General features: G+C 68.2%; 42 protein-coding genes and 2 pseudogenes. 25 read left to right on the top strand and 19 right to left on the bottom strand.

Features of this window, described 5'->3' with window-relative positions; genetic code table 11:
- Positions 1 to 116: pseudogene (locus ACFVJ3_RS38345) on the bottom strand (citrate synthase); the annotation flags it as partial.
- 270 nt (positions 117 to 386) lie between these two features.
- Between ACFVJ3_RS38345 and pdxH the strand changes: the two are divergent.
- The 5 genes from pdxH to ACFVJ3_RS38370 all read left to right on the top strand — a co-directional run bounded on the left by pdxH (position 387) and on the right by ACFVJ3_RS38370 (position 5,537).
- Complete coding sequence (pdxH, locus tag ACFVJ3_RS38350) at positions 387 to 1,058, top strand: pyridoxamine 5'-phosphate oxidase (RefSeq protein ID WP_378457072.1); 672 nt, start codon at positions 387 to 389, stop codon at positions 1,056 to 1,058.
- Between the two features lie 42 nt (positions 1,059 to 1,100).
- Complete coding sequence (locus tag ACFVJ3_RS38355) at positions 1,101 to 2,387, top strand: MFS transporter (protein ID WP_378457027.1); 1,287 nt, start codon at positions 1,101 to 1,103, stop codon at positions 2,385 to 2,387.
- A gap of 52 nt (positions 2,388 to 2,439) precedes the next feature.
- Positions 2,440 to 3,402, top strand: a complete 963-nt coding sequence (locus ACFVJ3_RS38360) for an aldose 1-epimerase family protein (protein WP_378457028.1) — start codon at positions 2,440 to 2,442, stop codon at positions 3,400 to 3,402.
- Between the two features lie 429 nt (positions 3,403 to 3,831).
- On the top strand, positions 3,832 to 5,127 hold the full coding sequence (locus ACFVJ3_RS38365) for a citrate synthase (RefSeq protein WP_378457029.1): 1,296 nt from the start codon (positions 3,832 to 3,834) through the stop codon (positions 5,125 to 5,127).
- 47 nt (positions 5,128 to 5,174) lie between these two features.
- Positions 5,175 to 5,537 (top strand): FKBP-type peptidyl-prolyl cis-trans isomerase, encoded by a 363-nt coding sequence (locus ACFVJ3_RS38370; protein ID WP_005244090.1) that lies wholly within the window; start codon positions 5,175 to 5,177, stop codon positions 5,535 to 5,537.
- A gap of 30 nt (positions 5,538 to 5,567) precedes the next feature.
- Here ACFVJ3_RS38370 and ACFVJ3_RS38375 read toward each other — a convergent pair whose 3' ends face one another.
- Positions 5,568 to 6,932: a sensor histidine kinase gene (locus ACFVJ3_RS38375; RefSeq protein ID WP_378457030.1), complete on the bottom strand. Its 1,365-nt coding sequence runs from the start codon at positions 6,930 to 6,932 to the stop codon at positions 5,568 to 5,570.
- Positions 6,929 to 7,645 carry a response regulator transcription factor gene (locus ACFVJ3_RS38380; RefSeq protein WP_378457031.1) on the bottom strand — a complete coding sequence of 239 codons (717 nt, stop codon included), beginning with the start codon at positions 7,643 to 7,645 and terminating at the stop codon, positions 6,929 to 6,931. Before ACFVJ3_RS38380 ends, ACFVJ3_RS38375 begins: the two co-directional genes overlap by 4 nt.
- A gap of 82 nt (positions 7,646 to 7,727) precedes the next feature.
- On the opposite strand from ACFVJ3_RS38380, the gene ACFVJ3_RS38385 reads away from it, so the two are divergent.
- Positions 7,728 to 8,645 (top strand): mechanosensitive ion channel family protein, encoded by a 918-nt coding sequence (locus ACFVJ3_RS38385; protein WP_378457032.1) that lies wholly within the window; start codon positions 7,728 to 7,730, stop codon positions 8,643 to 8,645.
- A gap of 29 nt (positions 8,646 to 8,674) precedes the next feature.
- The gene (locus ACFVJ3_RS38390; RefSeq protein WP_378457033.1) at positions 8,675 to 10,015 is read left to right on the top strand and encodes a cryptochrome/photolyase family protein; all 1,341 of its coding nucleotides are present in this window, start codon (positions 8,675 to 8,677) and stop codon (positions 10,013 to 10,015) included.
- Between the two features lie 21 nt (positions 10,016 to 10,036).
- On the opposite strand, the gene ACFVJ3_RS38395 is transcribed toward ACFVJ3_RS38390, so the two are convergent.
- Positions 10,037 to 11,260 carry an MFS transporter gene (locus ACFVJ3_RS38395; protein WP_378457034.1) on the bottom strand — a complete coding sequence of 408 codons (1,224 nt, stop codon included), beginning with the start codon at positions 11,258 to 11,260 and terminating at the stop codon, positions 10,037 to 10,039.
- Positions 11,261 to 11,358: 98 nt separating this feature from the next.
- Between ACFVJ3_RS38395 and ACFVJ3_RS38400 the strand changes: the two genes are divergently transcribed.
- On the top strand, positions 11,359 to 11,946 hold the full coding sequence (locus ACFVJ3_RS38400) for a TetR/AcrR family transcriptional regulator (RefSeq protein ID WP_378457035.1): 588 nt from the start codon (positions 11,359 to 11,361) through the stop codon (positions 11,944 to 11,946).
- Positions 11,947 to 11,950: 4 nt separating this feature from the next.
- Here ACFVJ3_RS38400 and ACFVJ3_RS38405 read toward each other — a convergent pair whose 3' ends face one another.
- Together ACFVJ3_RS38405 and ACFVJ3_RS38410 are read right to left on the bottom strand one after the other, a co-directional pair.
- Positions 11,951 to 13,885: a propionyl-CoA synthetase gene (locus tag ACFVJ3_RS38405; RefSeq protein WP_378457036.1), complete on the bottom strand. Its 1,935-nt coding sequence runs from the start codon at positions 13,883 to 13,885 to the stop codon at positions 11,951 to 11,953.
- An 81-nt stretch (positions 13,886 to 13,966) separates the two neighbouring features.
- Positions 13,967 to 15,004 carry an alpha/beta hydrolase gene (locus ACFVJ3_RS38410; RefSeq protein ID WP_378457037.1) on the bottom strand — a complete coding sequence of 346 codons (1,038 nt, stop codon included), beginning with the start codon at positions 15,002 to 15,004 and terminating at the stop codon, positions 13,967 to 13,969.
- Positions 15,005 to 15,149: 145 nt separating this feature from the next.
- Here ACFVJ3_RS38410 and ACFVJ3_RS38415 point away from each other — a divergent pair, with 145 nt between their 5' ends.
- The 3 genes from ACFVJ3_RS38415 to asnB all read left to right on the top strand — a co-directional run bounded on the left by ACFVJ3_RS38415 (position 15,150) and on the right by asnB (position 19,391).
- Positions 15,150 to 15,824, top strand: a complete 675-nt coding sequence (locus ACFVJ3_RS38415) for a GPP34 family phosphoprotein (protein ID WP_378457038.1) — start codon at positions 15,150 to 15,152, stop codon at positions 15,822 to 15,824.
- A gap of 59 nt (positions 15,825 to 15,883) precedes the next feature.
- Positions 15,884 to 17,374 carry a DUF222 domain-containing protein gene (locus ACFVJ3_RS38420; RefSeq protein WP_378457039.1) on the top strand — a complete coding sequence of 497 codons (1,491 nt, stop codon included), beginning with the start codon at positions 15,884 to 15,886 and terminating at the stop codon, positions 17,372 to 17,374.
- Positions 17,375 to 17,549: 175 nt separating this feature from the next.
- Complete coding sequence (asnB, locus tag ACFVJ3_RS38425; protein WP_378457040.1) at positions 17,550 to 19,391, top strand: asparagine synthase (glutamine-hydrolyzing); 1,842 nt, start codon at positions 17,550 to 17,552, stop codon at positions 19,389 to 19,391.
- A gap of 8 nt (positions 19,392 to 19,399) precedes the next feature.
- Here asnB and ACFVJ3_RS38430 read toward each other — a convergent pair whose 3' ends face one another.
- Positions 19,400 to 20,893 carry a carboxyl transferase domain-containing protein gene (locus ACFVJ3_RS38430; protein ID WP_378457041.1) on the bottom strand — a complete coding sequence of 498 codons (1,494 nt, stop codon included), beginning with the start codon at positions 20,891 to 20,893 and terminating at the stop codon, positions 19,400 to 19,402.
- A gap of 179 nt (positions 20,894 to 21,072) precedes the next feature.
- Here ACFVJ3_RS38430 and ACFVJ3_RS38435 point away from each other — a divergent pair, with 179 nt between their 5' ends.
- The 4 genes from ACFVJ3_RS38435 to ACFVJ3_RS38450 are packed head-to-tail and all read left to right on the top strand — an operon-like array spanning position 21,073 to position 26,104.
- Entirely contained in the window at positions 21,073 to 21,897 is an 825-nt protein-coding gene (locus tag ACFVJ3_RS38435; RefSeq protein ID WP_378457042.1) for an FAD binding domain-containing protein, read from the top strand.
- Positions 21,897 to 24,614 carry a molybdopterin-dependent oxidoreductase gene (locus tag ACFVJ3_RS38440; protein ID WP_378457043.1) on the top strand — a complete coding sequence of 906 codons (2,718 nt, stop codon included), beginning with the start codon at positions 21,897 to 21,899 and terminating at the stop codon, positions 24,612 to 24,614. Before ACFVJ3_RS38435 ends, ACFVJ3_RS38440 begins: the two co-directional genes overlap by 1 nt.
- Before the next feature lie 17 nt (positions 24,615 to 24,631).
- Positions 24,632 to 25,615, top strand: a complete 984-nt coding sequence (locus ACFVJ3_RS38445) for an antibiotic biosynthesis monooxygenase (RefSeq protein WP_378457044.1) — start codon at positions 24,632 to 24,634, stop codon at positions 25,613 to 25,615.
- Between the two features lie 21 nt (positions 25,616 to 25,636).
- Positions 25,637 to 26,104 carry an SRPBCC family protein gene (locus ACFVJ3_RS38450; RefSeq protein ID WP_378457045.1) on the top strand — a complete coding sequence of 156 codons (468 nt, stop codon included), beginning with the start codon at positions 25,637 to 25,639 and terminating at the stop codon, positions 26,102 to 26,104.
- A 10-nt stretch (positions 26,105 to 26,114) separates the two neighbouring features.
- Here the strand turns inward: ACFVJ3_RS38450 and ACFVJ3_RS38455 are convergent, their stop codons facing one another.
- From ACFVJ3_RS38455 to ACFVJ3_RS38475, 5 genes are all read right to left on the bottom strand, one after another.
- Positions 26,115 to 29,294, bottom strand: a complete 3,180-nt coding sequence (locus ACFVJ3_RS38455) for a multicopper oxidase family protein (RefSeq protein ID WP_378457046.1) — start codon at positions 29,292 to 29,294, stop codon at positions 26,115 to 26,117.
- A gap of 90 nt (positions 29,295 to 29,384) precedes the next feature.
- Complete coding sequence (locus ACFVJ3_RS38460) at positions 29,385 to 30,578, bottom strand: ABC transporter permease (RefSeq protein WP_378457047.1); 1,194 nt, start codon at positions 30,576 to 30,578, stop codon at positions 29,385 to 29,387.
- Positions 30,575 to 31,471: an ABC transporter ATP-binding protein gene (locus ACFVJ3_RS38465; RefSeq protein WP_378457048.1), complete on the bottom strand. Its 897-nt coding sequence runs from the start codon at positions 31,469 to 31,471 to the stop codon at positions 30,575 to 30,577. Before ACFVJ3_RS38465 ends, ACFVJ3_RS38460 begins: the two co-directional genes overlap by 4 nt.
- Positions 31,472 to 31,502: 31 nt before the next feature.
- Entirely contained in the window at positions 31,503 to 32,042 is a 540-nt protein-coding gene (locus tag ACFVJ3_RS38470) for a hypothetical protein (protein WP_378457049.1), read from the bottom strand.
- On the bottom strand, positions 32,035 to 32,340 hold the full coding sequence (locus ACFVJ3_RS38475) for a helix-turn-helix transcriptional regulator (RefSeq protein ID WP_378457050.1): 306 nt from the start codon (positions 32,338 to 32,340) through the stop codon (positions 32,035 to 32,037). The genes ACFVJ3_RS38470 and ACFVJ3_RS38475 overlap by 8 nt, the downstream gene beginning before the upstream one ends.
- Positions 32,341 to 32,485: 145 nt before the next feature.
- Here ACFVJ3_RS38475 and fdxA point away from each other — a divergent pair, with 145 nt between their 5' ends.
- A complete protein-coding gene (fdxA, locus tag ACFVJ3_RS38480) occupies positions 32,486 to 32,812 on the top strand; it encodes a ferredoxin (protein ID WP_005244047.1) in 327 nt (108 codons plus the stop codon).
- Here the strand turns inward: fdxA and ACFVJ3_RS38485 are convergent, their stop codons facing one another.
- Together ACFVJ3_RS38485 and ACFVJ3_RS38490 are read right to left on the bottom strand one after the other, a co-directional pair.
- On the bottom strand, positions 32,813 to 34,453 hold the full coding sequence (locus ACFVJ3_RS38485) for an ABC-F family ATP-binding cassette domain-containing protein (protein ID WP_378457051.1): 1,641 nt from the start codon (positions 34,451 to 34,453) through the stop codon (positions 32,813 to 32,815).
- 15 nt (positions 34,454 to 34,468) lie between these two features.
- Positions 34,469 to 35,062: a class I SAM-dependent methyltransferase gene (locus ACFVJ3_RS38490; RefSeq protein WP_378457052.1), complete on the bottom strand. Its 594-nt coding sequence runs from the start codon at positions 35,060 to 35,062 to the stop codon at positions 34,469 to 34,471.
- A 138-nt stretch (positions 35,063 to 35,200) separates the two neighbouring features.
- On the opposite strand from ACFVJ3_RS38490, the gene ACFVJ3_RS38495 reads away from it, so the two are divergent.
- Positions 35,201 to 36,049 carry an aldo/keto reductase gene (locus ACFVJ3_RS38495; protein WP_378457053.1) on the top strand — a complete coding sequence of 283 codons (849 nt, stop codon included), beginning with the start codon at positions 35,201 to 35,203 and terminating at the stop codon, positions 36,047 to 36,049.
- Positions 36,050 to 36,107: 58 nt separating this feature from the next.
- On the opposite strand, the gene ACFVJ3_RS38500 is transcribed toward ACFVJ3_RS38495, so the two are convergent.
- The gene (locus tag ACFVJ3_RS38500) at positions 36,108 to 36,548 is read right to left on the bottom strand and encodes a cupin domain-containing protein (RefSeq protein WP_378457054.1); all 441 of its coding nucleotides are present in this window, start codon (positions 36,546 to 36,548) and stop codon (positions 36,108 to 36,110) included.
- Between the two features lie 152 nt (positions 36,549 to 36,700).
- Here ACFVJ3_RS38500 and ACFVJ3_RS38505 point away from each other — a divergent pair, with 152 nt between their 5' ends.
- The gene (locus ACFVJ3_RS38505; protein WP_009478066.1) at positions 36,701 to 36,829 is read left to right on the top strand and encodes a hypothetical protein; all 129 of its coding nucleotides are present in this window, start codon (positions 36,701 to 36,703) and stop codon (positions 36,827 to 36,829) included.
- A gap of 4 nt (positions 36,830 to 36,833) precedes the next feature.
- Complete coding sequence (locus ACFVJ3_RS38510) at positions 36,834 to 37,205, top strand: tail fiber domain-containing protein (protein WP_378457055.1); 372 nt, start codon at positions 36,834 to 36,836, stop codon at positions 37,203 to 37,205.
- Here the strand turns inward: ACFVJ3_RS38510 and ACFVJ3_RS38515 are convergent.
- Positions 37,165 to 39,270, bottom strand: a complete 2,106-nt coding sequence (locus ACFVJ3_RS38515) for an MMPL family transporter (protein ID WP_378457056.1) — start codon at positions 39,268 to 39,270, stop codon at positions 37,165 to 37,167. The genes ACFVJ3_RS38510 and ACFVJ3_RS38515 overlap by 41 nt on opposite strands.
- A gap of 56 nt (positions 39,271 to 39,326) precedes the next feature.
- Positions 39,327 to 42,611 carry a BTAD domain-containing putative transcriptional regulator gene (locus ACFVJ3_RS38520; RefSeq protein ID WP_378457057.1) on the bottom strand — a complete coding sequence of 1,095 codons (3,285 nt, stop codon included), beginning with the start codon at positions 42,609 to 42,611 and terminating at the stop codon, positions 39,327 to 39,329.
- Between the two features lie 67 nt (positions 42,612 to 42,678).
- On the opposite strand from ACFVJ3_RS38520, the gene ACFVJ3_RS38525 reads away from it, so the two are divergent.
- Positions 42,679 to 43,353, top strand: a complete 675-nt coding sequence (locus ACFVJ3_RS38525) for a hemerythrin domain-containing protein (RefSeq protein WP_378457058.1) — start codon at positions 42,679 to 42,681, stop codon at positions 43,351 to 43,353.
- On the opposite strand, the gene ACFVJ3_RS38530 is transcribed toward ACFVJ3_RS38525, so the two are convergent.
- Complete coding sequence (locus ACFVJ3_RS38530) at positions 43,326 to 44,819, bottom strand: phospholipase D-like domain-containing protein (RefSeq protein WP_378457059.1); 1,494 nt, start codon at positions 44,817 to 44,819, stop codon at positions 43,326 to 43,328. The two genes, ACFVJ3_RS38525 and ACFVJ3_RS38530, sit on opposite strands and share 28 nt — an antisense overlap.
- 115 nt (positions 44,820 to 44,934) lie before the next feature.
- Here ACFVJ3_RS38530 and ACFVJ3_RS38535 point away from each other — a divergent pair, with 115 nt between their 5' ends.
- On the top strand, positions 44,935 to 46,035 hold the full coding sequence (locus ACFVJ3_RS38535) for a lipase family protein (protein ID WP_378457060.1): 1,101 nt from the start codon (positions 44,935 to 44,937) through the stop codon (positions 46,033 to 46,035).
- Here the strand turns inward: ACFVJ3_RS38535 and ACFVJ3_RS38540 are convergent.
- Positions 46,028 to 47,138: pseudogene (locus ACFVJ3_RS38540) on the bottom strand (NAD(P)-binding domain-containing protein). The gene ACFVJ3_RS38535 and the pseudogene ACFVJ3_RS38540 overlap by 8 nt on opposite strands.
- 144 nt (positions 47,139 to 47,282) lie before the next feature.
- Here ACFVJ3_RS38540 and ACFVJ3_RS38545 point away from each other — a divergent pair.
- The 4 genes from ACFVJ3_RS38545 (at position 47,283) to ACFVJ3_RS38560 (ending at position 51,993) form a co-directional block, all read left to right on the top strand.
- Complete coding sequence (locus ACFVJ3_RS38545; protein WP_037234663.1) at positions 47,283 to 48,014, top strand: enoyl-CoA hydratase; 732 nt, start codon at positions 47,283 to 47,285, stop codon at positions 48,012 to 48,014.
- 44 nt (positions 48,015 to 48,058) lie between these two features.
- Positions 48,059 to 49,174: an MBL fold metallo-hydrolase gene (locus ACFVJ3_RS38550; protein WP_378457061.1), complete on the top strand. Its 1,116-nt coding sequence runs from the start codon at positions 48,059 to 48,061 to the stop codon at positions 49,172 to 49,174.
- Positions 49,175 to 49,224: 50 nt separating this feature from the next.
- Positions 49,225 to 51,675, top strand: a complete 2,451-nt coding sequence (locus ACFVJ3_RS38555) for a cation-translocating P-type ATPase (protein WP_378457062.1) — start codon at positions 49,225 to 49,227, stop codon at positions 51,673 to 51,675.
- Between the two features lie 126 nt (positions 51,676 to 51,801).
- Positions 51,802 to 51,993 (top strand): antitoxin, encoded by a 192-nt coding sequence (locus ACFVJ3_RS38560; RefSeq protein WP_005244012.1) that lies wholly within the window; start codon positions 51,802 to 51,804, stop codon positions 51,991 to 51,993.
- Positions 51,994 to 52,146 lie beyond the last annotated feature (153 nt).

Below are 52,146 nucleotides of genomic sequence, written 5' to 3' on the forward strand. Positions count from 1 at the left end.
CCGCGGTAGCGCAGGGCGCCGCCGTCCTTGTCGGGTTCGGCGATGTCGCTGGTGAACGCGACCACGCCTTCCAGTCCGCTGACGAAATCGTCCGGTATTGCAGCGCTAGCTGACATAGCTCGTGGACTCTCCTCGTTCGAGTGCCCCCGGTCAGAGCGGCACTGTCTCGGCGTTCGACAATTGCGCTGAGCGTGCGTGCGGGATGGGCAGGCACCTTCGTCCGCGCAATCGACTTCCCTTCCCCGGGCATCGCACGATCGCGGCTGCAATCCGAGGGGACGGGTTCGGTCCCCAAAACTTTAGCCGGTGTCACCGGAGAGTTGATCAGTGCATACCCGGGAGTAGCGTTCTCGGCTGTGTCTCCAGATGCAGAACAGCCGAAACCGGTGAACAAGGACCTCGCGGCGATGCGGGTCGGTTACGGACACCAGGTCGCTGACGGACGGTACGACGACTCCGATCTGGATGTCGACCAGGTGAGCGACGGCTGGCTTCCCCTGATGCGCCGGTGGCTCGAGGACGCCGTGGAGGCCGGGGTTCCCGAACCCAACGCGATGACACTCGGAACCGTCGACGAGCACGGACATCCGTGCACCCGCACCGTCCTCTGCAAGGGATTGAGTGCCGACGGTGTGCTGTTCTTCACCAACTACGACTCGGACAAGGGCCGCCAGCTGGAGGCGGTGCCGTACGCGTCGGTGACGTTCACCTGGGTGCCCGTCGCCCGGCAGATCACCGTCCGCGGTCCGGTCGAGCGTGTGAGTGCCGAGGTCACGGACGAGTACTGGCACAGCAGGCCACGCGGATCCCGGCTGGGAGCGTGGGCCTCCGAGCAGTCGCGGCCGATCGGTTCGCGGGCCGAACTGGATGCCGCGCTGCTGCACGCGGCGGAGCGTTTCCCCGTCGACGTCGACATCCCGGTCCGGCCGGACTGGGGCGGAATCCTGATCCGCCCCGCGGTCGTGGAGTTCTGGCAGGGCCGCGCCAACCGGATGCACAACCGCATCCGGACGTCGCTGGTCGACGGCTCGTGGACGGTGGAGCGACTGCAGCCGTGACCGCCGGGGAATAGTGAGTATGGGAAACGAGCTAAGGGAAGAATGACCGAGACCGCCACCGAGAAGAAGAAGCGGCGGCTGCTCGCCGACACGGCGCCGCTGCAGAACCGGGACTACCGCCGCCTGTGGACGGCCGGGATCGTCACGGTGATCGGCGGACAACTCAGTGTCGTCGCCGTGCCGCAGCAGGTGTACGAGATCACCCGCAGCTCGGCGTACGTGGGTCTGACCGGTGTCTTCGCGCTGGTACCGCTGATCGTGTTCGGGTTGTGGGGCGGCGCGCTGGCCGACGTCATGGACCGGCGGAAGCTGCTGACGATCACCACCGTCGGACTCGGTGCCACGTCCGTGCTGTTCTGGGTGCAGGCGGCGCTGGGCCTGGACAACGTGTGGCTGGTACTCGGGCTGCTGGCGTTGCAACAGGCGTTCTTCGCGGTCAACCAGCCCACCCGCAGCGCGATCATCCCGCGGCTCATCCCGGCGGAACAGCTGGCCGCCGCCAACTCGCTCAACATGACGGTCATGCAGTTCGGCGCCATTGCCGGACCGCTGCTCGCCGGCGTGATGATTCCGACGGTCGGGCTGTCGACGCTGTATCTCGTCGATTCGATCGCCCTCCTGGCCACGCTGTGGGCGGTGCTCCGGTTGCCTGCCATCCCGCCGACGGGGGAGTCGCGCCGGGCCGGGCTGCGCGAGGTGTTCGACGGGTTCGCCTACCTCGCGACGCAGAAGGTGCTGCTCGCGTCGTTCGTCGTCGACATCATCGCCATGGTGTTCGGCATGCCGCGGGCGTTGTTCCCGCAGATCGCGCACGACACGTTCGGCGACCCGGCATCGGGCGGTGTCGCGCTCGGACTGCTGTTCGCGGCGATGTCGTTCGGCGCGGTGGCCGGTGGCGTGTTCTCCGGGTGGCTGCCGAGGGTCCGGCGCCAGGGCCTCGCCGTGATCGTGTGCATCGTGCTGTGGGGTCTCGCGATGGTGGGCTTCGGCGTGGTGGTGGGGATCGCGTCACCCGGCGACAGTCCGGTCTTGTTGTGGATCGCTCTCGCGTTCCTCGCATTCGGTGGTGCCGTCGACATGGTCTCCGCCGCGTTCCGCAGCACCATGCTCCAGCAGGTCGCCACGGACGAGATGCGCGGACGACTTCAGGGCGTCTTCATCGTCGTCGTGGCCGGTGGCCCGCGGATCGGTGACGTCATGCACGGCGCGGCCGCCGCGGCGGTCGGAACGAGCGTGGCTGCCGCGGGCGGCGGCGTCCTCGTCGTCGTCGGTGTGGTGATCGCCGCGCTCGCGTTCCCGGCACTGGTGCGTTACAAGGTCACTCGCTAAGTTCCCGTGCGCCATCACATATCTCGTGCCCATCTCGGGCACACTGAAGTGCATGGGTGAACCGCAGTCTTCGAAGACGGACAGGCCTGCAACGGCCGGATTCGAGATCCGGGGAGGCGGCTACCGCGCCGGCATCGCGGCCACCGGCGCCGGACTCCGGCTACTCGAATGGGATGGTCCGGAGGGACCGATGTCGCTCACCGAGACGTGGGAGATCGGAACCCGGCCACCGTTGTCGGCGGGGTTGATCCTCGCGCCGTGGCCCAACCGGATCCGCGACGGCCAGTTCGTCTTCGACGGCATCGACCATCAGCTCGAGATCACGGAACCGACGTTCGGCAATGCGAGTCACGGATTCGTCCGCCGCCGGGACTGGCGTGTCGTGAATCACGCCGACGACCGAATCGAGTTGTCGATCGACGTCGGCCTCCACAAGGGGTGGCCGTACCCGCTGCATCTCACCGTCGCGTATGTCCTGGGCGACGACGGCCTGACCGTGACGCACACCGCCACCAACACGGGAGCCATCCCGGCCCCGTTCGGGCTGGGCTTCCACTCCTACGTCCGCGCCGGCGACGTACCGCTCGACGAGTGCACGCTGCACCTGTCCGCCGGCACCCGGCTGCCCCTCGACGAGCGCATGCTGCCGAGTGGGGGTTCGCAGCCCGTGGCAGGCACCGAATACGACTTCACCAGCCCGCGCACGTTGGCGGGCGTCGCTCTCGACACCCCGTTCAGTGCACTGGACGTTGACGCGGACGGCAGGTCGCGGCACGAATTGCGCGCGCCGGACGGCACCGGAACGGTCCTGTGGGCGGCCCGCGAGTTCGGCTGGCTGCAGGCGTTCGTCGCGGATCCCGACGCCGGTAAGTCGTATCCGGGCCGCGGGCGGGCGCTTGCGCTCGAACCGATGACGTGCCCGCCGGACGCGTTCAACTCCGGGATCGATCAGTTGGTGCTCGCTCCGGGGCAGCAGTGGACCGGTGCGTGGGGCATGTCCGCGCTGGGGTCGTAGCGGTTCAACTTTCGAGCATCGGGTGCCCACTTGGTGAGACGGTGTAACACCGGTCGCGGTCCGGCCGATACGTCGGGCGGGGGTTCTTCTGTCGCGTCTGCCGGGCTCTGCCCCACCCCTCTGTTCTTCCCTCACCGCGTGGGGCGTCGCGGTGTGCGTTCTCCGCCGTATTCGGCATCTGTGCAGGTAACGCGGCCAGTCCAGTCTCGGGTAACTGGCCCTCGCCGATTCCGCTCCCGCGCCGTGCGGGCAAATCGGACACTCGCCGATCCCGTTCGACGACCCTTCTCCGTGGTCGCCGCGCATCCCGCGGCGGACCCGGATCACGGGCTCTGAGCGGACCCGCCTTCGGCACGCAGGCCAGAGTGGGACTAGTTTCTACCTGAATGAAGTTGTTACTCATTGGTTTGAGCTTGAGAGGGATGCTTCGTGCCTGACAATGACACAAAGCCCACGCTTACCTACCCTGGTGGTGAGCACACGATGTCCATTGCCAGGGCAACCGAGGGCAATGACGGTATCGAACTGGGCAAGCTGCTCGCCAGCACCGGGTACACCACCCTGGACCCGGGTTTCGTCAATACCGCCTCCACCAGCTCCGCGATCACCTACATCGACGGTGAGCACGGGATTCTCCGCTACCGCGGGTACCCGATCGAACAGCTGGCCGGGAAGTCGACCTTCATCGAGGTCAGCTATCTGCTGATCTACGGTGAGCTGCCCACCACGGCGCAGCTCGAGTCGTTCACCGACCGGATCCGGCGCCACACGCTGCTGCACGAGGACCTCAAGAGGTTCTTCGACGGATTCCCGCGGAACGCGCACCCGATGCCGGTCCTGTCCAGCGCCGTCAACGCGCTGTCCGCGTACTACCAGGACTCCCTGGATCCGGCCGACCCGGAACAGGTCGAGTTGTCGACCATCCGTCTTCTCGCGAAGCTGCCGACCATCGCGGCCTACGCGTACAAGAAGTCCGTCGGGCAGCCGTTCCTGTACCCGGACAACTCCCTGAACCTGGTCGAGAACTTCCTCCGGATGACGTTCGGCTTCCCCGCGGAGCCCTACGAGATCGATCCCGAGATCGCCAAGGCTCTCGACATGCTGCTGATCCTGCACGCCGACCACGAGCAGAACTGCTCGACGTCGACGGTGCGGTTGGTCGGCTCTTCCGACGCCAACCTCTTCACCTCGATCTCGGGTGGCATCAACGCACTCTGGGGCCCGCTGCACGGCGGCGCCAACCAGGCCGTGCTGGAGATGCTCGACGAGATCAAGGCCAGCGGCAGCAACGCGGACGACTTCGTCCGCAAGGTCAAGAACAAGGAAGACGGTGTGAAGCTCATGGGCTTCGGGCACCGCGTCTACCGCAACTACGACCCGCGCGCGGCGATCGTCAAGCAGACGGCACACACCATCCTCGCGAAGCTCGGCGGCGACGACGAGCTGCTCGACATCGCGATGGCGCTCGAAGAGGCGGCGCTCACCGACGACTACTTCGTCGAGCGCAAGCTGTACCCGAACGTCGACTTCTACACGGGTCTGATCTACCGCGCGATGGGCTTCCCCACGCGCATGTTCACCGTTCTGTTCGCCATGGGCCGCTTGCCCGGGTGGATTGCACACTGGCGTGAGATGCACGAAGATCCCGCTACGAAGATCGGCCGTCCGCGCCAGATCTACACCGGTTACACCGAGCGTGACTACAAGGACGTCACAGGTCGCTGATCGCGGATACCTGTGCCGAACCATAGAGCCCTCACCGAGGAGGACATATGACCAAGCCCGAGATCGAGTTCCAAGACGGACCCGCCCCGACCGACCTGGTCATCAAGGACGTGGTGGTCGGAGACGGCGCAGAGGCCGTCCCCGGGGGCACCGTCGAGGTGCACTACGTCGGCGTCGAGTTCGAGTCCGGCGAGGAGTTCGACTCCTCCTGGAGCCGCGGCGAGTCCATCCAGTTCCCGCTGCGCGGTCTCATCAAGGGCTGGCAGGACGGCATCCCCGGCATGAAGGTCGGCGGACGTCGTCAGCTCACGATTCCGCCGGAGCTGGCCTACGGTCCCGCCGGCGCCGGACATCAGCTGTCCGGCAAGACGCTGGTCTTCATGATCGACCTGCTGGACGTGAAGGAATAGTCTCCGCAGCACCGAAAGCCCCGCATCACCTCAGGGTGAGGCGGGGCTTTGTGCTTTCCGTGTTTCTGCTTTCGGGGGCTGGTGTGTGGTGTCGGTGTGGAGTTCGACGACGAGGCGTGCGCCACCGAGCGGGCTGACCTCGAAACGTGCGCTGCCGTTGTGCAGTGCCGCCTGCTGAGCGACGAGCGCGAGGCCGAGGCCCGACCCGCTCTTCGTCGCGTTGGAACCGCGGTGGAACCGTTCGAACACCACGGCCCGTTCGGCCTCGGGCACCCCCGACCCGTTGTCGTCGACCACGACGGTGGTGATGCCGTCGGCCGCTCTCAGCGTGATCGTCACCGCGGTCGCGCCGCCGTGCCGGACCGCGTTCTTGATGGCGTTGTCCAAGGTGAGGCGCAGCCCACCGGGCATGCCCCGGACCGTCACCGGGGTCGCGTCGACGGTCACCTGCAGTCCGGGATTGTGACGCATCGCCTCCTCGGCGGCGAGGTCGCTGATGTCGACGAGGTCGCAGTCCACGAAGTCCTTGTCGGTGGACAGTTCGCCGCGGGCGAGGCGCTCGAGGTCGGACAGCGTCGATTCCACCCGGCCCTGCGAGCGGGCGAGGTCCCGGTAGATCTCGTCCCGCTGCGGCTGCGTCAGATCGTGTGTGGTGAGGACCTCGAGGTCGGTGCGCATCGCGGTGAGCGGCGTGCGGAGTTCGTGCGCCGATACGGCGGCGAAGTCGCGTGCGGTGGCGAGTGCGGCGGTGGTCGCGTCCTGCGCCTCGGCGACGTCGCGCAGCATGGATTCCGCGGCGGAGGCCAGTTCGTCCGCCTCCCGGACGCCGGAGGTCGTGGGCGTCAGCTTCGGTTCGCGGCGCACGATGCGGCCGGTCAGGTCGACCAGCGGGCGCACGGCACGTCCTCCGAACAACCAGCCGAGACCGCTAGCCGCGGCGACGGCGAGGACGCCGACGAGGGCCACCTGCCGTTGCTGCTCGGATGTCACGTCCTGCGCCTCGGCGTACGGCACGGCCAGGGAGATCCGGGTGCCGAGAAACGGCACGGTTGCCGTGTACGCCCGGTACTTCGTGTCACCGACCTCGACGGTCTGCGTGCCCGGGTCCAATTCGGGTAACTGGGTGGGGGTGCTGACGAGCACGGTGTCGCCGTCGGCCGAACGGATCGTGATGGCGAACGCACCCTTGTCGCCGAGCGCCCCGAGGAACAGCCCCGCGGTGGCGGCGTTCGGCACCAGGACGTCCGATGCCGTCTCCAGCCGCCGGTCGAGTTGCGACAGGTTGTTCCGGTTGATCGCCAGCGACACCAGGATGCCGAGCGCCACGACGATGATCGTCGCCTCCAGCGCGGTCGCGGCGGCGACGCGGGTCCGGAGCGAGAACGACCGTTTCACGACGGTTCCCGGAGCACGAATCCGACTCCGCGGACCGTGTGCAGGATGCGCGGCTGACCACCGACTTCGAACTTGCGACGCAGGTAGCCGACGAACACGTCCACCACGTTGGTGTCGGCGACGAAGTCGTACCCCCACACCAGTTCGAGGAGCCGCTCACGGCTCAGCACGATGCCGACGTTGCGGGCGAGAACCTCGAGGAGTTCGAATTCCCGTTTTGTCAGCGTGACCTCCTCGCCCGCCATGAACACCCTGCGTGCGGACATCCGGATCTCGAGCGCACCGATGCGGATCGGTGGGGTCGCGGGCGAGTCGGCCGGCGCGGCGGCCGTCGATCCGTGCCGCCGCAGCATCGCCCGGATCCGGGCGATCAGTTCGGCGAGGACGAACGGCTTGACCAGATAGTCGTCGGCGCCGGACTCCAGGCCGGAGATGCGGTCGTCGACGGTATCGCGGGCGCTGAGCACGCAGATCGGGATGTCGTTGTTCATCGCGCGCAGGGCGGTGACGACGCCGGTGCCGTCGATGACCGGCATGTTCATGTCCAGCACCATCGCGTCCGGACGTCGTTCGCTGACCACCCGGAGCGCGTCGGCGCCGTCGACGGCCGTGAGGACGGTGAATCCGGACAGTCGCAGGCCGCGTTCGAGGGAAGTCCGCACGTCCTCGTCGTCGTCGACCACGAGGACACTGGCTGAGTCGGTGACGGTCACTCCTGCATTGTGCCGTGGGCGCGACCACTGAGCGTGCGGATGGCAGTTGTGGGAGCGTGTCTCGTCCGTACACTCGGGGTCGATGTTTTCCTCACTGCAGGCATTCGAACTGACCGAAACCAACCGTGACTGGCTGATTCACCGGCCGGCCGAGATCGCGACCTACGTCGCCCTGGCGCTCGTGCTGCGTTTCGCGTCGCACCGGATGATCGACCGGATGACGCGGCCCCGGGAGCCTTCGGACAAACCGGCCATGCTCCGTCCTCTGCGGGAACGCGCCCCGCGTGGCGTCAAGGAGGCGATGGTCAACGAGCGCCGCGCGCAACGCGCTCGGACGATCGGGTCGGTGCTCAAATCGACGGTGTCGATCGTGGTGCTCGTCTGGGTGGTGCTCCAGGTTCTCGCCGTCCTCGGCGTCAACGTGGCGCCGTTCATCGCGTCCGCCGGTGTGATCGGTGTCGCACTCGGTTTCGGTGCGCAGAACCTCGTCCGGGACTTCCTGTCGGGCATCTTCATGCTGCTCGAGGATCAGTACGGTGTCGGGGATGTCGTCGACCTCGGCGAGGCCGTGGGGACGGTCGAGACGGTGGGTTTGCGGGTCACCACGATCCGCGACGTCAACGGCACCCTCTGGTACTGCCGCAACGGTGAGATCGTGCGCGTCGGCAACATGAGCCAGGGTTACGCGGTCGCGGTGGTCGATCTGCCGATCGCGCACGCCGCCAACGTGCAGCGGGCGTGTGAGGTGGCGCTGGAGGCCGTCACCGAGGCGGCCAAGGGCGATGCGATCGCGGCCGACGTACTCGAACCGCCGGAACTGCTGGGCGTCAACTCGGTGACCGCGGAGTCGGTCACGCTGCGGATCACCGCGCGGACCAAGCCCGGCAGGCAGTGGGCGGTGCAGCGGACGTTCGCCCGCGCGGCGCTGTCGGCGTTCGAGCACTACGACATCGACGCGCCGTACCTGTCGGTGCTGTCGTCTGCTCGCTCCACCAACTGAGCGGCCCGCGCTTCGTTACCGTGGCAGGTATGGACACCGCACTCGTCTGGTTCCGGCGCGACCTCCGGCTCGGCGATCTCCCGACGCTCCACACGGTGGCCGAGTCGGGGGCGCGTGCGCTCGGGCTGTTCGTCCTGGACGATCGGCTGCTGCAAACATCGGGTGGTGCTCGCCGGGACTTCCTGTTCCGCAGTCTCGCCGCACTGGACGACCAACTCGACGGCCGATTGCTGGTGGTGAAGGGCGATCCCGTCGACGTGGTTCCGAGAGTCGCGAAGAAGGTGTCGGCCGACGAGGTGCACGTGAGCGCGGACTACGGGCCCTACGGTCGCGAGCGTGACGCTGCCGTCGCCGAGCACGTCGATCTGGTGACCACCGGTTCGCCGTATGCCGTGGCGCCCGGCCGGGTGACGAAGACGGACGGGGAGCCGTACCGCGTGTTCACCCCGTACTTCCGACAGTGGCTCGACCACGGGTGGCGCGCGCCGATCGACACCGGTCCTGCGACGGTGGAGTGGATGGACCCGGACGACGTGAACGCGCGGCGGGTGACGATCCCCGAACCGGAATCCGACGGGTGCCCCGCGGGTGAGGCGGCGGCGCTGCAGCGGTGGGCGGAGTTCTGCGAGGACGACCTCGCCGGGTACGAGGATGCGCGGGACCGTCCCGGTCTCGACGCGACCAGCCGGATGTCGGTGTACCTGAAGTACGGCAACATTCATCCGCGGACGATGCTCCGCGATCTCGCGCGGCGCCGCAGCAAGAGCGCCGAACAGTACCGGCGGCAGCTCGCCTGGCGGGATTTCTACGCCGACATCCTCTTCCAGCGTCCGGACAGTGCCCGCGGAAACTACGACCGCCGCTTCGACCACATCCGCTACGACAGCGGGCCCGACGCCGAGGAGGCGTATACGGCGTGGTGCGAGGGCCGGACGGGGTTCCCGATCGTCGACGCCGGGATGCGTCAGCTGAAAGCCGAAGCCTGGATGCACAATCGGGTGCGGATGATCGTCGCGTCGTTCTTCGTCAAGGATCTGCACCTGCCGTGGTGGCGGGGTGCCCGCTACTTCATGAACCAGCTTGTCGACGGGGATCTGGCGAACAACCAGCACGGCTGGCAGTGGACCGCGGGATCGGGGACGGACGCGTCACCGTACTTCCGGGTGTTCAACCCGACGACGCAGGGCGAGAAGTTCGACCCCGACGGCGAGTACGTGCGGCGGTGGGTGCCCGAACTGCACGGCATCAGCGGGAAGGCCGTTCACGCTCTGAAAGACGGCCGCCCCGAGGACTATCCGCCGCCGATCGTCGACCACGCCCACGAACGGCAGGAGGCCCTCGCCCGCTACGGTGAGATCAAGGCCCCGTGAGTACTTGTCAACCGCGGGCGGTTAAGAAGTACTCACGGGCGCTCGGCGCATGAGGAGCCCGAGGAACGCCGCCGCGGCGAGGACGATGACGAGGCCGCCGTAGATGCGGGTGGTGTCGACGAGCCCGACTTTCCCGACGAGGTATCCGGCGACCAGTGCCGGAACGCTGTTGGCGAGGTAGGCGATCACGTAGATGCTCGACAGCAGGCCCGCGCGCTCGTGCGGTTCGGCGAGCGGCATGACGGTGCGGACGGTGCCCTGGAAGCCGGCGCCGAACCCGATGCCCGCCACCGCGGTTCCCGCGAGAATCCACAGCGCCGAGGACGTTTCGGCGCCGACCAGGGTGATGGCGACCCCGGCGACGAGTGCGGACGCTCCGACGTACAGGGTGCGCCGCGGCGCCACGTTGCGCAGCAGGAACACCGCGAATGCGCCGGTCCCGGTGAGCGTCGCGACCATGACGGCGCCGATCAGCGATGTGTGCACGTCGAGTGCATTGCGGGCGAGCGAAGGCCCGAGGGACAGGTAGAAGCCGCCCAGCGCCCACACGGCGACCAGGCAGGGGCCCGTGAGGACGAGCATGCCCAGTGCGGTGGACGGGACCGCGAGCGCGGGCCGCATCGATGCCAGAGCCCCCTTCTGCCGGACCGCCGTCTCGGGGGCGGCCCAGATGCCGAGGATCTCGACGAGGAACAGCGCGAAGAACACCAGGAACACGGTGCTGGTGGGCCGGGGAAGGTGCTCGCTGATCAGGCTCGATCCGATGGCGCCCAGCGCGAGGCCGACGGTGGGGGCGATGCTGTTGAGGGTGGCGCCGCGTCCGGGTGTGCGTTCGAGGTCGAGGAGTGTGGAACCGAGCGCGCTGATCGCGGCGCCGGTCGCGAAACCTTGCACGACGCGGGCGAACAGTAGGAGGCCGATGCCTTCGGCTGTCGCGAACATGATCATCGAGGCCGCCTCGAACACGAGTGCCGTGATCAGCACAGGCCGTCGGCCGACGTAGTCCGAGAGCGACCCGACGGTGAGCAGCGCCAGCAGCAGGCTCACGGCGTAGATGCCGAAGACCAGAGTCGACTGCAGCGACGAGAAGCCCCAGTTCGACTGGTACACCTCGTACAGCGGTGTCGGTGCGGCAGATGCGCCGAGCAGGGTGGCGATCACGACCGCGACGAGCGTGAAGGCGGCTCCGCGGCGCATTGCGGGTCGGGACGTCGGTGGTGCTTCGGGTGCGGCAAGCGTCGTCATGGCGTACTCCCGGAGAACGTTAATGCAAAAGGTTTGCGTTAACGGACGCTACGCCGCTGCCATTCTTAATGCAACATCTTTGCGTTAGCATGAGGGGTATGAGTCCGGCTCCAGGTCCACGCCCCGGTGGTCGCAGCGCCCGCATCCAGCAGGCGGTGCACGCGTCCACGCGCAAACTTCTCGACGAGCGCGACCGAGCGGACATCACCGTCCCGATGATCGCCGCCGACGCAGGGGTCACCCCGTCGACCATCTACCGGCGCTGGGGTGACATCACCGAAGTGTTCGCGGACGTCGCGCTCGAGCGACTGCGTCCAGACGCGTCCCCGCATGAAACCGGCAGTGTGCGAGGCGACCTCGTCGCCTGGGCGCAGGACTACCTCGAGGAGATGTCCTCGCCGGTGGGGCGGGCGGCGTTGCGCGACGTCGTGATGAGCGGCGACACCATCAGGTCCGAGAACGGCACCAATCAGTTCAAGTGCGCCACGTTCTGCCGCACCCAGATCGAGACGATCCTCGGACGCGGCGAGCCGGTCGGCTCACCCGCGCAGGGCGTGGTCGAGCACGTGATCGACCATGTCGTGGCGCCGATCATCTACCGCATCCTGTTCGACCTCGACCCACTCGAAGCAGACCGCGTCGAGGTGCTGGTGGATCACGCACTCGACGCGGCCGTCCGGGTCTGAGAGGTCAGCCGCCCAGCTGCTTCTTCAGCGCGTCGAGAACGGCGACGTCCTCGATGGTGGAGGGCACCGTGTACTCCTCGTGGTCGGCGATCTGCCGCATCGTCTTGCGCAGGATCTTGCCCGAGCGGGTCTTGGGCAGCGCCTGCACGACCGTCACGTCGCGGAACGTGGCGACGGCGCCGATCTGCTCGCGCACCATCGCGACCAATTCGTTGCGGAGTGTCTCCGGGTCGATCTCGACCCCGGCCTTGAGCACCACGTAGCCGCTGGGCCGCTGGCCCTTGAGTTCGTCGCGGATCCCGACCACCGCACACTCGGCCACCGCCGGGTGGCCCGCGACCACCGCCTCCATGCTGCCCGTCGAAAGCCGATGTCCGGCAACGTTGATGACGTCGTCGCTGCGGCCGAGGACGAACACGTACCCGTCCTCGTCGATGTAACCGGAGTCGCCGGTCAGGTAGTAGCCGTCGAACGTGGCGAGGTACGACCTCACGTACCGCTCCGGGTCGCGCCACAGCCCAGCCAGGGTGCCGGGGGGCAGCGGCAGTCCGATCACGATGTTGCCCTCCGTCCCGGCGGGAACCGCATTCCCCTCACCGTCGACGACCTGGACCCGGTACCCGGGCACCGGGACGGTGGGGGAGCCGGCCTTCAGCGGCATGGGTTCGAGCCCGCGCAGGTTGGAGCAGATCGCCCAGCCGGTCTCGGTCTGCCACCAGTGGTCGACGACGGGACGGTCCAGGATTCGGGTGGCCCACGCGTACGTGTCGGGGTCGAGGCGCTCGCCTGCCGCGAACAGCGTCTTCAGTGAGGAGATGTCGTACTTCTCGATCTCCTTCGCGTCCGGGTCGGCCTTGCGCACGGCGCGGATCGCGGTCGGGGCGGTGAACAGTGCCGACACGCCGTGGTCGGAGATCACCCGCCAGAATGCGCCCGCATCCGGGGTCCCGACCGGCTTGCCCTCGTAGAGCACGGACGTGGCACCGGCCAGGAGCGGCCCGTAGACGATGTACGAGTGCCCGACCACCCAGCCCACGTCGGACGCGGTCCACCACACGTCGCCCGGACCGATGTCGTAGATGTTGCGCATCGACCACGTGAGCGCGACGGCGTGCCCACCGTTGTCGCGGATCACGCCCTTCGGCTTCCCGGTCGTGCCGGACGTGTAGAGGATGTACAGCGGGTCCGTCGCGGCCACCGGAACCGGCTCCGCGGGTGCCGCATCCGCCATCAGCGCGTTCCAGTCGAACCACGCCGCGTCGCCGCCCCGGTAGTCGGCGGCCGAACCGGGGACCTGCGCCCGGTCCTTGACGATCACCGTGTGCGGAGGGGTGCCGGACAGCTCCAGCGCCTTCGCCACCATCGGCAGGTAGTCGACGGTGCGCCCCGGTTCGAGGCCGCCCGACGCCGTCACAAGGACCACCGGTCCGGCGTCGTCGATGCGGGTCGCGAGTTCCTTCGCGGCGAAACCGCCGAACACCACCGAGTGCACGGCGCCGATGCGGGCGGACGCCAGCATCGCGATCGCCGCCTCGGGGATCATCGGCATGTAGACGATCACCCGGTCACCGGCCACCACGCCCTGGTCCTTCAGGACGCCGGCGAACCGGGACACCTCGTCGAGAAGTTCTGCGTAGGTGTAAGTGCGGGACGCGCCGGGGGCCATCGCCGAGTCGTAGATCAACGCCGCCCGATCGCCGTTGCCGTCCCGGACGTGCCGGTCGAGAGCGTTGAAGCAGGTGTTCAGCGACGCGTCCGGAAACCAGCGGTACATCGGGGCGGCGGAATCGTCGAGCGCCCGCGTCGGCGGCTTCACCCACTCCACTGCCTCGGCGGCGGCGAGCCAGAAGTCCTCGGGACTGTCGGTGCTCCGGCGGTACACCTCGGCGTAGCTCTGGCCATGGTCGTCGCTCGAAGGCGTAGTCCCCGGGGAGCTCATCGATGCACGTCCTCTCGTCGTCGTGTGACCCGAAACACCCTATGCGACGTCGGGTGTCCGGGACACCGTCCGGACGGCCGGTCAGAGGCCCAGTGAACCGGCGATCATCGGCCAGGAGTTGTGCAGGTCGTCCTGCCAGTAGCCCCACGAGTGGGTGCCGGTGGGCCGGAAGTCGAACGTGGCCGGGATTCCCAGAGCGTTCAGCCTGTCGGCCAGCTGATGGGTGCACTCATTGGTACCGGCCTCGATGATGCCGCCGATGATCACCTGGTTGGCCAGGGTGCCCACATCTCCGTTGATGTCCGGGCCGTTGAGGTTCTCGTGGACGCCGGGCAGCCCGGTGGCATTGCTGATGTACAAGTCGATGCCGCGCAGCTTCTCGGCGTTGACGACGGGGTCGTTGGCCACCCAAGCGGGGTCGTCGGGCGGTCCCCACATGTTCTCGACGTCTCCGCCGCGGAAGCTGACGACGAAGGTGACGTAGTCCCGGCCCGGTTTGGTGCTCGTCTGGGCGCACCCGCTGAACGCGCCGACGGCGCGATACAGCGAGGGGGCGGCCTCGGCCAGGCTCAGGACGGATGTGCCCGACATCGACAGACCTGCGATGGCATTCTCGCCGTTCGTTCCGAGTGCGGCGTCGACGATCGGGGGGAGTTCCTCGGTGAGGAAGGTGGTCCACTTGTTCACGCCGAGGACGGGATCGGGCTTCTCCCAGTCGGTGTAGTAGCTGTACGCCCCGCCGACGGGAGTGACGACGTTGACGTTCTTGTCGGCGAAGAAGTCGACCACGTCGGTCCTCGCCTGCCAGGTTGCCGAATCCTCGCCGCCACCGGCGCCGTTGAGCAGGTACAGGGTCGGCCGGGGCACGCTCGTGTCGGCGGGGCGGATCACCTCGAGGAGAATCACTTTCTCCATCGCCGCCGAGTAGACGAACATGTTCAGTTGACGGTCGTCGATCTCCTCGGTGTGGTCGAGGACGGATCCGTCTGCCGAAGCCGGCTTGTCGGCTGGAAGGGCTCGCCATACGTCCGCCGACGCCGCTGCCACCTGACCGAACATGGCCGACGACGCAACGACGGCGACCGCCAACAGTGCCCGACAGTGTCCGATCGCGCTCATAGCCGCTCCTCGTGCTTGACTGCGGTGCCCGACAACCGTCCGGTGGTGCTCAGAACATTTCCCCTTCACGGTAACCGGCAAACATTCCCCGGGGCGGCTGAACGGACACCGGACTTCGCCGCGACGTCCGCCCTATCGTGGAAGCATGACGCTGCTCGCCGAAGACCTGCTGTTGCTGCTGCTCGACGACACTTCGGGAAAGCCCGTTGTCGACGGGACCCGGATGCCGCGTGTCCTCGCCGGTGCCGTACTTCTGGAACTGGCCCTGGGTGATGTCGTCACCCCGGCCGAACCCGGCGAGGACGTGAAGAAGGGGCGTCTCGTCGTCCGGGACGGAGCGCGGCCGCGGGATCCGCTGCTCGCCCGGGCCGTCGACCTCATCGGTACGTCCAAGCCGTTGAAGCCGGAAGCAGCCATCGAGAAGCTCGCCAAGAACCTGCGTGACGAACTCGCGAAACGCATCGTCGACGCGGGATGGGTCCGGGAGGAGAAGGGCAAGGTGCTGGGCATCTTCCCGACCACTCGCTGGCCGGAGGTCGACGGAAGCCACGAACGCGCGCTGCGGTCCGACCTGAGCGCCGCACTCCTCGACGGGGTCACCCCCACTTCGCGCACCGCCGCGCTCATCTCGCTGCTTTCCGCGGTCGACGCGGCTCCGAAGCTGTTCCCGGACGCCGATCGTCGCGCCGTGAAGAAACGGGCGAAGGAGATCGCCGAAGGGGACTGGGCGGGCGAGGCCGTGCGCAACTCGGTCGAGGCCGTCAACGCCGCAATCATCGTCGCCGCCACCGTGCCCGCCATCGTCGCGGGGAGTGGTTAGGCGGCAAGCTCTTCTTCGGGGTCTTGTGGAGCGCAAGGGATTTCGCTAGGGTAGAACACATGTTCGATACGGGGGTATTCGATCGGGGCGTTCGTGAGATGGTCTGCTGTCTCGTCGACGGGGAATCCGATGTGGGTCTGGTCGAGTTGATGACCGACCTGCATCGCAGTGAATCGGCGGTGGCCGAACGGAAGCTGGCGGTGATCGCCGAGCTCTTCGTGCGCCGCACCGCCGAGGTCGAGTCCGACGGGGCCTGGACGTCGACCGCACACGAAGTGGTGGAGGCCGAGATCGGTGCCGCCCTCACCATGGGGCGAGCGGCGGCGGGTCGCCTGATCGGCCTGGGTATGTCGCTGCGCACCCGGTTGCACGCCACGCGCGCGGCGATGGCGCGCGGCGATCTCGACATGTACCGGGTGCGCCTGATCGAGGACTCGACGGCAAACGTCGGCGACGACCGGATCGGCGAGGTCGAACATCAACTCCTCGAACAGGTCCTGGCCCCACCGCGATCCGGTGGAACCGGGTTGACCGGCCGTAGGCTCACGAACGCCGCCAACCGCATCATCGCGAGACTCGACCCGGCAGGGGTACGGGCCAAGCGGGAGAAGGCGCAGGCGGACAGGTTCGTCGGAGTCAGCGCGGCAGGGGACGGCATGTGCCGAATCCTCGGATCCGTTCCCGCGGTGCAGGGTCGTGCATTCGACGCGCGACTGCGCGAACTGGCAAACACCGTGTGCCCGAAAGACCTTCGAACGTACGAACAGAGGCGCGCCGACGGATTGTCCGCGCTCATCGACGGGGCCGGGTTCGTGCAGTGTGAATGCGGGCGCGTCGATTGCGGCCAGGACTCCCGCATCGCGACGACGGCGCGCAAGCCCCTCGTGCACCTGATCATGCTCGACTCCACACTCGGCGGCGGTGACGAACCGGCCTACCTCGACGGCTACGGAATCGTCGACGCGGCGCACGCACGCGACATCGCGGCCGATGCGGATGTCGAACCGGTGCGGGCACCGAAGTCTGTCACCCCGACCACGTACCGTCCCGGCGTCGTGCTCGACACCTGGATGCGGGTGCTGGCCGGCGGGTGCGAATGGCTGCACTGCGATGTGGCGGCCTGGAACACGGACCTCGATCACCATCGGCCGTTCGACCACGCCGATCCCGCGGCCGGAGGTCCGACGGTGGCCGGGAACATGACCGCCTACTGTCGAAATCATCATCGGCTCAAGCATTCCGGACACTGGGCGGTGACCGCCGGCGGTGGAATCGAGTTGGTCGCGCCCACCGGCCACCGATACCGTCCGCGGTCGTCGGGGTTCCTGGGTGCCGGGCGAGACGGTGCGGCCGGGCGAGACGATGTCGCGACCGCCGACCCCGCAACCCGCCGTCGCACTCGTGCGCAGAACATCGCCGCCCGGATCCGGGCGGAGCGCCGCCGACGGCAGGCGCACCTCGATGCGGTGCGGCACCGGCCGCCCGGCGCACGCGCACCCGACTCTCACGCACCCGGCGCTCACGCACTCGACGAACCCGCGCCGTTCTGACCGGCGGCGTCTCCGGGCTCACCGCCTGCGCGCCGAAAAGGGTTACCGTGGAATATAGGTGGTTAGCAAGAGTAAAGAACTGTCAATGTGATTGCTACGGTTCGGACTCGGTTCGCCACCTCGCAACTGACCATGTGCGCGGAAAGAAGAGCGCCAGCGACAGCCGGAGGAACACATGTGCGGAATCGCCGGATGGATCTCGTTCGAACGCGATCTACGCGTCGAACAGTCCACCGTGGATGCCATGGCCGAGACGATGAACTGCCGGGGGCCGGACGATCGCGGTACGTGGGTCGTCGAACACGCCGCGCTCGGGCATCGAAGACTCGCGATCATCGATCTGCCGGGTGGGCATCAGCCGATGAGTGTGAACACCCCCGGCGGGACCGTTGCGATGGTCTACTCCGGTGAGGTGTACAACTTCGGGGAACTCCGCGAGGAGCTGTACGGGCGCGGTCACCGGTTCGCCACGGACTCCGACACCGAGGTGGTGCTCCACGGATACCTGGAGTGGGGAGAGGCCGTCGCGGAGCGGCTCAACGGCATGTATGCCTTCGCGATCTGGGATTCGCGGACCGACACACTCGTGATGATCCGCGACCGGATGGGCATCAAACCGTTCTACTACTACGAGACCCGAGACGGCGTCCTGTTCGGTTCGGAACCGAAAGCGATCCTTGCCAATCCGATTGCCGAGTCGACCGTCACGATGGACGGGATCCGGGAGTTGTTCGCGTTCGTGAAAACACCGGGACACGCCGTGTGGGACGGCATGCGCGAGGTGGAACCGGGCACGGTGGTCACCGTCTCACGCACCGGAGTGCGGACGCACCGCTACTGGACCCTGGAGACCCGTCCGCACACCGACGACCGGGACACCTCCGTCGCGCACGTCCGCGAACTCCTCGACGACATCGTGCGCAGGCAACTGGTCGCCGACGTGCCGCGCTGCACCCTGCTGTCCGGTGGTCTCGACTCGTCCGCGATGACCGGTATCGCCGCCGAGCAGCTCGCCGAGGTGGGCGAGACGGTCCGCACGTTCGCCGTCGACTTCGTCGGTCAGACCGAACATTTCGTCGCGGACGAACTGCGGGGTACCCCGGACACTCCGTATGTGCACGACGTGGCCCGGCGATCCGGGACCGCGCACCAGGACATCGTCCTCGATTCCGACGCACTGGCGGACCCCGCCGTGCGCGCGAAGGTCATCCGGGCACGCGACATCCCCATGGGTCTCGGTGACATGGACGCGTCGCTGTATCTGCTGTTCAAGGCGATCCGTCAGCACTCCACGGTGGCCCTGTCCGGTGAGTCGGCCGACGAGGTGTTCGGCGGGTACAAGCAGTTCTTCGACCCGAAGGCGCAGCAGGCGAACACGTTCCCGTGGCTGGTGCAGTTCGCCGAGCATTTCGGGGACGAGAGCAACATCTTCACCCCGGACGTGACGGCGGGGCTGAGCATGGACGACTACGTGCAGGACTCGTACGACGCGGCGGTGTCCGGGATCGACCGGCTGGACGGCGAAAACGACTTCGAATGGCGGATGCGCAAGATCTGCTACCTGCATCTGACGCGTTTCGTCCGGGTCCTGCTCGACCGCAAGGACCGCGCGAGCATGGCCGTCGGACTCGAGGTCCGGGTGCCGTTCTGTGATCACCGGCTGGTCGAGTACGTCTACAACACGCCGTGGTCGCTGAAGACGTTCGACGGCAGGGAGAAATCGTTGCTGCGGGCGGCGACCAGGGATGTGCTGCCGCAGTCGGTGATCGACCGGGTCAAGTCTCCGTACCCGTCAACCCAGGACCCGAAGTATGCGGTCGCGTTGCAGCAGCACGGCAAGGAACTGCTCAGCGACCCCTCGCACCCGGTGTTCGGCCTGGTCAGTGCGGACTGGCTGTCCCGGGCGGTGTCCGTCGACACCCGGCAGATCAGTCAGGTGTCGCGTCGCGGACTCGAGCGGACGCTCGACCTCGCGTTGTGGATGGACATGTACAACCCGACCATCAAACTGTCCTAGCCGACGCCCTAGCCCAGCCCGAGGTTCCGGTAGCGGGCGAGCCGGGCCGCGAAGCGTTCGCTCTCGGGAACCCCGGTCAGCGCGCGGAGTTCCCGGGAGATGGCCTCGCCGACCCGCTTGGAGAAGTCGACGGCCTCGTCGGCGGCGTCCGGATGTTCGGGGATGATGGCGTCGATGACGCCATTGCGCAACAGGTCGAGCGAACGGATGCCCTGGGCGGCCGCCATCTCGGGGGCGTGCGAGGTGTCGCGGTGGACGATCGCGCTGGCGCCTTCGGGAGGAAGCGGGGCCAGCCACCCGTTCTGCGCGGCGAGCACCCGGTCGGCGGGGAGGAAGGCGAGCGCCCCGCCGCCCGTGCCCTGACCGAGCAGAACGGACACGGTCGGCGTCTTCAGCGTCACGAGATCGGAGATGCAGCGTGCGATCTCGGGGGCCAGCCCGCGTTCCTCCGCCTCCTGCGACAGCGCTGCACCGAGGGTGTCGATCACCAGGACCAGGGGGATCTGCAATTCCTCGGCCAAGCGCATGCCGCGGCGTGCCTCGCGGAGGGCGGCGGGCCCCATCGTGTTCAGCGCCGACTGTCCGGCGCGGTCCTGGCCCAGCAACACGCACGGCGCGCCGCGGAAACGGGCCAGCGACAGCAGCACCGTCCCCTCGGTCTCACCCTGGCCGGTGCCGCTGAGGGGCACCTGCTCGGTGGCCGCGTGCCGCAGCAGGTGGCGGATGCCCGGCCGGTCGGCGCGCCGCGACAGCATCACCGACTGCCACGCGGGCACGTCGGGGATGTCGACGGCCGGCGCCGGTTCGGTGACGGCGGCCGACGTCGGCGCATCGATCAGCACCCGCAACGCCCGATGCACGAGCCGGCGCAGGCGGGTGGCGGGGACGACGCCGTCGATGACGCCGTTGCGGTACAAATTCTCGGACGTCTGCACGCCCTCGGGGAACTTCTCGCCGTACAGGGCCTCGTACACGCGGGGCCCGAGGAACCCCACGAGTGCACCGGGTTCGGCCACCGTGATGTGCCCGAGCGAACCCCAGGACGCGAAGACGCCGCCGGTGGTCGGGTTCCGCAGATACACCAGGTAGGGGAGGTGGGCGGCCTTGTGGGTGGCGACGGCCGCCGCGATCTTCACCATCTGCACGAAGGCGACGGTGCCCTCCTGCATGCGCGTGCCCCCCGACGTGGGCGAGGCGAGCAGGGGGAGACCCTCACGGGTGGCGCGTTCGATGGCGGAGACGATCCGCTCGGCGGCGGCCACGCCGATCGAACCGGCCAGGAACGCGAACTCGCACGCGATCACCGCGACCGGGCGCCCGCGGACGGTGCCGACGCCGGTGATCACCGATTCGTCTACCCCCGACTTCTCGGCGGCCCTCTGCAGGTCGGCGCGATACTTCTCGTTCGGCCGCGCATCGACTGGCGCGGTGTCCCAGGAGACGAAGCTGCCTGCGTCCAGTACCAACTCGAGCACGTAGTGGGCGGAGATCTTGGCGGCCATGGCCCTGAGAGTAGCGGTCGCGCCGGGGCGGCAGATGTCTGCTACGGCGGGTGACGGTCGCCTGTGCGGCCGGAACACGGCAAACAGCGCCGGGACCGCTTCCACGGTGTCTAGAGTCAGATGGGTTGACGCAGGCCGGGTACGAGAACGACGACACTTTCCCCGAGTGGAGCAGTCATATGGACCTCAACACCATCACCGATGTCGTTCGGCGCCCACCCGACCGGCCGGGAGCGCAGTGGCGGGAAGGCGACGCCTGGCTGGCCGGCGGAACGTGGCTGTTCTCCGATCAGCAGCCCGACCTGCGCCGTCTCGTCGATCTCACGACGCTCGGCTGGGACACCCTGGTGCCGAGCGACGCCGGCCTCGAGATCGGAGCGACGTGCACCATCCGTGAGTTGTATGCGCTTGCGCCGCCGGACGACTGGAGAGCCGCCTCATTGTTCGGAACGAGCTGTGAGGCGTTCCTGGCATCGTTCAAGATCTGGAATTCGGCGACGGTGGGCGGCAACATCTGCATGTCGTTGCCCGCCGGCCCGATGATCACGATGACGGTCGCGCTCGAGGCGACGTACACACTGTGGGCAGCCGACGGGTCCGAGCGGATCGTCGACGCCGCCGACTTCGTGACGGGCAACCACGAGAACGTGCTCGCCCCGGGTGAGATCCTGCGGCGCATCGACATCCCGGTCAGCGCCCTGCGCAAGCGTCACGCGCACCGCCGCTTCACGCTGACGCACCTGGGCCGTTCCACCCTGTTCATGATCGGCACCCGGTCGCCCGACAGCGACGACCTCCTGCTCACGATCACGGCGGGCACGACGCGTCCGATCCGTTTCGCGTTCGACGCCGTGCCCGACGCCGACACGCTGCAGCAGCGCATCGACGCGCTGCCCGAGGACGTGTGGTTCGACGACCCCAACGGCACCCCCGACCACCGTCGCCACCTGGCGAAGCACTTCGCCGAGGAGATCCGGACCGAGCTCGCGGGAGGAGACCGCTGATGGCGTACACCGTGAACGGCAGGACGTTCGACGCGGAGCCGAATCCCGGCCAGTGCCTGCGCACGTTCGTGCGCTCGCTCGGTCATCGCGGTGTCAAGAAGGGTTGCGATGCAGGCGATTGCGGAGCCTGCACCGTGTGGCTCGACGGCGATCCCGTGCACAGTTGCATCACGCCCGCGTTCCGCGCCGAGGGGCGGGAGGTGACCACGATCGAGGGCCTCGGTTCGCCGGAGGACCTGCATCCGCTGCAGCGGCAGTTCCGGGAGGCACCCGGGTTCCAGTGCGGCTTCTGCACCGCCGGGATGATCATGACCTCGGCGACGTTCACGGACGCGCAGAAGGAAGACCTGCCGCGCGCGCTGAAGGGCAATCTCTGCCGCTGCACCGGCTATCGGGCCATCGAGGATGCCGTCAACGGTGTCGCCGCGGTGGAGGTCGCCGAGCCGGGTCGCGCGGTCGGCACCAGCGTCGGGGCACCCGCGGCCACCGATGTGGTCACCGGCCGCGCCGAGTTCACGATGGACACCGAGATCGAGGGCATGCTGCATCTCAAGGTGCTGCATTCCCCGCACGCCCACGCCCGCGTCGTCTCGATCGACAAGACGGCGGCTCTCGCCGTACCCGGCGTGCACCGCGTGTACACGTGGGAGGACGTGCCCCGGAAGCGGTTCACGACCGCGATCCACACCGATCACCTCGTCGACCCCGACGACACGTACATCCTCGACGACACGGTCCGCTTCGCCGGCCAGCGGGTGGTCGCGGTGCTGGCGGACACGGTCGGCGCCGCGGAGGAGGGTTGTCGCCAGGTGGTCGTCGAATACGACGTGTTGCCTGCGGTGTTCGACCCTGAGGAGGCGATGGCCGACGGCGCACCGCAGCTGCACGGCTCGGACGACCCGTTCGTCCGCGATCCCGTGCACAACATCCTGCTCGAACTCCACGGGGAGGTGGGCGACGTCGAGGCAGGGTTCGCCGAAGCCGACGTGATCCACGAGGGCACGTACTTCTCACCGCGCGTGCAGCACGCGCACCTCGAGACGCACGGGTCGATCGCCTGGATGGAGGACGATCGCCTGCACGTGCGCACGAGTTCGCAGTCGCCGTCCATCGCCAAGGTCAAGCTGGCTCACCTGTTCGACCTGCGCCCCGACCAGTTGCGGGTGTTCTGCAAGCGCGTCGGGGGCGGTTTCGGTGGCAAGCAGGAGGTGATCTCGGAGGATCTGGTCGCGCTCGCCACCCTCGACACGGGCCGGCCCGTCTGCTTCGAGTTCACCCGGGAAGAAGAGTTCACGACGGCGTCGCCGCGGCACCCGATGAAGCTGACGATCAAGCTCGGCGCCCGCGCCGACGGCACGCTCACGGCGTTCCAGGTGCGCAACGTGTCGAACACCGGCGCGTACGGCAACCACGGCGGCGAGACATTGTTCGCCGCAGGTGCCGCCATCTCGATCTACCGGTGTCTGAACAAGAAGTTCGATGCGTACTCCGTCTACACGAACAGCGTGCCCAGCGGAGCGCTGCGCGGGTACGGCATGACGCAGCCCGCCTTCGCGGTCGAGTCCGCCATGCACGAGCTGGCGGTCGCACTCGACATCGACCCGCTCGAGTTGCGGCGCCGCAACATCGTCCGCCCCGGCGACTCACTCGTCGCGATCGAAGACGGTCCCGACGACGTCGTGTTCGCGGAGGACGGGCTCGGGCAGTGCATCGATCTGGTCGACGCCGCACTGGGGCGGACCGGGAACGGGCAGGTGCTGGGCGACGACTGGCTCGTCGGCGAGGGCACCGCGAGTTCGCTGCACGAGACCGCGCCCCCGACCGAACACATCTCGGAGGCGTGGGCGACGCTCGGCGACGACAGCATGTACGAACTCGCCGTCGGCACCGTCGAATTCGGTGAGGGGACGTCGACCGCGCACGTGCAGATCGCGGCCACCCATCTCGGCACCACGCCATCGCGGGTGCGTCTCGTGCAGTCCGACACCGACCGGACAGGCTTCGACACGGGGGCGTTCGCCAGCGCGGGCCTCTTCGTTGCAGGCAACGCCGTGTCGCGGGCGTCGGAGGCGCTGCGCGATCGCATCCTGGCGTTCGCCGCCGCGCACACCGGGGTCGACGTCGCGTCCTGCTCGATGGACGACGACGGGGTGCTCTGCGACGGCACGCGCGTGCCGCTGACCGAACTCCTCGACGCCGCCCGCCGCCGCGGCATCCGGTTCACCGAGGCGCGCAAGGCATACGGGTCGCCGCGCAGCGTCGTCTCCAACACCCACGGTTTCCGCATCGCCGTCCACCGGGTGTCGGGCGAGATCCGCATCCTCTACAGCGTCCATGCCACGGACGCCGGGGTGATCATCAACCCGGTGCAGGTCCGCGGCCAGATCGAGGGCGGCGTCGCCCAGGGCATCGGATTCGCGTTGACCGAGAACTTCCAGGTCGACGACAACGGTGTGATGATCAACCCCAATCTGCGCAACTACCGCATCCCCACCTACGCCGACATTCCCCGTACCGAAGTGCTGCTGGTCGATTCGACGGACTCCGTCGGACCGATGCGCGCGAAGGGAATGGCGGAGTGCTGCATCAACCCGGTGGCGCCTGCGCTGGCCAATGCGCTGGAAAACGCGACGGGTGTGCGTTTCCGCGCGTTGCCGCTCACCCCCGAGCGGATCTACAGCCGAATCGGCGAGAACCGATCGGTTCCGACGACCTGAGCCGTGAGGAGAGGGCGATGGACACCGAGAAGTCCACCGAGAAGTCCACTGGCAACGCCGCGACGGTCATCATCGGCCAGAAGGTGCGCGCCGGCTCGGAGGAGGCCTTCGAGGCCTGGCAAAAGGACATGAACACCGCCGCGTCCCACTACCCGGGGTTCCTGGGCGCCGAGATCTCGCCGCCCACCGCCGTGCAACCCGACTGGGTCGTGGTCTACCGCTTCGATTCCGTCGCCCACGTGCAGGCCTGGATCAACAGCGTCACCCGGCAGCACCGCCTGGACGAGGGGCAGCAATACTTCGACGGCCCCGCCACCCAGCAGGTCATCAGCGGGGGCACTCGCGAGTCCGATCCGCTCGTGACGGTCGTCGTGACGCACCGTGTCGGTCCGGAGCACGTCGACGACTTCCTCGCGTGGCAGGATCGACTGCGATTGGAAGAGAGCAAGTTCGACGGCTTCCGCGGGAGCGAACTCTTCCGGCCCATCGAGGGAGTCCAGGACGAGTGGACCGCGCTGTACCGCTACGACAACGCCGCCGACCTCGACAGGTGGCTCACCTCGGCGAAGCGTCAGGAACTCCTCGCCGAGGGGGAGAAGTTCCACGACTTCGAATTGCGCACCATCGACAACTCCTTCGGGAGCTGGTTCGCGTTCGACGAGAACGGCAACGAGGCGCCGCCGCCGTCCGAAACCAAGACGTCGATCGCGGTGTGGGTCGGTCTCTATCCCACCGTCGTGATACTCACCCTCGCGTTGTCGCCGCTGAAGATGCCGCTGTGGCTCGGTCTGCTCATCGGAAACCTGCTGTCCAGCTTCATCATGAGCTTCGTGACGATGCCGTACTACGTGAACCGTGTGCTGGGGCGCTGGCTGCGGCCGCCCCCGGACGTTCCGGTAGCGACAACGAACCGTCGCGGGATCGCGATCGTCGCCGGGGTTATGGTGTTCTGGGTCATCGTCTTCTACCTGGTGACCCGCCAGTTCTGGACCCTCCCCTGAGAAGAAAGAAATGGGTGCTTCATGTCAGCCTCGGAGATCCGCGTGAGCCGAACGATCGATGCGCCCGTCGGCGCGGTCTGGGCGGTCATCACCGACCTGGACAACGCAGAGTCGGTGCTGAGCGGTGTGGAGAAGCTCGAGAGGCTGGACTCAACGAAATACGAAGTCGGCACGCGGTGGCGTGAGACGCGGGTGCTGTTCGGCAAGTCGTCGACCGAGGAAATGTGGGTCACGGAGATCGACCCGGAGAAGCGCACCGTGGTGAAGGCGTCGTCCCACGGCGCGGACTACACGACGGTGTTCACCCTCGAGCCTGCTGGTGACCGCACCACCCTGACCTTCCACTTCTCGGCGGAAGCAACTGGGCTCGGCGCATTTTCGAAGTTCATGATGAAAGTGTTCGGCTCCTTCGCGCTGAAGGCCACCACCAAGGCGATCCGGCGCGATCTCGACGACATCGCCGACGCCGCCGAGAAGCGGGCCGGCTGACCCACTCCGTCTACCGCCCACCGAGAGGCACGGACCCTTGCGCTGCGGGGAGCGCGGGGAGGGTGCCCAACGGCAGCGGCACCAGCGTGGTGGATTGCGGTTCGGCGCGGCCCAGCCCGAACTTGCGCACCTCGGTGCCGCCCGGCCCGGAGCCGCTGACGAGCAGGTCGGCGCCGGTGGTGGTGCTGGTGGTGGCCACCTGCACGCCCGAGCCAGGAGTGCCGCCGGTGAACGGTGCGAACGACGCGATCTGAGTGAAGACGACGTCGCCGGAGTGGTGGTTCGGGCTCTCCAGATACATGCCCGGTTCACCGTCGAGGCGTGACCCACTCGACCACACGCGAACACTGCCGTCGCCGCCCAGCATGCCGGTGACGATGCTCTTCGCTCCGCCTTCGGCGCCGGCCACCCACCCCGTCGAGAGTGAGACACCGCCGAGGTAGCTCTCGTCGAAGGCCAGGAACTCCGACGTCGTCCTCGGTCCGTCGGTGTGGCCGGCGTGCTCGTCCGCGGTGCCGTCGGCGGTCGCGGCGGCGGTCGGCTCGAACAGGTCGTAGCGGAACGTCTTCACGCGAGGCGCTTCTCCCGGCCCCGGGGCGGTGACGATGCCGGCCCGGCCCGAGGCCGCGTCGACCAAGCCCGTCGCGATGGTGACCCCGGCCTGCGACCCGGGGTAGGGGGTGAAGCTCGAGAAGACCTCGGGTGCCCCGCCCTTCCCGGTGGGCAGGGTGGACGAGAACACCTTCACCTGCGATTCGGTGCCGGGGCCCGTGCCGACGATGATGTTGTCGGCCAGCGCGTTTCCGTCGATGTCCGCACCCGCGACGTTGACGCCCCCGCGGAAGCCGCCGTCGAACGGGGCGAACCGGGTCAGCTCGGCGGTGAACGGGCCGGAGCCGACATCGTTGCCGTCGTACGCGACGACCTCCGGTGCCACGCCCGCACCGGTCCCGGCGACGAGGTCGAGGATCATGTCGCCGTTGACGTCGGCCATCGCCACCGTCGGGGTGCCCTCGAACGACGGGAACGGTGTGACCGCGGCGATCACCTTGTCGCCGTTGCCGTCGTGGACCTGCACGGTCGCGGGGGTGCCCGCCGAACCCGGCACCGCCACCGCGTACGTCGACACCTCGGGGATGACGTTGACGGTGGCCATCAGTCCGTTGTCCTCGTGGTTGAGGCGATGGCAGTGGATCACGAAAGTGCCCGTGTACTCCGTGAATTTCGTGCGCAGCGTCACCGATGCGGGCACGAGCGGGTTCTCGTTCGCGTCGGTGACGGGCGCCGGCACATTCACGTTGTCCTCACCCCACGGTTGCACCCCGGTCCGGGTGCCGGCGATCGGATCGACGATCTCCATCACCTGGAAGTCGTTGACGTGGATGTGCATCGGATGCTCGTCGTTGTTGAGGTTCGTGATCGACCATTCCTCGACCGAGTTGAGACGTGGCTGGATCAGCGGGATGTTCGGGAACGTGTTGTCGTCGAACTCGTAGGTGAAGGCCTTCGGATCGCTGTTGCTGGCCTTCTCGTTGCCGAACCCGCCCGAGACCGTGAGAGTGCGCTTCACGTCGGGGGTCATTACCGACGTGTCCACGAAAGACGTGTACGCGTCGAGGTTCTGACCGGGCTCGAACGGCGTGGTCAGCCCGTCACCGCTGTCGGGTGTGACGTGCAGGAGGGTCTGGGTGGGGAAGGTGAAGAAGCCGTCGGCGTAGCTGATGACCGACGGGTCGACGGTCACCGTGCCCAGCTCGGCCGGCGGATTGTCGGTGCCGTTGTTCGTATAGAGCACGCCGGGGTTGGTGACGGGTTTCGCCCCTTCCAGCGGTGGCATGTCGAGCACCAGATCGCCGGTGTCCGGCATCGTCACGGCGATCGCGTACCGCGACCCCGGCGGGATGACGAGCCGGGTGCCGTCACCGGCGACGGGCAGCTGCACCCGGGTGAAGGGGTTTCCGTCCTGGCCGACGACGGAGAACTTCGGGTGGTTGCCCGTCGCGGTCTCGGTGAGTCTGAGCGGCATGTACGCGAAATCGCTGATGTTCGCCAGCGACCAGATCTCCGTCTGGCCCGGCTTCAGTTTCAGCTCCGGCTGGAACTGCCCGTTGATCGTGTATTGCACATCGCGTTCGTTGTCCGGCAGCGACGGGTCGGCGGGGACATTCGTCGAATCACTGCTGAAACTCTGGAGATTGCCCGGCACGAACTGGTTCTGCCCGCGATGATTCGCCGGCGACAGCGGCCCGGAATACCAATTGGTGAAGTACTGGGAGCCCTCCGTGGTCTCCGCGAAGTTCACGGGCGCGAGGCTCGGCTCGTACGTTCCGTCGGCGAGCTGTGTCCCCTCCGGCGGCTTCAGCGTGCTCACGAACTGTGGCCAGTTCGGGTCGTTCAGCTGGTGGCCGTTGCCTTTACGGTCGAATACGAAGTTGTACTGCAGCGCCATGTCGCGGATGGGAACGTCGTTCTGCGTCACCAGGGGAAGGTTGCCGTCGGGCCTGCCGATCTCCAGCAGTCCCGCGAGCCCCGCGTACGTCTGCTGCGCGGTCATCGTGTGACGGTGGCTGTGGTACCAGTACAGGCCGTTCGGCATGTCCTTCGGCACCGCGTAGTCGTAGACGTTGCCCATCCCGGCGGGGATGTCGAGCAGCACGTTGTCGGCGTTGCCGTCCGGGCTCACGTGCAAACCGTGGGTGTGCAGGTTCAGCGGCGCCGATTCGAGGGCCGGGGGATAGATCGGGACCTCCCCGCCCGCCGGCGTGAACGCGGGGTCGTAGAAGTCCTCGATCGTGAGGTTCCGGAGATCGTTGTCGTAGTGGATGATCAGGCGCTCACCCGGATCGACGCGCAACGTCGGTGCCGGATAGAGGTCGCCGCCGGTGGTCGAACCGTCTGAACTCGTGCCCTGCATAATTTCGTAACCGAAGACCAGGAAGTTGGACACCGGTTCCGAGACGGTATCGAGGTCGACCGTGCCCTGATGGGCCGACAGTCGAACTTCGAGCACCCCGTTCTCGCTCGACAGCTTGACCGGCTCCTTGTAGGCGACCGGGGTGCCGTCGGGTCCGGCGTTGCCACCGCCCGCAGTGGTCGGCTCGTCGGACGTGCATGCCGTCAGCATCAACGTCATGGACGCGACCACGGCGACGGCGATGGCGACGATCGGCTTCCTGCGACGGACGACCATGGGTGTTCCCCGTTCCGCGACGGCAGCTGAGCAGCATCGATCGACGATTCGAAGACTACACAGGGAACTTGGTCGTGCGCTGGGAATTCTCTACCTCCCGAGCGCCTCCTTCCACGACACGACCTTGCCGATCCGCAGGATCGAGCGCTGGTAGATCTTCGCGGCCAGCACGCTGAGCGCGGCGGTCACTGCGAGCATGAGGGCGATCGTGACGACCACCTGGACCGGGGACGCCACGCCGGCGGCGATGCGCAGCGGCATCAGGATCGCCGAGAACGGCGGAATCCAGCTGAGGACGTTGCTCAGGGTGCCGTCCGGGTTGCTCACCGAGGAGAAGGCGCTGAAGAACATGATGACGATCAGCACCATCAGCGGTGACGCGGTGGCGTTGACGTCCTCCTGTCGCGACACCATCGACCCGGCCGCGGCGTAGAGGACGGCGAAGAACGCGAATCCGAGCACGAACCAGCCGAGCGTTCCGGCCAGCACCCCGATCGCCGTCCCGGTCACGGTGAGCACGCCCGTCGCGAGTCCGGCGGCGACACCCGCCACACCGTAGGCGGTCAACTGGACGAGACCGACCGCGCCGATGCCGATCACCTTGCCCCAGAGCAGCTGCAGCGGACGGAGGGTCGAGAGGAGCAGTTCCACGACGCGGCTCGACTTCTCCTCGACGACACCCATCGCCACGTACATGCCGAACATCATGATCTGCATGTACAGCAGGACGACCACGGCGATGGAGAGGGCCACGCGCTGGCCCTTCTCCGGGTCGGGCGGATCGAGTGCGTCGACGGTGACGGCCGCCCGGCCGGTCGCTTCGGCGAGTTGCGCGGCGTCCACGCCCTGTGCGGCGAGCGCGCCGGCCTGAGCCTGCTGCACCACGGCGGCGTCGATCACGGTGCGAAGCCCGGAGCCGATCTCGGATTCGGTGACGGCCGTGACGGATCCGTCGGTGCCGGGAATCAGGGCGACGTCGAGGTCGCCGTTCCCCACGTCGTCCCGCGCGGCCTGTTCGTCCGTGGTCGGGACGACGTCGACCGGCGTCCCGACCACGTCACCGGTGGCGACGAGGGCGGGCGCGAGCGACTGGTCGCCGACGAGTCCGATGGTGGGGCGTTCGTCGTCGCCGCCCGAGAACAGCGAATACGCGACGATGCCGCCCACGATGGCCAGCAGGATGATCACGTTGCTGATGACGAAGCTCTTCTTCGCCACCTGTGTCAGGAATTCGCGGCGGGCCACGAGGCCGATCGCGCGGGCAGGGCTCAGTGGGGCACTCATGCCGTGACCACCTCTCGGAACAGATCGGTCAGGGTGGGCCGGTGCAGCGAGAATTCGTGCACCGGTCCCGTCTTCAGGGCGGTGTGCAGGATCAGCTGGTCGTCCACGTGGGCGTCGAGCGACAACAGGGTCCGGCCGTCGAGGTGACTGATCGTGGTGACGCCGTCGAGGTGATGGGCCCACCCGACCGGCGCCTCCGGCGCGTGGACTTCGAGCTGGGCGTTCCCGCCGCCGCGGAGTTCGTCGACGGTGCCGACGGCACGCATCCGGCCGTGGCTGATGATGCCGACACGATGGCACAGACGCTGGACGAGTTCGAGCTGATGGCTCGAGAAGATCACCGGTACTCCGGTATTCGCCTTCTCCACGAGCACATCGCTCATGACGTCGACCGCGACGGGGTCGAGGCCGGAGAAGGGTTCGTCGAGAACCAGCACAGCGGGATCGTGGACGAGCGCAGCGGCCAGCTGGACGCGTTGCTGATTGCCGAGCGAGAGGGCGTCGACGGTGTCGCCGACACGGTCCGCGATACCGAGGCGTTCGGTCCAGCGGGCCACCGCCTCCCGCGCCGCCGAGCGGGAAATGCCGTGCAGCTCGGCGAGGTATTCGAGTTGCTTGCCCACCTTCATCTTCGGGTACAGTCCGCGTTCCTCCGGCATGTACCCGATGGTGCGCCGCACGTCCAGGTCCACCGGCTTGCCGCCGAGCCGGACCTCGCCGGAATCGGCGGACAGGACGCCCAGCGCGATGCGCATGGTGGTGGTCTTGCCGGCGCCGTTGCTACCGACGAAACCGAAGATCTCACCGGGGCGGACCTCGAAGGACAGATCGTCGAGTGCGACGACCTCGCCGTACCGTTTGGAGATGCCGTCGATCGTGAGAGTGTGAGACATGGGTCCTTCCCGTTCTGGAGGGCGGATGTTTCTACGAGGCGAGGTCGTCGGGATCGGGGTCGGGTTGTGTCCAGCCGAGGATCATGGCGGGCGTGCAGCCCCCGATCATCAGCGCGGTGACGACGAGCAGCCCGGCGGCGTACGGCAGGTTGCCGTGATCGACGTCCAGCGCGCCGACGAAGATCAGGTACAGCGCGGGAACGAGCGTCAGTAGCTGGGTGACCGTCAGCCCAATCGACCGGGCACTGTTGCGCTGCTGGATCTCCCACTCGTCGAGGGCGTCGCGCGGAGCGTCCCCCTGCCGCCCGGACACGATCTGGAGCATCGTCCACAGCGGGAAGAAAAACAGGCACGCGGGCAGCCACAGCAGCGGCCCGACGACCATGTCGAAATGGCACACGATGCCGACGGCGGTCATGAACACGAACGTCACCGCGAGGGCGACCACCAGGATTCGCCTGCGGCTGCGCGTCCGCCACCTCGGTAGCCAGGTGCGGTAACGGCTTTCGTTCTGGAGGAATCTGCGCGTCCGGAACCCCTGGTACCGCTCGATCAGAGTGGTCTCAGACATGGGAACTCTCCCCGCTTCCTGTCGTGGACGGCGGTCGGTCGGTGCGATACAGCTCGGTGGACAGGGGTCCGAACTCGGTGCGGGAGAAGATGGCCTCCACCGGCAGTTCGAACACCCACGAGATACGGAACGCCAGGTCGAGGCTCGGGTAGTGGTCGCCCCGTTCGAGCGCGCCGACGGTCTGGGGATTGACGTCGACGAGTCCCGCCAGCTGAGCCCGGCTCATCCCACGCTCGGCGCGAAGGACGCCGATGCGGTTGTAGATGGGGAGGGCGTCCCCACGCCGTACTGGGCTCATGCAACAAAGTGTTGTGAAAACCCAACAGTTTGTCAACCGCATACAACCGGCGACGGGCGCCAAAATGACAGGTTGACCCTGGGAAATTGCGTGGCAGAGTGGAGGCGATTCGCGCGGGACGGCAGGAAAGGACAGGATTACAGACGTGACCTACACCATCGCTGAGCCCTGTGTCGACGTTCTGGACAAGGCATGCATCGAAGAATGTCCTGTCGACTGCATCTACGAGGGCGGTCGGATGCTCTACATCCACCCCGACGAATGCGTCGACTGCGGCGCCTGTGAGCCGGTCTGCCCCGTCGAGGCGATCTTCTACGAGGACGACGTCCCGGACCAGTGGGTGGAGTACACCAAGGCGAACGCCGACTTCTTCGACGACCTCGGTTCCCCCGGCGGCGCGGCGAAGCTGGGGAAGGTCGACTACGACCCGCCGTTCGTCAAGGCGTTGCCGCCCATGGCCGAAGGCGACTGACTACTCCTCGGACAGCCGGCCGTCGTCCATCCGCCACCGGCGCGTGCTGCGCGTCGAATCCAGCATCCGCCGGTCGTGGGTGACGAGCAGCAGCGTGCCGTCGAAGTTCTCCATCGCCTGCTCGAGCTGTTCGATCGCGGGAAGGTCGAGGTGGTTGGTGGGCTCGTCGAGCACCAGCAGGTTGACGCCCCGCGCCTGCAACAGTGCCAGGGCGGCGCGGGTGCGTTCGCCGGGTGACAGCGAGGCCGCCGGCCGCAGCACGTGGTGGCCCTTGAGCCCGAACTTCGCGAGCAGTGTCCGCACGTCGGCGTCCGGCCAGTCCGGGACCTGCGCCGCGAATGCGTCGGCCACCTTCTCGCCGCCCTCGAACAGGCCGCGGGCCTGATCGATCTCGCCGATCGCCACACCCGAACCGAGTGAGGCGGTGCCCGCATCCAGGGCGATCTTGCCGAGCAGCACCTTCAGCAGGGTCGTCTTGCCGGACCCGTTGGCGCCGGTGACGAGGATCCGGTCACCCCAGTCGATCTGAGTGGTGACCGGACCGAACGTGAACTCGCGGTCCCCGCCCCACGCGACGGTGGCACCGTTCGCCGTCGCCACGACCGATCCGCTGCGCGGGGCGGCGGCGATCTCCATCCGCAGGTCCCACTCCTTGCGCGGCTCCTCGACCACGTCGAGCCGCTCGATCCGGCGTTGCGTCTGCCGGGCCTTCGCCGCCTGCTTCTCGGTGGACTCGGTGCGCAGACCCTTGCCGATCTTGTCGTTGTCCTTCGCCTTGCGACGCGCGTTCCGGACACCGTGCTCCATCCAGTTCCGCTGCATCTGCGCGCGGTCCTCGAGGTCCGAACGGGTCCCGGCGTACTCCTCGTACGCCTCCCGGGCATGCCTGCGGGCGATCTCCCGTTCGGCGAGGTACGAGTCGTAGCTGCCGTCGTAGACCGCGATCTGCTGCTGTACGAGGTCGAGTTCCACGATGCCGGTCACGGTGCGCGCCAGGAATTCTCGATCGTGACTCACCACCACCATGGCCGCGCGGCTCTCGGCGACGAAACGCTCGAGCTGCTCGAGCCCCACGAGGTCGAGGTCGTTGGTGGGCTCGTCGAGCAGCAGCACGTCGTACCGGGACAGCAGCAGCGACGCCAACCCGGCGCGCGCGGCCTGCCCACCGGACAGCGACGTCATGTGCGAGTCGAGCGGCACCCCCAGCCCGAGTTCGCTCACGACCTTCTCCGCGCGCTCGGCGAGGTCGGCGCCGCCCAGCGCCAGCCAGCGTTCGAGGGCGGGGGAGTAGAGATCCTCGTCCGACTCGCCGAGCGTTTCGGCGGCCGCGTTCATGGTGTGCTCGGCCTCGGTGACGCCGGTCCTGCGGCCGAGGAAGTCGAGCACCGTCTCGCCGGCGATCCGGTCGGGTTCCTGAGCGAGGTAGCCGACGGCGGCGTCGGGCGGGCTCAGCACGATGCTGCCCTCGACGTCCGCCGAGCCGACCCCGGCGAGGGCGGTCAGCAGCGTCGACTTGCCGGCACCGTTCGCTCCGACCAGGCCGGTCACGTCGCCCGGGGCGAGGGTCAGGTCGAGGCCGGCGAAGAGGGTGCGCTCACCGCGCGAAGCCGACAGTCCGCTGATGCGCAGTGTTGCAGTCACCAGGCGATTATCCACTCAGCGCTTGACGAGGCGGAACCAGCGGGGGTCGGCCTTCTTAAGCGGTCCCGGCATACCGGTCGTGTCGGCGTCGACATCCGACACCATCTTCCACTTCTCGAACGTCCGCTCCACGTCGGAGCGGGAGACCCCTCGCGGCAGCGGGCCGCGATGCCCCGGCCCGAACGCGAACATCAGCAGGGTGGCGTGCGGTTCGCTCACCGTCGTGACGTTCTCGGCGTACGCGACCCGGGCGTGGTCGCTGAGACCGTGGTAGCACCCCACATCCAGGATCAGGTGGTACCCGCGACCGACCGCGTGCTCGAGGTCGGTGGCGTCCGCGCGCATGAAACGCACGTCGACCCCCGCCTTCCGAGCCTTGGACCGCGCCTTGTCCAGCGCCAGCTGGACGGTGTCGACCCCCGTCACCTGCCACCCCCGCCGGGCCATCTCGATGGCATGGTCACCGGTGCCGCATCCGATGTCGAGGACCTCTCCCGGTGGTGCGTCGAAGGGATCGAGCAACGTCTCGATCTGGTTTCCGAACACGCGGCCCGCTTTCACCCAGGGCGTGATCTTGAACCGATAGGCCAATGTGTATCCGAGGCCCATGTCCGCCCCTTCCACCGGGCGTGTCACCACCTGAACGCCGATGCCGTCGGATTACCCGGTCGTACCGAAACGACACGCGAAAGTCCACATTCTGAGACGGCGGGAACATCTGGTCCGGGTCCCCGGTTGGACACTCTCATGGGTTTCAACAATGCACAGAGTCCTGTACCTACGGTCACGCTCAACGACGGGAACAGCATTCCTGCCCTCGGCTTCGGCGTGTGGCAGGTGCCGGACGACGAGAGTCACGCCGCGGTCACCGAGGCGCTGAAGGCCGGGTACCGCAGCATCGACACCGCCAAGATCTACGAGAACGAGACCGGAGTGGGCCGCGCGCTCGCGGACTCCGGAATTGCCCGTGACGAGCTGTTCGTCACCACCAAGCTGTGGAACGACGACCAGGGGTACGACTCCACGCTCCGCGCGTTCGACGACAGCCTGAACCGCCTCGGGCTCGACTACGTCGACCTCTACCTCATCCACTGGCCGGTGCCGTCCGCGGACCGCTACGTGGACACGTTCAAGGCCTTCCAGAAGATCAAGGCCGACGGGCGTGCGCGGTCGATCGGTGTCTCCAACTTCACCCCGGAGACCCTCGACCGTCTGATCGCCGAGACGGGCGAGGTGCCCGCGATCAACCAGGTGGAGCTGCACCCGCGGTTCAACCAGGCCGACCTGCGCGCCTTCCACACCGGTAAAGGCATCGCGACCGAGGCGTGGAGCCCGCTGGGGCAGGGCACCGTCCTCGAGGACGAGTCCATCGCGAAGATCGCTGCGGCGCACGGCAAGACGACCGCACAGGTGATCATCCGCTGGCACCTGCAGATCGGCAACGTGGTCATCCCCAAGTCGGTGACGCCGGAGCGCATCGCCGCCAACTTCGACGTCTTCGACTTCGAGCTGACCCCCGACGAGATCAACACGGTCGGGTCGCTGACCCGGGCCGACGGGCGCATCGGCCCCGACCCGGACACGCTGGGCGCGTAGCGCCCGTGCGCCTTTCTGGTTGCTGCAGCTACCAAAAAGGCGCACGGGCCCGGAGGGCCTAGAGCCGGAAGTCCGCGAAGTCGAAGCCCGGGGTGACGACGCAACTGACGAGAGTCGGTTCGTCGCCCTCGGGCTTCGCTCGCTGCCAATGTCGCGGCGGGACCAGCAGCTGTGGTTGCTGGCCCGCCGCGACGTCTGCGCCGAGGATCTGCGCGTCCGGATTTGCGGGTTCGCTTCCGTCCCCGCCGAGTTCGAGCCGCAGCGGGCTGCCCCGGTGGTACAGCCACATCTCGGCGCTGCGGACGCTGTGCCATTCCGAGTGCTGTCCGGGCATCAGGAGAAACAGAATTGCGGTACCGGCCGCCCTCGGTCCGGGGTAGTCGTCCGGCAGGCTCCCCTCCGGAATCGTGACGTCGCTGCGCCACGTCTCGCGGTACCAGCCGCCTTCGGGGTGCGGGGCGAGGTCGAGGGTTCGGGCCCATTCCGGTAATTCCGTCATGGCCGCCATTCTGCCGCCCGGCGCCGTGTCCGGGGGTGTGATTGCACCACCCCTGGGGTGTCTTATCTCGGAGGGCCGGAGCCGCGAGAGTCGTAGGTGTTCAGAAAGCGGGGGCATGAATTCCCGCACACCAGCGACGAACAGGAGACAACATGCTCGGAATCATGCTCGGACTCGGCGGAGCCGCGATCGGACTCGGAATCGGCGTCATGGCCCTCGGGGTCGGACTCCTTCTCAGTGACGCGACGATCAAGCACGATGTCGGCGAACTCCCCGACTGACTCCATGTGGGTCGACACCCGTCGGGGGCGGGTCCGGGCGCGAACAGCGGCCCGTACCCGCCACCCGCTGGCGTGGTTTCACGCGGTTCTGACCCGCAAACGCGGTGTTGCCGTCCAGACGCCGCCGGAAAGTGCCGGTGAGGTGCTCGAACGCCTCGTCGACATGCCGCTCAGCGTCTGGACCTACGGTTTCGATCACGAGTCGGTGCGGCACCTGGGCCCGATGTCACAGGATTTCGCCACCGCCTTCGGTCTCGGTTCCAACGACCGCCGCATCGCGATGGTCGACGCGAACGGGGTGTGCATGGCCAGCATCCAGGCCCTCTACCGGCGGGTCATCGCGCTCGAAGCGGAAGTGGAACGCCTGCGGCGGTAGCGTCCCCGTCCGATGCCGCGTCCCGGCGTCCGCCCGGCCGCCACCAGTTGGCGTTGCCCAGCAGATACATCGTCGCGGGCACCAGCACCATCCGCACGATCGTCGCGTCGATGAGGACCGCGGTCGCGAGGCCGACGCCCATCATCTTCACGGTCACGTCCCCGTCCAGCGCGAACCCGGCGAACACCGCGACCATGATCGCGGCCGCGCTGGTGATCACCCGGCCCGTCGACGCCAGTCCCTCGACGACGCTGCGGTGCGAGTCGCCCGTGTCGAGCCAGCGCTCACGTATCCGGGAGAGCAGGAACACCTCGTAGTCCATCGACAGTCCGAACAGGATGGTGAACATCAGAATCGGCACCCAACTCGACACGGGAAGCGCATGAGGAAGGCCGAGTAGCTGCGCGCCCCAACCCCATTGGAACACCATCACCATCACGCCGTAGGCGGCGGCCACCGACAGCAGGTTCATCACTGCCGCCTTCACCGCGACCACCGGCGCACGGAACACGAATGTGAGCAGCACGACCGACAGCGCGACGACGAATGCGATCACCAGCCACAGTCGTTCGGCGAGACGGGCGGAGATGTCGGCGAACGCCGCGGTGAGTCCGGTGACGTGGACGCCGTCGGCGGCGTCGGACCGGATCCGTCCCAGCAGTTCCGTGCTGCGGGGGTCGCTCGGGCCGGTGGTCGGTTGCACCGAGATCAGCGCGGCCGTCGAGTCGGCGTTCATCAGGACGGGCGTCACCGACGCCACCCCGGGCTCGGCTGCGAGGTCACGCGCGATGGCCGGAAGTTCGGCTGCCGGAACCTTGTTCAGGTCGACCGCCACCATCAGGGGTCCGTTCGCGCCGGGCCCGAACTCGGTGTCGATCAGGTCGTACGCCTGACGGATCGTGTTGGCGGCCGGCGCGCTGCCCGCGTCCTGCGGCCACGTCCGCATGCCCAGAACCGGCGCGGCCAGGAGCAGCAGCACCCCGAGCGCCGTCAGGGCCCACAGCCACGGGTGGCGGCTCACCCGGATCGCCCACCGTTCCGTCAGCGGCGACGTCGTGCGACGTTCGGCCCGGGCACGGGACCGCTTGCCCAGCACCCGCGTGCCCGCCAGTCCGCACAGTGCGGGCACCAGCGTGACCGAGGTGAGCATCACGATGCCGACCATCGCGAACGTGGCGTAGCCGAACGACGCGTACATCGGCAGCCCGGACAGTCGCAGTCCGAACAGGGAGACGAGGACGGTGGTCCCGGCGAAGATCACCGACGTCCCGGCTGTGGAATTGGCCGCGGCGACGGCGTCCCGCACCGACATCCCGGATCGCAGTCCCTCGGTGTACCGGGTGACGAGCAGCAGCGCGTAGTCGATCCCGACGCCGATGCCGACCATCGTGGCGATGGTCGGGGCGATCGTGCTGATGCTGGTGAACCCGGCCATGATTGTGATGAGGCCCGAGCCGATGCCCACGCCGACGAGCGCGACGGCCAGGGGCAGTCCGGCGGCCACCACGGAACCGAACGCGAACACCAGGATGATCAGCGCCAGGATCATGCCCACCGCCTCGGCGGTGCCCGACGGCTTGGAGATGTTCTCCGGGACCTGCCCGCCCAGTTCCACCTGCAGCCCCTGCGCCTGAGTGTCGGCCACCGCGGCGTCGAGGGCGTCGACTCCCTCGCTGCCGTGGAAGTCGGTGACCGGGATGCGGTAGTTGAGGCTGATCACGGCGGTGTCGGAATCCTTGGACAGGCGGGGCGGCGACACGGAACTCACACCGTTCACCTCCGCCAGCCTCGTGCCGAGATCGGTGAGAACCGCGGGGTCGAGCGGGCCTGCGTCGGAATGCACGACCACCCGGGCGTCCGCCCCCGACATCTCCGGGAATCGTTCACTCAGCAGATCCGTCCCCTGCTGCGACGGCAGACCGGGCACGTTGTAGTCGTCGTGGTTGGTACCGCCGAACGCGGACGCGGCGGCAAGCACCAGGACGAGCAGCGTCAGCCACGTGGCGATCACCCGCCACGGATGGGTGGACGCAGCCGAGCCGAGGCGCGCGAGCAGGGAACTCATGGGGAGCCTCCAGAAAAGCCGGTTGGTTCTGTCGCCTCCGACTGTGCGCCCGGCGGCTAGTGGCCCACTTGGAACTCGCTTGGGCGGGTGGTCACCGGGGTGCGCGCAGCCTTCACCCACGCCGGGCAGCCGCAGCGTTCGGCCAGTTCGAGCGCCGCCGTGTAGTGCCTGCGGGCGTCCTCGGGCCGGTCGAGGAGCATCTCGAGGTCGCCGAGGATCGTGTCGACGGGGCCGACCGCGAACGCCGCCGTGTCACCGCCACCGATCTGGCCGCTGTACGGGCTCAGCTCCGCGTGCACCGCGGCCGCCTCGCCCCGTTCACCCAGCCCGGCGACGACGATGCCGCGCAGCGACATCATCAGGGAGTGGAAGAAGTCGCGGCGGACCGGGCGGAGGTGACGCCGGACCTCACGTGCCCGGTCCGGTTTGCCGTTGGCGAGTAGCGCGAGGGCGTGCAGATCGACGATCACGTCCATCGCGGCACTGTCGACGGTCTCGATCACCGCCTCGAGTTCGCCGGCGCGTCCCTCGGTGAGCCGGAGCGTGAACAGCGCGAGGGCGAAGACACTGTCGGCGTCGAGACCCGCCCGGGTCATCAACTCGTGGCCGCGCGCGTAGTGTCCTTCCGCCGTGGCCAGATCGCCGGTGAGGTGTGCGACCATCGCGCGGCTCATCTCCCGGGTCGCCTGTGCCTGCTGGAACTGATACCGGTCCGCCAGCTCCGACTGGATGCCCATGTGATGCTCGATCGCCGGGATGTCACCGTTGCCGGACGCGATCTCGGCGAGCAGGTGGTGGCCCAGCATGGTGAACACGGGAAGCTGCGTCCGGTCACCGATCCGGAGCAACTCGTCACCGATGACGTTGTCGCCGAGCGTGCTGGTCGGGGATCCGGTGCCTGCGTGGACGGCGCAGAGGACCAGCCCGAGCAGCACCGGGTCGTCCAGGTCGCGGGCGAGAGCCTCGGCCTCCCGGACCGCGGAACCGGTGCGCTCGTGGTCCTCCGCCCCGATCTCGTGGACGAGTGTCACCAGCAGCCGGCACCGCACCACACGTTCCAGTTCCTCGTCCCGCAACAATGCCTCGATCTGATCGACGACGGCCGTGTCCACTTCGCCGTATCGCCGATTGATCCACGGCGTCGGGGTGTCGACGAACGCCAGCGCGCGGATCGCCAGGTCGGTGCGGCCCGCGTCCCGGGCGAGCGCGAGAGCCCGCTTCCGCGAGCGGGACCCCGCCAGTCCGCTGCCGGCGGCGAGTTGCGTGCGACTCAGCTCGGTGAGGAGTTCGACGCGCTCGTCCACGGACGCCGCTGTATCCGGCGGCAACTGGTCGGCCGCTCGAAGGGCGTTGTCGAGGAAGCCGATCTCCGCGTCGTGGGCGTAGCGGTCGGCGGCCTGCGTCGCGGCCGCGACATTGTGGTCGAGGGCCTGCCGCGCGGTGGTCGCCGTCAGTGCTTCGGTGAAATGGTGGGCGAGAGCCGCGACATCGTGCGGCCGCAATTCCTCGAGTGCCGTCCCGACCCGGGCGTGCCAGCGGCTCCTGCGCAGCCGGGTGAGGTCGGAGTAGAGGGTGTCGCGGACGAGGGCGTGCGTGAACCGGACGGTCCCGGCGCGCGGCTCGCCGAGAAGTCCGGCGATCACGCCCGATTCGAGTGCGTCGAACACGGCGTCCTCGTCGACCTCGGCGGCACGGGTGAGGACGTCGATGTCGGATTCGCGGCCCACGACCGCGGCCAGCCGCAGGACGGACACGGTGAGTTCGGGGAGACGGGCGATCCGCCGGCGCAGGACGTCCCGGACTCCCTCGGGCACCTCCGACGTCGCGACCAGTTCGCCCTCACTGGCCAGCAGCCGGGCGCTCTCCTGCAGGTAGAACGGGTTTCCGCCGGTCCGGTCGGCGAGTGCGCGGAGGGTGTCGGGATCGGGGTCGCGATCCGCCACGTGCCGGATCAGCTCCGCCGAATCCTCGGGTCCGAGTCCGCCCAGGCGGATGCGTGTCGGTTGCAGCGACGCGAGATCGGCGAAGCAGTTCTCCAGGCTCGGGTCCACCTCGTCCGGGCGGAACGCGAGGAGCAGCAGGATCGGCGACCGCTGCTGCGCGAGCCGCACGAGGATCGACAGGGTGTCCTCGTCGGCGCGGTGGACGTCGTCGAGGACGACGGCGAGAGGGCCGTGATCGCGGACGGTCCCGATGTAGTCGGCGACGGCACGGTGCAGCAGGAACCGTCCGCTCGGATCGCCCGGCCGCGCCGCGTCCGAACGGTCGTCGGAGAGCAGGGGCGCCAGCGCGTCCGTCTCGGTGCCGGGGTCGACCGTCTCGCGCAGTGCGCGGAGGATCTCCACCCACGCCCAGGCGGGTGGGGCGCCGTCCACTTCGGGGCAGCGACCCACCGCCACCTGCCATCCGGCCGCGTGCAGTGTTCGACGGAACCGGCGCAGCAGGGACGACTTCCCGGATCCGGCGTCGCCCCCGAGGAGGACCACGGGGGTGCCGGGGTCCGTCATCAGGTCGGTCAGGGTCGCCAATTCCTCGCTGCGGCCGAGGAACCAGGCTTCCGGCGTGGTGTCGATGGGCCCGGCGGCGGGGGCGGGTGCGGGTGGAGACGGGACGGTGCCGGTGAGGATCTGGCGTTCGAGTTCCGTCAGGGCGGGACCGGGGTCGAGGCCGAGTTCGTTCGCCAGCCGGCCGCGGGCCTCGCGCAACGCGGCCAGGGCGTCCGCCTGTCTCCCACTGCGGTGCAAGGCCAGAGCGAGCAACCGCCATCCCTCTTCCCGGAGCGGGTGTTCCCGGGTCAGGGCCTGGGCGTCGAGCACGGCGCCGGCCGCGTCGCCGCTCGCGACGGCAGCTGCCACCAGCCGTTCGCGGGCGACCACCCGCAGTTCCTCGAGCCGGGCGATCTCGGCGAGAGCCCAGTGCTCACCGGCCACCTCGGCGAATGCCGGCCCCCGCCACAGGCTCAGCGCGTGCTCGAGATCGGTTCGCCCGGTGTCGGCGGCCGACCGGATGAGGCTCTCGAACTCCCACGCGTCGACACCGGTCGGGGGCAGGGTGAGCGCGTAACCGGGGGCCCGGCTCACCAGGACGGTGGAGTCCGCCCGGGGCGCGCGGTGCGGCTCCAGCGCCCGGCGCAGATTCGAAATGTATGCCTGAAGTGCACCGACCGCTCGCGGTGGGGGAGCGCCGTGCCAGAGGTCGTCGATGAGCCGATCCACCGGCACCACCTCGCCGCGCGCGACGAGTAGCAGCGCGAGCACGGCACGCTGGCGGGGGCCGCCGAGGTCCATCGTCCCCGATTCGTCCTCCGCCTCGAGCGTCCCGAGTACTCGAATACGCACCATCGTGCAGCAAGCGTAAGCACTGGTGGCCTCCAAGTGCTCTCCAAGACGCCGAACCGACCCTGATTGCATGACCACGTCAACTGCCCACACAGCCCGCCCCGACACCCGCGAGATGGTGGTGGTCCACAACTGCTTCCGCCGCCAGTTCGCCGCACTGCCCGCGCTCGTCCGGGGTGTTCCCGCCGGAGACACAGCCCGCGGCGGGGAGGTGGTGACGTACTTCGAGGAGCTCGCCACCGCCCTCCACCACCATCACACGAGTGAGGACGACCTGCTGTGGCCGAAGCTGCTCGACCGCGCGCCCACCGACGCGGCGCTGGTGCTGCGGATGGAGGAACAGCACGAACGCCTCTCCGAACTGCTGTCGCGGGCACAGTCGCAGGGCGCCGCGTTCACTGCGGATGCGGTGGACGGCGAACCGCTGGCGAAGACGCTGACCGCCCTGTCCGCCGCGCTCGACGAGCACCTCGGCGAGGAGGAGCAGCGCATCCTCCCGATGGCGGAGCGGTTCATGACGCTCGCCGAGTGGCAGGAGATGGGCGACCGCGGCCGCGCGTCCATCCCCAAGGACCGGCTGCTGGTGTTCCTCGGCTTCATCCTCCAGGGGGCGACACCCGAGGAGCGCCGAATGTTCCTGTCGGAGATGCCCTTCGCGGCCAGGATGGCGTGGTCGATCCTGGGGCGCCGGGCCTTCCGCAAGGACTACCAGCGCATCTACGGCACCGAACCGGCCGCCTTCTGACGCCGGATCACCCTGCGCCGCAGCCGGCTCCGGCTGGTGCGCTCCCAGAGGCTCGGCGGTGTGCGTTCGGGATCCATCAGTTCGTTCTCGGCCAGCGGGCTGTCCTCGTCCTCGACCGTCTCCGGCTCGAATTTCTCGAGCGTCCGGCCGCCGCCGCGCAGTGCCTCCACGGTGCCCAGGAACGACGACGTCTCGGCCAGCGTGTCCTCGAACAGCCCGGCCGGAACACCGAGGTGCTCGCAGACGAGCTGACGGCGAATGCCGAGAATGGTCTGCCGCAGCTCCTCTCCGTTCGCCGTGTCAGCGGTGACCTCGACCGCCAGATCACACTCGGAGTCGAACCCCATCGACCGGTTGTTGAGGTTCGACGAACCCACGCGCAGGAGACGGTCGTCCATCACCAGCACCTTGGCGTGGACGTAGATCGGCTCACCGCCCGCCGTGACGGGGTAGTAGACGCCCAGCCGGTTCCCGGTATCGGCCTGCCAGAGCAGGTGCAGCAACCGGCGGCGGGCGCCGTCCATGGCCTTCTGCTCGAGCCAGCCGTCTGCGTTGCGCGGCAGCACCAGCACGATCTCCGGTCCGTCCGGTTCGCGTAGTCGCTCGGCGATCGCCTCGGCGAGGGTGCGGGAGGCCAGGTACTGACTCTCGATGTACAGCGACCGCTCGGCGCCGGCGATCGCAGCCAGATACAGGGCCTCGATCTCCCGGACCTCCTCCCGATCGGACAGTTCCGGCAGCGTGCGTGCGATGCCCACGTCGACGGAGCGCATCGCCGGCTTCAGACCCTCCGGCCAGGGCGACCTTCCCGCGACCTCGTCGATCGGCGCCAACTCCTGCCCCGTGGCCGCCTTCCACCGGGTGCGGGCGAGCTCGCCGATGGCCTTCGCCGCGTCCCCGTCGACGGCGGTCGTCGCGTCGTGCCACGGTCCGTACCGCTTGCCGTTCGGCTGCGTGCGGTAATGGTTGCGGTCCCGATGTTCCGGGGTGTCCCACCGGTCCACGGTCATGTCGATGCCGCCGCAGAACGCGAGCGCGTCGTCGATGACGACGATCTTCTGGTGGTGCGCCGAGCCGATCGGGTGGGCGGCGTCGAGTTCGAAGTGCAGGCGGCGGTCGGTCACCCAGTTGACCACGAAGATCGGCGTCATGCCGCGACCGATCGCGGTGAAGGCCCCGATGTTCCATTTCAGCAGGTAGATGTCGAGATCCGGGCGTTCCCGCGTCAGCCAGGCCAGGAACCGGCCGAGCTGGTTCGGTCCGTCGAGCGTCTTCTCGTCCGGTTCGAACTTGATCCTCGTGTCGAAGTCCCAGCCGATGAGGATGATGCGCCTGCGTGCCTGCAGCATCGCGGACTTGGCATGGCGGAAGTAGTCCGCCGCGTCGACGATGCACGCGAGACGGTCGGCGTGGGCAACCTGCCAGCACGTGTCGCCGGGAGCCAGGATCGTGCCGTCGTCGCTCATGTCTTTGCTGCTCTCCCCGTCGCGTTCGTCCGCCCTTCCCTCCGGGTGGACGATTTACAGTACTGCGCCATCCCCACGCAGCTACCGTTGAGAGGTGCGGAGGTGGTGGCGCATCGTGGCGTTGCTCGCACTGGTCAGCGTGCTGTGGGCACCAACTGTCGGTGCGGATCCGCTGCGTGCCGGATCGAGCCCCGGCACGGTCGTCGCCTCGTCCGAATTGCCGGCGGAGCTCTGGCTCCGCGGAACCGGCAGTGCCTATCGGATGACGTACCTGACCACCGACCGGCACGGCATCACCCCGTGCACCGGAATGGTGTTCGTGCCGCCCGGTACACCGCCCGCCGGGGGATGGCCCGTCATCGCGTGGGCACACGGAACGGTCGGAGACTCCGACGCCGACGCACCCTCCGTGACCGGGGTCGACACGGAATCCTCGGATTACGTGAGCAGCTGGCTGCAACTCGGTTACGCCGTGGCCGCCACCGACTACGTGGGCCTGGGCACCCCCGGGGTGCCGCCCTACCTCGACGGAAAGGTCGCCGGACGCAGCGTGATCGACTCCGTGCGCGCGGCGAGGGAGATCGTCGCCGACCTCTCCGCCACGTGGATGGCGGTCGGACTGTCCCAGGGCGGGCAAGCCGCGGTGTTCGCCGCACACGCCGCCACCACGTACGCGCCGGAACTCGACTACCGCGGGGCAGTCGCGAACGGGGTGCCGTCGAACATCGAGAGGGTGGCGAACTGGAGCGGTCCCTCGTTTCCGCCGCAAGGCCTCGCCGGCCTCACCGTGTACATGTCGTACCTGATCGCCGGGGTCCGTGACGCGTACCCGCAACTGGACATCGACAGCTACCTGACCCCGGTCGGGAAGCAGTTCGTGGACGCCGCCCCCGAGGTGCCGTTCCGGCAGTTCGCGGCCATGACCCGGAACGTGTCGGTGGCGCAGATGCTGGCGCGGGCACTCGACGTCCCGGCGCTGCAGGACGCGTTGCGCGAATACCTCGAGGTCCCGGTCGCGGGTTACGACCGTCCGCTGCTGCTCGTGCAGGGGGTCACCGACGCGTCGGTACCGATCCCGCTGACGGAGAAGCTCGTCTCCGAGATGCATGGTGCAGGAACGAATCTCGACTATCGGGTGTACTCGGGTGGTCACTTCGGCAGCATGTACCAGGCCGGTCCCGACCAGGCATCGTTCATCGCGTCGCTGATCAGGTAGGCCGCCCTGATCCGGCCGGCAGGCCGAGGTGCCGGGTGAGCTCGCGGGCCGCGGCCTGCCCGGCACGGTTCGCGCCGATCGTCGACGACGACGGGCCGTAGCCCACGAGGTGAATCCGCGGATCCGACGCCACCCGGGTGGCGAGGCGTCCCGTCATCGTGATCCCGCCGCCCGGCCCGCGGAGCCGCAGCGGCGCGAGGTGATCGAGTGAACTGCGAAAACCGGTGCACCACAGAATCACATCGACCTTCAGTTCGCGGCCGTCGGGCCAGCGGACGCCGTCCGCGGTGATCTCGCTGAACATCGGTTGCCGCGCCAGCACCCCGCGTTCGCGGGCGGCGCGGATCGCAGGCGTCACGGGCAGTCCGGTCACCGACACCACCGAGCCCGGCGGCAGTCCGCGACGGACCCGGTCCTCGACGAGAGCGACGGCGGCGCGGCCGATCTCGGGCGTGAACGGCTCGTCCCGGAACTCCGGTGGGCGGCGCGTCACCCACGTCGTGGTCGTGACGCGGGAGATCTCGTCCAGCAACTGCACCGCCGAGATGCCGCCGCCGACGACGAGCACGTGCTGTCCCGCGAAGTCCTGCGCCGAGGTGTAGTCCTTGGTGTGGACCTGGCGGCCGGTGAACGACTCGGCGCCGGGGTACCGGGGAATGAAGGGGCGTTCCCACGTTCCCGTCGCGTTGATCAGACCGCGGGCCGACACGACGCCGTCGTCGGTCTCGATCCGCAGCCGATCGCCGCGGGCACACACCACCCGCGTGTGCACGGGACGGTGCACCGGCAGTTCGAACTGTTTCTCGTACGTCGCGAAGTACTGGGGAACGGCGCTCGCGGCGTGCACCAGCGCGGCCTCCGGGTCGTTCGGGTCCACGCCGATCGTGTCGGCGAAGCCGAGCCCGGGAAGGTCGTGGACACCGTTCACGGTGCTCAGTGTCAGTGACGGCCACCGGAACTGCCACGCGCCGCCGGGCCCCGGGGGCGTGATCGAGCACCACGAAACCGGACTCCGGTTCCACCCCGAACCTGCGCAGATAGTAGGCGGCAGACAGCCCCGCCTGCCCCGCGCCGATCACGGCCACGTCCACATCACTGTCCATGTCGGTCCTCACCTCCACCCTCACAACTACCGGAGAGCCTCGTGTGTTCCGGTCGATTCGGCTGTGGTTGGCTGACAAGTGTCCAGTCGGGTGGGCAGGGGAGAATTCGTCAGTGGACAGCAATCACGAAGAAAGCGAGTGGACATGATCGGGACGAGTCGTGACGGCGACGTCTTCACCCTCGAACTGCAACGCCCCGACCGTCGCAATGCGTTGAACACCGAGATCTGCGAACTCCTGCGGGAGGAAACGGAGAAGTCCGTCACCGACGGCGCGCGGGTGATCGTTCTCACAGGGCAGGGCAGCGCGTTCTGCGCGGGCGCCGACCTGTCGGGCGACGTGTACGCCGACGGATTCACGGACACCCTGCTCGAGATGCTGCACACCATCGACTCGGTGCCCGTCCCCGTCATCGCCGCGATCAACGGCCCCGCGATCGGCGCGGGCAGTCAGCTGGCGCTCGCCGCGGACCTGCGTGTGGTCGCTCCCGAGGCGCGCTTCGCCATCCCGGCCGCCAAGCTCGGGATCTCCGTGGACCGGTGGACGGTGCACCGTCTGGCTGCCCTGATCGGCGGCGGACCGGCACGAACGATCCTGCTCGGCGCGGAAGAGGTCGGTGCCGACGAGGCGCTCGCGCACGGCCTCGCCAACAAGCGCGGCGACCTCGCCGTCGCACAGCAGTGGGCACACTCGATCGCGCGCCTGGCGCCGCTGTCACTGCAACACCTCAAGATGGTGCTCAACGACGACGGCACCCAGAGCCCGCCGCCGCCCGAGCAGCTCGCGGCGTTGCATGCGGCGTGGAAGAGCTACGACGCGCAGGAAGCGCGCACGGCACGCGCCGAGAAGCGTCCGCCGGTGTTCCGGGGTCAGTAGCCGCTCGGCGCACCTTTCCCGCACGCGTGGTTACAGTTGTCGGGGTGAAAGCGAAGAACGCTGTGACGACTGTTCTGGCCACCGCCGCCCTCGGGTGGCTGACGCGGGCTGCGTGGGGGATTCCGTCCCAGATCGGCGCGTCGCGTGCCAAGGTGCGCCCGTATGCCGCGACGTCGCCGCGGTACCGCGACCAGCAGTTCCACAACACCGATCCGGGCAGCACGATGATGCCCGGATCGGAGACCGGGATCGTCAAGGCACTGATCACGCGGGGCAAGGCGGGGCGTCCGCGCAGGCCGATCCCGCTGGCCACGCCCCTCGCCCCCGTCGAGGCCGCCGACGTCGCCGTCACCTGGTACGGCCATTCGAGCGTGCTCGTCGAGGTCGACGGATACCGGGTGCTGGCCGACCCGGTGTGGAGTCATCGGGTGTCGCCGTCCGCGATTCTCGGTCCGTCCCGCATGCACCCGACCCCGGTGCCGCTGGCCGACCTACCCGTTCTGGATGCCATCGTCATCTCGCACGATCACTACGACCACCTCGACATGGCCACCGTGCAGCAACTCGCCGCCACCCAGAAGGCGCCGTTCGTCGTTCCGGTCGGGCTCGGTGCGCACCTGCGTCAGTGGCGGGTGCCGGAGGAACGGATCGTGGAACTCGACTGGGACGAGTCGACCACGCTCGGCGAACTCACGCTCACGTGCACCGAGGCCCGGCACTTCTCGGGCCGCGGGTTGGTCCGGAACACGACCCAGTGGGCGTCGTGGGTGCTCGCCGGACCGAACCGGAAGGTGTTCTTCGGCGGCGACAGCGGGTACACGCCGCGGTTCTCCGACCTGGGCCGCCGGTACGGTCCGTTCGACCTCACGCTCCTGCCCGTCGGCGCCTACGACACGCGGTGGGCCGACATCCACATGAACCCGGAGGAGGCGGTGCAGACCCACGCCGACCTCAACGCCGGCGACGCCGGCCGCGGACTGCTGGTGCCGGTGCACTGGGCCACGTTCAATCTCGCGTTCCACTCGTGGTCCGAGCCCATCGTCCGGTTGCTCGCCGCGGCGCAGGAAAAGGGCACCCCGGTGGCCGTGCCGATGCCCGGACAGCGCGTCGACGCGTTGAAGCCGACGGCCCAGACACCGTGGTGGTCCGCACTCGGCTGAGTCCGGCGCGCATCCCCTCGGAGCGAAGTATCGTTGCGTAGCCTTTGACCATGGCATACGACGAAACGGGCACCGACAGCGTTGCAGTCGTCGCAGTGGAGGGGCTGACCGCCGCCCAGGTGGCGGAGCGGGTGGCGGCCGGCAAGACCAACGACGTTCCCGATCGGGCCAGCCGATCGGTGCGCGACATCGTGCGCGCCAACGTGTTCACCCGGATCAACGCGATTCTCGGTGTGCTCCTGATCATCGTGCTGGCCACCGGTTCGATCATCGACGGCATGTTCGGCCTGCTGATCATCGCCAACAGCGGGATCGGCATCATCCAGGAAGTGCGGGCCAAGCGGACTCTCGACAAGCTGGCGATCGTCAGCCAGACCAAACCGGTGGTCCGCCGCGACGGTGCCGCCGTCGCGATGGCACCCCGGGAGGTCGTGCTCGACGACATCATCGAGCTCGGCGCCGGCGACCAGATCGTCGTCGACGGTGTCGTGGTGGAGGCGATGTCCCTCGACATCGACGAGTCGCTCCTCACCGGTGAGGCCGACCCCGTGCACAAGGACGTCGGCCGGCAGGTGCTGTCGGGAAGTTTCGTCGCGTCCGGCAGCGGCTGTTACCGCGCCACGAAGGTCGGAAGTGACGCGTACGCCGCCAAACTCGCGGACGAGGCCAGCAAGTTCACGCTCGTGCACTCCGAGTTGCGCAGCGGCATCGACAAGATCCTGAAATTCATCACGTATCTGATGATTCCGGCGGGTCTGCTGATCATCTACAACCAGTTGTTCTCGAGCGGCGAGTCGATCCGGCCGGCGCTGAACGGGATGGTGGCCGCGCTGGTCCCGATGGTGCCCGAGGGACTGGTGCTGATGACGTCGATCGCGTTCGCGGTCGGGGTGGTCCGGCTCGGTCAGCGGCAGTGCCTCGTGCAGGAACTGCCCGCCATCGAAGGTCTCGCGCGCGTCGACGTGGTGTGTGCCGACAAGACCGGAACGCTCACGGAGAACGGCATGCGGCTGTCCGAACTGCGCTGTGCCGACACCGCCGACACCGGACCGTCGCGTGCGGCACTCGCCGCGATGGCGGCGTCCGACCCGCGGCCGAACGCCAGCGTCCTCGCGATCAAGGAGGCGTTTCCCGACGATCCCGGGTGGGGTGACGCCACCGCGGAAGCGCCGTTCTCGTCGGCGAAGAAGTGGAGCGGTCAGTCGTACGGCGCCCACGGCAACTGGGTTCTCGGTGCGCCGGACGTCCTGCTCGATCCCGGCAGCGACATGGCCCGGCAGGCCGAGGAAGTGGGGTCCTCGGGACTGCGGGTGCTCCTGCTCGGCAGTTGCGACGTCCCGGTCGACCACCCCGCGGCGCCGGGTGCGATCACACCGCGGGCGTTGGTGATCCTGGAGCAGCGGGTGCGTCCCGACGCCCGCGACACCCTCGAGTACTTCGCGAGCCAGAACGTCACGGTGAAGGTCATCTCCGGGGACAACGCCGTGTCGGTCGGTGCGGTGGCCGGATCGCTCGGACTGCCCGGCGGCGACCGTCCCGTCGACGCCCGCGAACTGCCGGCCGACCGCGACGCTCTCGCCGAGACCCTGGAGACGTCCACCACGTTCGGCCGTGTGCGCCCCGACCAGAAGCGGGAGATGGTGGGGGCCCTGCAGTCTCGCGGTCACACCGTCGCGATGACGGGCGACGGCGTGAACGACGTGCTGGCCCTCAAGGACGCCGACATCGGGGTGTCGATGGGCTCGGGCAGCCCCGCCACCCGCGCGGTGGCGCAGATCGTGTTGCTGGACAACAAGTTCGCGACCCTGCCCTACGTGGTGGGTGAGGGCCGCCGGGTGATCGGCAACATCGAACGCGTCTCGAACCTGTTCCTCACCAAGACCGTGTACTCGGTGTTGCTGGCGTTCCTCATCGGCATCACCGGTGTGCTGTCGCAGATCTTCCACTTCGAGCCCGTGCCGTACCCGTTCCTGCCCCGGCACGTGACGATCGCCGCCTGGTTCACCATCGGCATTCCCGCATTCATCCTGTCGCTGGCCCCGAACAACGAGCGGGCGCGCTCCGGGTTCGTGCCGCGCGTGATGCGTCTCGCCGTGCCGTCGGGTGTGATCATCGGTGTCACGACGTTCATTTCGTATCTCCTCGTCTACGCGGGCCCGGATCAGACGGAGACACAGAAGATCCAGGCGGGCACGTCGGCACTGATCACGCTGATCATGATCGCGCTGTGGGTGCTGGCCGTGGTCGCGCGGCCGTACGTGTGGTGGAAGCTGGTGCTGATCTTCGGATCCGTGGCGGGATATCTCATCCTGTTCGCGTTGCCGTTCACGCGGGAGTTCTTCAAACTCGATCCGACGAACGTCGGTGCCACCACCTCCGCGCTCGTGTGCGGGCTCGTGGGAGTGGTTCTCGTCGAGATCGGTTGGTGGGTGACGGGCCTGTTGCACGGTGAGCATCGCCGCCTGTTCGCGGCGCCGGAAGATCTGCCGGGCGTGCACTGAAGCGATTACCGCTCGCGACGATTCGAACGGTTGGCGTCGCAGAGTCAATGCTGTGAGACTGGGTGCACGGCGAGTGATCGAACTCGCTCGGAAAGTGCGTGCGCATGCACCGGAGGAGGAAGAACGATGAGTTTCGTCGACACACTGAAGGGCCTGCTGGGCAAGGGGAGGGAAGCCGCTTCGCAGAACGCGGACAAGGTTCACGGCGCCATCGACAAGGCTGCCGACGTTGCGGACAGTAAGACCGGCGGCAAGTACAGCGACAAGATCGACAAGGCCGCCGACGCGGCGAAGAAGGCTGTTCCTCCGAAGGAGTGAACTCTTCTCGCACAGACGCGGGGGGGGGCCGGGGTCGGGTGCGGGGGGCCGCCGCGCGAGAGGTGGTGGCACGCGCCCCCCGGGCGGGGGCGGGAGGTAGTGTGTGGTGGTCCGGGGGAGAAGTGCGGCAGGCGTAATAGGGCGGCGAGTGGT

It is taken from the genome of Rhodococcus sp. NPDC127593 (assembly GCF_042671975.1).
In the GTDB taxonomy this organism is placed as follows: Bacteria; Actinomycetota; Actinomycetes; order Mycobacteriales; family Mycobacteriaceae; genus Rhodococcus_F.

Excerpts from the sequence above, each read along its gene's own strand:
- ACFVJ3_RS38515 (WP_378457056.1), bottom strand. The coding sequence starts at position 39,270 with ATGAGTTCCCTGCTCGCGCGCCTCGGCTCGGCTGCGTCCACCCATCCG.
- ACFVJ3_RS38500 (WP_378457054.1), bottom strand. The coding sequence starts at position 36,548 with ATGACGGAATTACCGGAATGGGCCCGAACCCTCGACCTCGCCCCGCAC.
- ACFVJ3_RS38435 (WP_378457042.1), top strand. The coding sequence starts at position 21,073 with ATGGACCTCAACACCATCACCGATGTCGTTCGGCGCCCACCCGACCGG.
- ACFVJ3_RS38430 (WP_378457041.1), bottom strand. The coding sequence starts at position 20,893 with ATGGCCGCCAAGATCTCCGCCCACTACGTGCTCGAGTTGGTACTGGAC.
- ACFVJ3_RS38465 (WP_378457048.1), bottom strand. The coding sequence starts at position 31,471 with ATGTCTCACACTCTCACGATCGACGGCATCTCCAAACGGTACGGCGAG.
- ACFVJ3_RS38385 (WP_378457032.1), top strand. The coding sequence starts at position 7,728 with ATGTTTTCCTCACTGCAGGCATTCGAACTGACCGAAACCAACCGTGAC.
- ACFVJ3_RS38455 (WP_378457046.1), bottom strand. The coding sequence starts at position 29,294 with ATGGTCGTCCGTCGCAGGAAGCCGATCGTCGCCATCGCCGTCGCCGTG.
- asnB (WP_378457040.1), top strand. The coding sequence starts at position 17,550 with ATGTGCGGAATCGCCGGATGGATCTCGTTCGAACGCGATCTACGCGTC.
- ACFVJ3_RS38420 (WP_378457039.1), top strand. The coding sequence starts at position 15,884 with ATGTTCGATACGGGGGTATTCGATCGGGGCGTTCGTGAGATGGTCTGC.
- ACFVJ3_RS38495 (WP_378457053.1), top strand. The coding sequence starts at position 35,201 with ATGGGTTTCAACAATGCACAGAGTCCTGTACCTACGGTCACGCTCAAC.
- ACFVJ3_RS38555 (WP_378457062.1), top strand. The coding sequence starts at position 49,225 with ATGGCATACGACGAAACGGGCACCGACAGCGTTGCAGTCGTCGCAGTG.
- ACFVJ3_RS38445 (WP_378457044.1), top strand. The coding sequence starts at position 24,632 with ATGGACACCGAGAAGTCCACCGAGAAGTCCACTGGCAACGCCGCGACG.
- ACFVJ3_RS38370 (WP_005244090.1), top strand. The coding sequence starts at position 5,175 with ATGACCAAGCCCGAGATCGAGTTCCAAGACGGACCCGCCCCGACCGAC.
- ACFVJ3_RS38440 (WP_378457043.1), top strand. The coding sequence starts at position 21,897 with ATGGCGTACACCGTGAACGGCAGGACGTTCGACGCGGAGCCGAATCCC.
- ACFVJ3_RS38390 (WP_378457033.1), top strand. The coding sequence starts at position 8,675 with ATGGACACCGCACTCGTCTGGTTCCGGCGCGACCTCCGGCTCGGCGAT.
- ACFVJ3_RS38460 (WP_378457047.1), bottom strand. The coding sequence starts at position 30,578 with ATGAGTGCCCCACTGAGCCCTGCCCGCGCGATCGGCCTCGTGGCCCGC.
- ACFVJ3_RS38360 (WP_378457028.1), top strand. The coding sequence starts at position 2,440 with ATGGGTGAACCGCAGTCTTCGAAGACGGACAGGCCTGCAACGGCCGGA.
- ACFVJ3_RS38505 (WP_009478066.1), top strand. The coding sequence starts at position 36,701 with ATGCTCGGAATCATGCTCGGACTCGGCGGAGCCGCGATCGGACTCGGA.
- ACFVJ3_RS38395 (WP_378457034.1), bottom strand. The coding sequence starts at position 11,260 with ATGACGACGCTTGCCGCACCCGAAGCACCACCGACGTCCCGACCCGCA.
- ACFVJ3_RS38400 (WP_378457035.1), top strand. The coding sequence starts at position 11,359 with ATGAGTCCGGCTCCAGGTCCACGCCCCGGTGGTCGCAGCGCCCGCATC.
- ACFVJ3_RS38510 (WP_378457055.1), top strand. The coding sequence starts at position 36,834 with ATGTGGGTCGACACCCGTCGGGGGCGGGTCCGGGCGCGAACAGCGGCC.
- ACFVJ3_RS38355 (WP_378457027.1), top strand. The coding sequence starts at position 1,101 with ATGACCGAGACCGCCACCGAGAAGAAGAAGCGGCGGCTGCTCGCCGAC.
- ACFVJ3_RS38560 (WP_005244012.1), top strand. The coding sequence starts at position 51,802 with ATGAGTTTCGTCGACACACTGAAGGGCCTGCTGGGCAAGGGGAGGGAA.
- ACFVJ3_RS38405 (WP_378457036.1), bottom strand. The coding sequence starts at position 13,885 with ATGAGCTCCCCGGGGACTACGCCTTCGAGCGACGACCATGGCCAGAGC.
- ACFVJ3_RS38520 (WP_378457057.1), bottom strand. The coding sequence starts at position 42,611 with ATGGTGCGTATTCGAGTACTCGGGACGCTCGAGGCGGAGGACGAATCG.
- ACFVJ3_RS38410 (WP_378457037.1), bottom strand. The coding sequence starts at position 15,004 with ATGAGCGCGATCGGACACTGTCGGGCACTGTTGGCGGTCGCCGTCGTT.
- ACFVJ3_RS38450 (WP_378457045.1), top strand. The coding sequence starts at position 25,637 with ATGTCAGCCTCGGAGATCCGCGTGAGCCGAACGATCGATGCGCCCGTC.
- ACFVJ3_RS38475 (WP_378457050.1), bottom strand. The coding sequence starts at position 32,340 with ATGAGCCCAGTACGGCGTGGGGACGCCCTCCCCATCTACAACCGCATC.
- ACFVJ3_RS38490 (WP_378457052.1), bottom strand. The coding sequence starts at position 35,062 with ATGGGCCTCGGATACACATTGGCCTATCGGTTCAAGATCACGCCCTGG.
- ACFVJ3_RS38530 (WP_378457059.1), bottom strand. The coding sequence starts at position 44,819 with ATGAGCGACGACGGCACGATCCTGGCTCCCGGCGACACGTGCTGGCAG.
- ACFVJ3_RS38470 (WP_378457049.1), bottom strand. The coding sequence starts at position 32,042 with ATGTCTGAGACCACTCTGATCGAGCGGTACCAGGGGTTCCGGACGCGC.
- ACFVJ3_RS38545 (WP_037234663.1), top strand. The coding sequence starts at position 47,283 with ATGATCGGGACGAGTCGTGACGGCGACGTCTTCACCCTCGAACTGCAA.
- ACFVJ3_RS38415 (WP_378457038.1), top strand. The coding sequence starts at position 15,150 with ATGACGCTGCTCGCCGAAGACCTGCTGTTGCTGCTGCTCGACGACACT.
- ACFVJ3_RS38525 (WP_378457058.1), top strand. The coding sequence starts at position 42,679 with ATGACCACGTCAACTGCCCACACAGCCCGCCCCGACACCCGCGAGATG.